Genomic DNA, 53,332 nt, shown 5'->3' with positions numbered 1-53,332 from the left:
GCCCTAACTGGAAACAGTGGGACTGAGGTCGCGACCCTGCGCGCGCGCCTCGACCGCATGACTCGCCTGGCCACGGCCCAGACGGCCCTGGCCGAAGCCGGTCTCGACCTCGACGCCTTCATGCAGGCCATCGTCGAGCACCTGGCCGAACTGACCGGCGCCAAGGGCGCGATCGTCGAGCTGGTCGACGGCGGCGACCTCGTTTACCGCGCCGCCACCGACAAAAGCCTGATCGGCATGCGCCTGAAGCAGGACGGCAGCTTCTCCGGCCTGTGCGTGGCCGCCGCCGAGGTGCTGATCTGCGCCGACGCCCTGACCGATGGTCGCGTCGACCGCGAGGCCTGCGTGCGGGTCGGCGTGGGCTCGATGGTCTGCGCTCCGCTGATGCACGCGGCCGAGGCCCTGGGCGTGCTGAAGGTGTTTTCCGAGCACAAGAGCGCTTTCGACGACGACGATATCGAGATCCTGCGCGTGCTGGCCTCGCTGCTGGGCGCGGCCATGTCGCGCCAGCTGGCCTTCGAGCAGAACCAGCGCCTGCTGGCCGAGAAGACGGCCCAGGAAGAGCTGTTCGAAACCGCCTTCCACCACGCCCCGATCGGCATGGCCCTGGTCGGGCTGGACGGCCGCTTCCTGAAGCTGAACGCCCACTATTGCGACATCATCGGCTACGACGTCGCCCGGGCCCTGGCGCTGGATTTCCAGGCCATCACCCATCCCGATGACCTGAACGCCGACCTGACCCTGCTGAACCAGCTGCTGGCCGACCAGATCCCCGGCTACCAGATGGAGAAGCGCTATATCCGCCAGGACGGGGCGATCATCCCCGTGCGGCTGTCGGTGTCGCTGGTGCGCGAGAACGACGGCGCGCCCAAGCACTTCATCGCCCAGATCCAGGACCTGACCGAGGCGCGGGCCATCGAGAACCGCTATCGGCTGATGGCCCAGAACGCGACCGACATCATCGTCACCAGCGACATGCAGGGCCTGGCGACCTTCGTCTCGCCGGCCTGCGAGGCGGTGACCGGCTACGCGCCCGAGGACATCGTCGGCCGCTCTTCCCTACAGATCACCCATCCCGACGACCAGGTGCTGGTCAGCAACGCCTTCGGCCGCCTGATCGCCGGCCAGCCGATCGACCGGGTGCGCTGGCGCGTGCTCCACAAGCTGACGGGCGAGTGGATCTGGCTGGAGAGCAACCCGGTCCTCATCCGCGATGACACCACGCGCCGGCCGACCGGCTATCTGGACGTGCTGCGCGACGTCACCGCCCAGAAGGCCCAGGAAGACGCCCTGGCCCAGGCGCGCCTGAACGCCGAGACGGCCATGCGCTCCAAGGCCGACTTCCTGGCCAACATGTCCCACGAGCTGCGCACGCCGCTCAACAGCATCATCGGCTTCACGCGCCTGCTGACCGAAAGCCGCGACCTGTCGGCCGAGGACCAGCGGCGGGTCGCGCTGGCGCACGGCGCCGGCCAGGCCCTGCATGCGGTGATCGACAACGTCCTGGACTTCTCCAAGCTGGAGGCCGCCGCCCTGGAGCTGCACAAGGCTCCGTTCGACCCGGCCGAGCTGCTGCGCCAGACCGTGGCCATGCTGGAGCCGCAGGCGGCCGCCAAGGACCTGCGCCTGAAGACCATGATCGACACCGACACGCCGGCCTGCGTGATCGGCGACGCCGGCCGCGTGCGCCAGGTGCTGCTGAACCTCTTGTCCAACGCCGTGAAGTTCACCTCCAGGGGCGGGGTCACCGCGACCCTCACCTGCCTGGGCGGGGACGCGGCCGCGCCGCGCCTGCGGGTCGAGATCGTCGACACCGGCTCGGGCATCGACACCGCCAAGCAGGACGGCGTCTTCAATCGTTTTGTCCAGGCCGGCTCGTCGGTCTCGGCCCACTACGGCGGCACCGGCCTGGGCCTGGCCATCTCGCGCCAGCTGGTCCAGCTGATGGGCGGCGAAATCGGCCTGCGTAGCGCGGCGGGCCAGGGCTCGACCTTCTGGTTCGAGCTGGCCCTGCCGGCCGGCGATGTCCAGACCGGGACCAAGACCGCCTCGGCCCCCGAACCGCTGCGCCTGCCCGGCCGCCGCATTCTGGTTGTCGACGATGTCGAGCTGAACCGCGAGTTGATGCTGGCCCTGCTCAGCAAGTATGGCTGCGAGGTCGGGTTGGCCGAGGACGGCGCCCAGGCCATCGAGGCCCTGCGCGCCCTGCCGTTCGAACTGGTATTGATGGACTGCCAGATGCCGGTCATGGATGGCTTCGCGGCCACCCAGGCGATCCGCGCATCTGGTGAAAGCTTCGCCGACATTCCGATCGTGGCCCTGACCGCCAGCGCCCAGCCCGAACACCTGGCCCGCTGCGAGGCGGCCGGCATGAACGATCACCTGACCAAGCCGCTGAACCTGGCCGCGCTGGAGCGGGTGCTGGATATGGTCTTCCGGGCGTCTAACCAGCCCGTCCAGGCAAAACCGGAAACCGACGCCGGCGAGGAAGCTCGCCGCTACCTCGTCGAGTCGATGGGCGCCTCGGCCGTGCGTTCGCTGCTGGCCATCCTGGTGGCCCAGCTGGAGAACCGCTTCGCCCAGCGCGACGCCCAGACCGTGCGCGAGGACGCCCACGCCCTGGCCGGCTCGTCGGGCATGATGGGGTTCCTGGACCTGTCCAAGACCTGCCGCGAGCTGGAAGCGCTGATCGAGGCCGGGGGCGACCACGCCGCCGCTCTGGATTTGACACTGGGCCTCGTCTCGCGAACGATCGGCGTCGCCCGACGTTGGGAAGCCGAGCTCGCCGTCGCCGACGCCGCGCCCCGGCGCCAGATGATGCACTAAGGGAGTTTCGCCGTGCCCGCGTCCGCCGCTGTCCTGGTGATCGATGACGACGCCGTGGTGCGCCAGTTCGTCGAGCTGGTCCTGGCCCAGGCCGGCTACAGCGTCTCGTCCGTGGCGACCGCCGAGCTGGGCATCAAGGCCCTGCAGACCGCCCGCTGGGATCTCGTTCTGCTCGACATCAACATGCCCGACATGACGGGGCTGGAGGTGCTGCGCCTGCTGCGCAAGTACCAGAAGGTCAAGGCGGCGGTGATGATGATGACCGCGCGCGGCGACGTGGCCACGGTGCGCGAGGCGATGAGCCAGGGCGCCGACGGCTACTTGGTCAAGCCGTTCGGCCCGCAGGACCTGCTCAAGCGGGTCGAGGCCATGCTGAACCCCGAGAAGTTCCGCAGCGCCTCCAAGGGCGACGACAGCCAGATCGTCCAGCTGGACTGACTACCAGCTGAGATACAGCGCCTCGGACACCTTTTCGATCGGCCCGTTCAGCACCTTGGCGACGGCGGAATTGCCGCTGACCAGCGACAGCCTGCGCTGATAGAGGCTCTCGGGCACGGCTGCGCGATAGACCGTCTCGCCCCGCTGGCCGTCGAACGACAGCGCCCACGTCACGCCGCGCCGGTTCAGGTCCTCCAGCGCCGCGAACAGAGCCGCCTCGTCGATGCCGCCGATATAGCGCTGGTGGTTCCCGGCATAGGGCGGGTCCAGATAGACGAAGTCGCCGGGGCGAGCCTGCGCCAAGGCCTCACGATAGTCGCGGACCAAGAAGTCCACGCCCTGGATCCGCGCCGACCAGGTCCGCACGGCCTTCTCGAAGCGCACCGGCAGCATGCCCTTGCGCGACAGGTGGAACGAGTTGTTGAACTCGCCGGCCTGGCTGAAGCGGACGATGCCGTTGACGCAGGTGCGCATCAGGAAGTTCAGGTCGGTCGGCCGCTGCTCGGCGTTGAACCGGGTCCGCACCGCGTAGAAGTAGCCGGGCAGGTCGTCCTGCAGCCGCCGCCACTGGTCGGCATAGTCGGTGATCAGCACCTGCGGCGCGTCGCGCACCATCGTCCAGAAGCCGATCAGCGGGGCGTAGAGATCGCTGGCCGCCGCGCCCTCGCGGGCCAGGTGGTAGAGCACCGCCCCGCCACCCACGAACGGCTCGAAATAGCGCTCATGCGCCGGGACCAGCCGGGCGATCTCGCCAGCCTGGCTGCGCTTGCTGCCGGTCCATTTCAGGATCGACGGAACAGCGGCCAGGCTCATGCGCGGTCCCGTGTGTGGGGCCGGTCGGCGATGTTCAAAGGTAAAGGGTGGTGGCGGAGAGGGTGGGATTCGAACCCACGGTGCCCTTCCAGGCACGCCGCATTTCGAGTGCGGTACATTCGACCACTCTGCCACCTCTCCAGGCCGCCGGTCCAGGAGGCTTTTGAGCCTCCCGAGGTCGAGGGCGCGATGTCTAACGGCGTCGCCGCCGGGACGCAACCCCCTCGATGAAGCTTTTTCGCGATCAGCCTTTTGGTCGCAGAATCATCTGGGTGCAGCGGAAAAGGGCGATGGTCTTGCCGGTGGTTTCGTTGGTCACCACGGCGTCCCAGACCTGGGTGTTGCGGCCGCCGTGCACCAGCTTGGCCTCGACCGCCACGCCGCCTTCGCGGGCGGTCCCTAAGAAGTTCGACTTCAGCTCGATGGTGGTGAAGCTGGTCCCGCCCTCGGGCAGGGAGACCACGCAGCCATAGCCGCAGGCCGAGTCGGCCAGGGCGATGACGCTGGCGGCGTGCAGGAAGCCGTTGGGGGCCATGTGCCGCGGGCCGACGTCGAAGCGGCCCTTCACCAGGCCGTGTGTGGCTTCCAGCCACTGCAGGCCCAGGAGGTCGGGCAGGGAGCCGGCCTGGCCGGCGGTCAGGGCTTCGCTGAAATCCTCGGCCACGCGTCATCTCCACTAAGTTCGCATGCGAAACTTATGCGGCGAGCGCGGCGGCGCCTAGTCCGTTTCTAAAGAAAACGAAATTTAGAGCTTGGTGATGTCGACGACGGGGAAGCGCGGGCCGCTTTCCGGCTCGGACGGCAGCTTGCCCGAGCGGATCGCCACGCGCAGGGCCGCGCTAGCCAGCACCGGGTCGGGCAGGAAGGCGTCGGCGGCGGTGCGCAGGGCGATGAAGTCCAGCCGGTCGATCGTCTCGTTCAGCTGGATGTTGGCGGTCTTTTCCTCTGCGATGGTCGACTCGCAGGTCTCGCCCGCGCAGACGCCCGGCAGCACGCGGGTCTGGGGCGGCAGCTTGAGGAACTTGCGGGCGTCGTCCCAGACCTTGCCGGGGTCGGCGCCGGGGATGTCGCAGCGGCCCGCGCCTTCGCCGGGGGCGAGCATCACGTCGCCGGTGAACAGCACGTCGCCCATGCGATAGGCGACGGCGCCGGGCAGGCGGCCGGTGAGCAAGATCGGGGTGAACTCGACGCCGCCCATCGGGAAGCTGTCGCCGTCCTGGGCCAGCTTGTCGAAGTCCCAGCCTTCGACGTCGACCATGGGTTCGTTGAACTTGGGGGCCAGGCGCTTGAGGCTCTCGACGACATTGGCGCCGATGCAGACCGAGGCGCCGGTCTCGTATTTCAGATGGCCGGCGGCCGAGACGTGATTGGCGTGCAGGCCGGTCTCGAGGATCCAGGTCGGACCCAGATCCTTGGCGCGGATGTCGGCGATGATGCCGTCCACGAAGCTGGTGTCGACGGCTTCCGTCGCCGGATCGAAATCCAGCACGGGGTCGACGATGGCGCAGAGGAAGGTGGCCGGATCGACGATCAGATAGGTCACCGTCCCGGTCGCGGGATGGCGGTATGCGGTGATTTCCGGCTGCATCAAAAAGCCTCGGACGCCCAAGGCCGGCAACATGGCCGCCAAGCTGTTAAACATCCGCGAACAGCGGCGTAGCTTTTGATGAATTTGCGCCCGATCAGCGGGTCCCGGCGGCCGAGCACGGATGGGCGCCTTCGCGCATGCCTTCGACCCAAAGGGGCTCGACATAGCGGCCGCCGTCGCGAAATCCGGGGGCGCAGCCGTCCGGAGCGTCGCCAGAACGGCCGGTGTTGCCCGTCATCACCGACAGGGCGACCGACTGCTGCGAACCGCCACGCGTGCGACCATAGCCCGGACCGTACCCATATCCGGTACCAAAGCCGCCGCCATAGTAGCCGCCGCCATAGCCACCGCCGCCATAGTACGGATCGGCATAGTAGCCGCCGCCGTGTTTGCCGAAGTCGGTCTTGGAGACGGCGATGCCGACCGTGGTGTTCTCGCCGACCGGGAACAGGCCCGAGGCGTAGACGCTGCGATAGCCGCCGGTGCCGACCGACACGCCGATCGAGCCGTGGACCTTGCGCTTGCCGTCCGCGTCGCGGTCATCCGAGAAGCCGGCGGGCAGGATGCCGCGGTGCTCGTCGTCCATCGGCGGCGAGTGGTAGATGAAGTTGTCGATCTGCTGCTGGGTGGTCAGCGGGGCCGGCGTGGCCGTCGCGACCGGAGCCGGCGGCGCCTGGGCGGCCAGGGCCTCGGCGCTGGGCTTGGCCTGGGCGGTGGCGATCACTTCGTCGTCCGGCGTGGCCGCGAAGGCGGTACCCGAGAGCGCGGCGCTAACGGCGATGATCGCGAGAAGGGGCCGCATGAGTACGCTCCACAGTGACAGGCTCGAAACCCTAGAGCGCCAAGCCAGCGCAATTAGGGCGCTTTTGTTGCCGCCTTGGCAAGCTTGGCCCGTCTTGAGGATATGGGCCGTGGTCAGAGGGTTTCCAAGTCGGCCTGCAGCGTCGCCATGTCGGCCGGCAGGGGGGTCTCGAACCGCAGGGTCTCGCCGGTCACCGGATGGACGAAGCCCAGCACCGCCGCATGCAGCGCCTGGCGCTTGAGGCCCGCCGCCGCGATCATCTCGCGCACGGCCTGGGCCGGCTGGCTGGCGCCGTAGACGGGGTCGGCCAGGCAGGGGCAGCCCTTGCTGGCCATGTGGACGCGGATCTGGTGGGTGCGGCCGGTCTCCAGGCGGCAGGCCACGCGCGCGGCCAGCGGCTTGTCCTGGGGTCCGAACACCGCCTCGACGCGGTAGTGGGTGATGGCGGTGCGGCCGCCCGAGCGCAGCACGGCCATCTTCTTGCGATCGCCCGGCGAGCGGCCGATCTGGGTCTCGATCGTGTCGTTGGCCGGGGAGGGCGCGCCGCGCGTCAGGGCGATGTACAGGCGGTCGATGTCGTGGGTCGAGAACAGCTTGGACAGGCCCTGGTGAGCCACGTCGCTCTTGGCCGCGACCATGACGCCCGAGGTGTCCTTGTCCAGGCGGTGGACGATGCCCGGCCGCGCCACCCCGCCCACGCCCGACAGGCTGTCGCCGCAGTGATGCAGCAGGGCGTTGACCAGGGTGCCGTCCGGGGTGCCGGGGCCGGGGTGGACGGCCATGCCGGCGGCCTTGTCGACCACGATCAGGTGCGCGTCCTCGTAGAGGATGGTCAGCGGCAGGGCCTGGGGCTCCGGATCGGCCGGGGCCGGCGGCGGGACGGAAAGCAGGTAGGTCCCGGCCTTGGCCTTGCGCGAGGCGTCGGTCACCGGCTGGCCGTCCAGGCTGAGGCGGCCCTCGCCGATCAGGGCCTGCAGGCGGGCGCGGGAGATGTCGGGAAACAGCGGGGCCAGAACCTTGTCCAGGCGCTGACCGGCCAGGGCGTCCGGCAGGTCGGCGATCAGGCTCAGTCCATCGCCTACGGGCGAGGCGCCATCGTCCAGGACCTCGTCATCCAGTGTGTCGTCCACGCCATCCACCGGGGGTTTCATCGCTCCGTCATACTCTCGTCGCGTCGTCGACATCGGCCATGCCTACGGCCGAGGTCGAGTTTTTGTACGCATTCTTGTTTTTGGGGGGATAGTCCATGCGCACGTTCCGTACCACCGCCCTGTTGACCGCCAGCCTTCTGGCCCTGGTCGCCGCCGCTCCGGCCTTCGCGGCTGACGAGACGCCGGCCGCCAACAACGAACAGACCACCAACCTCGGCGAACTGGTCATCACCGCCCAGAAGCACGCCCAGGACCCGGTCGAGGTGCCGATCGCGGTCACCGCCTATTCGGGCAAGTTCCTGGAGGCCATCGGCGTCAAGGCGTTCGACGAGCTGTCGGCCTTCACCCCCGGCTTCCTGGTCCAGAACCAGTCGAACAACAATTCCGGCTTCGTGATGCGCGGCATCACCTCGGATAGCGGCTCGGCCACCGACGAGACCCGCGTCTCGATCTTCCAGGACGGCGTGCCGATCTCGCGCTCGCGCGGTTCGTATGTCGAGCTGTTCGACATGGAGCGTGTCGAAATCGCCAAGGGTCCGCAATCGACCCTGTTCGGCCGCGGCGCCCTGATCGGCGCGGTGAACCTGGTGCAGAACAAGGCCAATCCGGCCAGCTTCGACTGGGCCGCCAAGGCCGAGGGCGGCACCGGCGGCTACGCGGTCGGCGAGGCCATGGTGAACTTCGCGTTCGGCAATGGCAGCGCCCTGCGCATCGCCGCCCGCACGCGCCAGAACGACGGCTACGTCAAGGACGCGGCCGGCGGCGACGCCTTCAACTCGACCGACACCCAGGCCGTGCGCCTGGCCTATCACCTGGAGCCGGGCCCGCTGAAGATCGACCTGATCGGCAACTATCAGGAAGACGACACCAGCGGCACCTCGTTCAAGAGCCACACCTTCAACCCGACCAACCCGGTGACGGGCGCGGTGCTGGGCAATACCGACGTCGGCTCGGCCGCGACCCTGTCGCCGGGCGCGGGCTTCGAAGGCGGTACGCCGCTGGGTCTGGACCGCAAGGTTTACGGCGTCACGGCCCTGGTCGACTGGCGTCTGAACGACAGCCTGACCCTGTCGTCGATCACCGCCTCGCGCGCCTTCCACTCGGTGGAAGTGTTCGATCCGGACGGCACGAGCCTGCCGATCCTGACCTTCGCCGAGGACGCCCAAGGTCGCCAGCAGAGCCAGGAACTGCGCCTGCGCTACGACAACGGCGGCCGCTTCTCGGGCTTCGTCGGCGCCAACTATTTCCACGAGACCGGCTCGTGGCGCATCCCCGGCCAGTTCGACGAGCGCCTCGTTCTCGCGCTGCTGGCCGGCAACACGCCGCTGGGCATCAGCCGTCCGAACCCGCAGCCGCTGGCCGTGCTGACCAACCCGGCTTACCTGGCCACCGTGCTGCAGCTGGGCTTTGGCATCCCGTCCAGCTTGGCGCCGGGCCTGGTCGCCAACCTGAAGCCGATCCACCGCGAGACCTTCGCCAACTCCAGCGAGAACACCGCCTACGACGTCTATGCCGACGGCACGTTCAAGCTGACCGACAAGTTCGAGATCACCGCCGGCCTGCGCTACACCAGCGAGGACCGTGAGGCGGCCTACCGCTCGAGCGTCGACAACGGCGGCTCGATCCTGGGCATCCTGATCAACGCCCCGACCCCGACCAACCTGTTCCTGGCCGCCCAGCCGAACGCCGTGAACAACGCCGCCACGCCGAAGGTCGGCCTGATCGCCCAGCCGACCGCCAACAACGGCGACACCTACGCTAAGAAGATCGACGACAGCGGCCTGACCTGGCGCCTGGTCGGTCGTTACGCGGCCTCGGAAGATCTCAGCTTCTACGCCTCGTACGCCCGCGGCCGCCGTCCGGACGTGATCTCGACCAGCGCCCCGGCGACGTCGATGGGCCCGGCCCGCTTCAACGTTGTCGACGCCGAGGAGGTCAACAGCTACGAGGCCGGCGCCAAGGGCAAGCTGCTGGACGGCCGCCTGTTCCTGTCGGGCTCGGTGTTTCGCTACGACTACGACAACTTCGCCACCAGCTTCCGCCAAGGCGCACAGGTCGTGACCCTGAATGCCGGCAAGGCCAAGGCCTATGGCTTCGAGGGCGAGGCCCGCGTCCAGGCCGGCGACTTCTGGACCCTGTTCGGCACCTACGCCTACAACCACGCCCGCCTGGAAAGCGGCCTGCGCGAGGGCAACCACTTCCGCCTGTCGCCCGACCAGACCTTCTCGGTCGGGGCCGCGTTCAGCCGCGAGGCCCTGGGCGGCAAGCTGACCTTCACCCCGACCTACACCTGGCGCTCGAAGATGTTCTTCGACGACGACAACGATCGCTCGGACCTGCAGTCGGCCGGCCTGTTCCCCGACACCAAGGTCGACGAGTTCCAGTCGGCCTACGGTCTGGCCAATGTCCGCATCGGCTTCGGCGCCGTGGACGACCGCTGGAAGATCGAAGCCTTCGTCGAGAACCTGGCCGACGAGCGCTACCTGAAGGACGCCGGCAACACCGGCGACAGCTTCGGCATCCCGACCTTCATCGCCGGCAAGCCGCGCTTCATGGGCGTGGGCGTCACGTTCCGCCGTTAAAAACATTACCGTTTCCCCGGCGAAAGCCGGGGCCCAGATTGAGGAGCGCTGAGTCTGACGCCATCAGCTCAGCGCTCTTCCAATCAGCCCAGACGCTTTGGGATCTGGGTCCCGGCTTTCGCCGGGAAGTCGGACTTTGGGGATGGTCCGCGAGCCATTCCCTTTCCATTGTCTCGTACGCTTACCGGAGGGCCGCCTCATGAAGATCGATCGTCGTAAGGTTCTGGGCCTGCTGGGCCTGTCGGGCGCCGCCGCTGGCGAGGCCGTCGCTCAGCCCATCAACTACTACAAGGGCGCGGTGGCCTTCGAGCACGGGGTGGCCAGCGGCGATCCCGGAACGACCTACGCGATCTTCTGGACCCGCGTGACGCCCAAGGACACGACCACCGGCGACATCGATGTCGACCTGGAAGTCGCCGCCGATCCCGACTTCAAGACCATGGTCACCAAGTCCAGCGGCCTGCGCGCCCGCGCCAGCCGCGACTGGACGGTCAAGCACGACCTGGACGGTCAGGGCCTGAAGCCGGCGACCGAGTACTACTACCGTTTCAAGGCCAACGGCGTCACCTCGCCGGTCGGCCGCACGCGCACGCTGCCGGCCGGCAAGACCCAGGACGTCGTCCTGGCCGTGACCTCGTGCAGCCTGCATCCGAACGGCTACTTCAACGCCTATGACGCCATCGCCAAGCTGGATCGCGTCGACGCGGTGCTGCACCTGGGCGACTACATCTACGAGTACGGCGGTGGTCCCAAGGACTACGGCATGAACTCGCCGGTGGCCAAGACGCGCATGCCGCAGCCGGCGCACGAGATCGTCAGCCTGGCCGACTACCGGGCCCGTCACGCCCAGTACAAGACCGATCCGGCGCTGCAGGCCGCTCACGCTCGCGCGCCGTGGATCGTGGTCTGGGACGACCACGAGACCGCCAATGACAGCTGGATCGGCGGGGCCGAGAACCACGATCCCAAGACCGAGGGCGACTGGGCCGCGCGCAAGGCCGCGGCGCTGAAGGCCTATTACGAATGGATGCCGATCCGCGACGCGCACGGCACGCTGCCCGAGGCCGCCTGGCGCGACTTCCAGTTCGGCGACGTGGCCAGCCTGCTGATGGTCGAGACCCGCCTGACGGGCCGCACCCAGGAGCTGGACTACGACGTCGACCTGCCGATGGTCGACGGCAAGCCGGACCTGGCCGCCTTCACCGCCAAATGGAAGAACCCCGCTCACCGGATGATGGGCGAGAAGCAGGAGCAGTGGCTGGCCGGCCAGGTCGGCGCCTCGACCAAGGCCGGGACGGCCTGGCAGGTGCTGGGCAACCAGGTGGTCATGGCCCGCGTCGCGCCGCCCAGCCTGTCCAAGACCATGGGCCAGGAAGCGTTCCAGGGCCTGCTGGCCAAGCTGCCCGACTACGCCAAGAAGCGCGTGGCCCTGTCGGACGCCATGTCGGCCTACGACATCCCCTCGAACCTGGACGCCTGGGACGGCTATCCGGCCGATCGCCAGCGCGTGTACGACATTCTCACGGCCGCCAAGGCCCGGCCGATCGTGCTGGCCGGCGACAGCCACATGTTCTGGGTCAACGAGCTGTGGAACGACGCCGGCGACAAGCGGGTGGCGGCCGAGTTCGGCGCGACGTCGGTGACCTCGCCCGGCTATGGCGACATCCTGCCCGGCGTGCCGCTGGGCGACGCCTTCGTCCAGCGCAACAAGGAAGTGAAGTACGCCCACCCCAGCGCCAAGGGCTACCTGCTGCTGACCCTGGAGCACGGCAAGGCGACCGGCGAGCTGATCGCGGTGTCGACGATCGTGGACACCAAGTACGAGACCAGCGTGCTGAAGCGGTTTGTCGTGACGCCGGCGAGCGGCGGCGGGGTCGAGGCGCTGAAGGAAGGCTAGCGCCGCTCCAGCGCCAGCTTCAGCCCGAACGCCACGAAGACGCTGCCGGTGATGCGGTCCAGCCACTGGACCACCACCGGCACGCGCAGCAACCCCGCAATCGGCACGGTTGCAGCGATCAGGGCGGCGAACCACAGCAGGCCCTCGACCACGTGGATGCTGGTCAGCAGCAGGCCGAACCGCGCCGGATCGACGCCGGCCGGCATGAACTGGGGCAGGAACGAGACGTAGAAGATCCCGACCTTGGGATTGAGCAGGTTGGTCAAGAGGCCCCGACGCATCGCCGCGATGGGCCCGGCGTCGACGGGCCTCATCTCGCCCGGCTCGAACTGGTCGCGGGGTTTGAGGACCATGCGGATCCCGGTCCAGGCCAGGTAGATCGCGCCGGCCCACTTCAGCACCGTGTAGGCCAGCTCCGACGCCGTCAGCAGCGCCCCGACCCCGAACGACGCCGCCGCGCCCCAGACCAGGCAGCCCAGGCCGATGCCGATCGCGGCCCCGACCGCGCGACGCGGACCCTCGGCGGCGGCGGTGCGGATGACCAGCGCCGTGTCCAGGCCCGGTGTCAGGGTCAGCAGGCCGGCGGCCAGGGTGAAGGCGATCAGGGCTTCGGATGAGGTCATCGACGGCTTCCGGTTTCTTCAACCAATCCATGGTCTGCTGGATGCATGACCGCAAGCCGCATCCCCGGCCTGGACGCCCTGCGAGGCCTCGCCGCCCTGCTGGTGCTGGCCTTTCACGCCCGGATGCTGTTCCCGGCGGGCGCCGTGCTGGGCCACGGCTATCTGGCGGTCGACCTGTTTTTCGTGATCAGCGGCTTCGTGCTGGCTCGCGCCTATGACGAAGACCTGGCGGCCGGCGAGGGGCGGGCGTTCATGGTCCGGCGGATCAAGCGGCTGTATCCCATGGCGCTGCTGGGCCTGCTGCTCGGCGCGGCGATCTGGCTGGGCCAGGGCAAGGAACCGGGCGTCGCGCTGTTGCTGATGGCCCTGGGCGCGGTCTTTGTCCCGTTCGCGGCCGGCCACGACGTCTTCCCGCTGAACGGCCCGCAATGGTCGTTGATGTGGGAGCTGCTGGCCAACCTGCTCTACGCCCTGATCGCGCCGTGGCTGACGACGCGGCGGCTGCTGGCCCTGGTCGTCCTGGGCGGACTGGCGCACGCGGCCCTGACCCTGGCCTATGGCACGGGCTCGCTGGGGCCCTATGGCTTCAACTGGTGGGCTGGTGCGCCGCGCGTGGTGTTTGGCTTCTTCGCCGGCGTGCTGCTGGCGCGGCTGGCGATGACGGGGCGGTTGAAGGTTCCGGCCCTGCCGATCGGCGCTCTATTGGCGGCGGTGGTGCTGGTCCTGGCGGCGCCGGTTCCGGAGGCCGCGCGCGGAGCGTTCGACCTGGTCGCCGCCCTGGCGCTGATGCCGTTGCTGGTCGGGTCGGCGGCGCGGGCCTCGGTGGCGGGGCGGCTGCGCTCGGTCCTGGATGGCCTGGCGGGGATGTCCTACGCGCTCTACGCCCTGCACATCCCGATCCTGACGGCGTTCGCGCCCGGAAACCTGAAGCTGCTGGCGATCCCGCTGGCCCTGGCGGCGGCGTGGGCCGCACACCGGTGGTTCGAGCCTTGGACGGCCGCGTTGCTGCGCCGGAAGCCCCACAAGACCCAGGATCAGGGCTTTTCGACCAGCGCCCCGTCTTCCAGCACGCGGTAGAAGCACGAGCGGAAGCCGACGTGGCAGGCGCCGCCGTCGCCGCGCGGGCGCACCTTCAGCAGCACCGCGTCCTGGTCGCAGTCCACCCGCAGCTCGACCACGTCCTGCAGCTGGCCGCTGGTCTCGCCCTTCTTCCAGAGCTCGTTGCGCGAGCGGCTGAAATAGTGGGCGATGCTGGTCTCGACCGTCAGCTTCAGGGCTTCGTCGTTCATCCAGGCCAGCATCAGGATCTCGCCGGTGTCGGCATGCTGAGCCACCGCCACGACCAGGCCGTCGGCGTTGAAGCGCGGGGCGAGGGCAGAGCCACGCTCCAGATCGTGCTTGGTGTGGGCTTGGGGGAACAGGTCGGTGCTCATGGCGCCACATATGGCGCAGGGTTCGAGCCTGCGCTAGTTTCCCGCCCGCTTTAGGGGAAGCGATGAGCCTGAAAGACCGCATCAAGGCCGGCGTGGCGGCGCTGGACGAGAGGGCAAGACCGTGGGCGCGCCAGTCGCGCTGGAACGGCTATGCCTACGAGTTCCTGCTGTTTGGGCTGAAGCAAGCCTGGGCCTGCCTGTTTGGCGGCCTGATGCTGGTCCTGCTAGTCGGCACGCATTTGCTGTGGCCGGCTGGCGCGCCGCTGGCGCGCTACGACTTCCTGGTGATCGCCGCCGTCGCCATCCAGGCCATGTTGCTGGCCCTGAAGCTGGAGCGCTGGGACGAGGCGCTGGTCATCTTCATGTTCCACGCCGTCGGCACGGTGATGGAACTGTTCAAGACCGCCCATGGCTCGTGGATCTATCCCGAGCCCAGCATCTTACGGATCGGCGGCGTGCCGCTGTTCACCGGCTTCATGTACGCCTGCGTCGGCAGCTATATCGCCCGCATCTGGCGGCTCTTCGACATCACCTTCGTGCGCTATCCGCCGTTCTGGACGACGCACATCCTGGCGGTGCTGATCTACGCCAACTTCTTCACCCACCACTACATGATGGACTTCCGGATCGGGCTGTTCGCCCTGTCGGCGATCCTGTTCGGCCGGACCTGGTTCGTGTTCACGCCCGACCAGACCGCGCGCCGCATGCCGATGCTGATGGGCGCGGTGCTGGTGTCGCTGTTCATCTGGTTCGCCGAGAACCTGGGCACCTTCGCCGGGGCCTGGATCTATCCCAGCCAGGCCAAGGGCTGGCACATGGTGCCGTTCGAGAAGATGGGCGCCTGGTATCTGCTGATGCTGATCAGCTTTGTCTTGGTGACGCTGGTGCACCGGCCGGTGGATGCCTGCGTCGCGCGGATCCGCGAAGGGATCCGCGCAGCCGCGTAGTTACTTCCGCACCAGGTCCATGAACCGCTGCTGCAGGACCTTGTCGGTCTTGAACACGCCGCGGAACTGGGTGGTGATCGTCGAGACGTCGTGGTGGTGGACGCCTCGGGTGCTCATGCATTGGTGCTCGGCGTCGATCAGCACGGCGACGCCGGCGGCCGAGAGGTGGTCCTCGATGGCGTCGGCGATCTGCATGGTCATGGTTTCTTGCGTCTGCAGACGCTTGGCGAAGATCTCGGTCAGGCGGGCCAGCTTGGACAGGCCGACGACCTTGCCGGTTGGCATGTAGGCGATCCAGGCCTTGCCCAGGAACGGCGCCATGTGGTGCTCGCAGTGGCTCTGCACGTCGATGCCGCGCAGCATGACCATGTCGTCATAGCCCTGCACGTCCTCGAAGGTGCGCGAAAGCTCCTTGGCCGGGTCGCCGTTGTAGCCGGCGAACCACTCGCCATAGGCGTCGACCACGCGCTGGGGCGTGTCGAGCAGGCCTTCGCGGTCAGGATTGTCGCCGGCCCAGGCCAGCAGGGTCCGGACGGCGGCCATGGCCTCGTCTCGGGTGGGGCGCTGGGCGGGTTCAAGATCAAGACCGGTCTCAGAGCCGATCAGGGTTCGCTCGCGGGTCAGTGCGTCCATGTTTTGAAGGGGTTCTTCCCGGGCTGAGTTGCGCCGAAGCGCCTGTCGCTCCGGAATTACGCGTGCCACCCGTCGCGCCTCCCACACCAAACAGACGTGGTGATCGGAGCGCGTCCTAGCTATATGGGGCCGGCCCCTTCGCGGGGCAACACCTCCGTTACGTTAGGTTCCCGCGACCCAATGACCCTGAAGATCCACGACACCATGGCGCGCGAGAAGCGCGACTTCGTTCCCGCCGATCCCCAGCGGGTGACGATGTATGTCTGCGGTCCGACGGTCTACAACTACGCCCACATCGGCAATTTCCGGCCCGTGGTGGCGTTCGACGTGCTGTTCCGGGTGCTGCGCCACCTCTATGGCGAGGACGCGGTGGTCTATGCCCGCAACGTCACGGACGTGGACGACAAGATCAACAAGAAGGCCACCGACGAGGGCGTCGAGATCAAGGTCATCACCGACCGCTATCTCGCCGCCTATCACGAGGACGCCGACGCTCTGGGCGCTTTGCGTCCCACGCTCGAGCCCAAGGCCACCGACCATATCGGCGCGATCGTCGAGATGATCGGCAAGCTCGTGGAGAACGGCAGCGCCTACGCCGCCGAGGGGCACGTGCTGTTCGACACCCAGAGCTTCGCCGACTACGGCCAGCTCTCCGGTCGGCCGCTGGATGAGATGATCGCCGGCGCCCGCGTCGAGGTCGCCCCCTACAAGCGCCACGCCGCCGACTTCGTGCTGTGGAAGCCGTCGAAGGAAAACGAGCCCGAGTGGGACAGCCCCTGGGGCGCGGGCCGTCCGGGCTGGCACATCGAGTGCTCGGCCATGATCGACAAGTCGCTGGGCAAGACCATCGACATCCATGCCGGCGGCATCGACCTGACCTTCCCGCACCACGAGAACGAAGTGGCCCAGAGCCGTTGCGCCCACGACCTGCCGGTGCTGGCCAACTACTGGATGCACAACGGCTTCCTGGATATGTCCGGGGAGAAGATGTCCAAGAGCCTGGGCAACGTGATCATCCCGCACGAGCTGCTCAAGACCACGCCGGGCGAGGTGATCCGCTGGGCGCTGCTGTCGGCCCACTACCGCCAGCCGCTGGACTGGACGCCCGAGCTGATCGAGCAGTCGCGCAAGTCGCTGGACCGCCTGTACGGCGCCCTGCGCCGCGCCAAAGACGTGCCGATGGACCAGGCCATGGAGGCTCCGGCCGACACGGTCGCGGCCCTGATGGACGATCTCAACACCCCGCTGGCCGCCTCGACCCTGTTCGAGGTGTCGAGCCTGATCGAGAAGGCCGTGACGGCTGGCGATACTGTCGCCATCGCCGCCAACAAGGCCCGCCTGATCGAGGCCGGCGCCCTGCTGGGCTTCCTGCAGGCCGACCCGGACAGCTGGTTCGAAGGCGACGCCTCCGACGAGCTGAAGGCCCAGGTCGAGGACCTGCTGGCCAAGCGTCTGGCTGCTCGCGCCGCCAAGGACTGGGCCGCCGCCGACGCCATCCGCGCCGAACTCGACGCCCTGGGCGTGGTGGTCATGGACGGCCCGTCGGGCGCAACGTGGCGCATGAAGGACTAAACGACGTGACGTTCGAAAAGCAGGTGGTCCTGGTCTCCGGCGCGGGCCGGGGACTGGGGGCCGCGATCGCCCGCGCCTTTGCCGGTCAAGGCGCGTCCGTGGTGATCAACTATCGCCGCAGCGAAGCCGCCGCCCTCGCGCTCGCCGAGGAGCTCGGGGATCGCGCCGTGGCGATCCAGGCCGACGTCAGCGACCGCGACGAGACCCGCCGCATGGTCAATGAGGCGGCCGAGCACTTCGGCGACCACGTGACCACGGTGGTCAACAACGCCTTGGGCGACTTCAGCTTCAATGGCGATGGCCGTCACACGCTGCAGACGATCCCGTGGGAGGATTTTCAGGGCCAGCTGGATGTCGCGCTGCGGGGCTCGCTGAACCTGATCCAGGCCACGGCGCCGGCCATGGAACTGGCGGGGTTCGGCCGGATCATCAATGTCGGCACCAACCTCTTCCAGAACCCGGTGGTCCCGTATCACGACTACACCGCCGCCAAGGCCGCGCTGCTGTCGCTGACCCGCACAGCGGCCGGCGACCTCGGCCCGTCGGGGATCACCGTCAACATGGTCTCGGGCGGTTTGCTGCGCACGACCGACGCCAGCGCCGCGACGCCGGAGGCGATCTTCGACCTGATCGCCCAGAGCACGCCGCTGCGCCAGGTCACGACCCCGGCGCAGTTCGCCGACGCGGTCCTGTTCTTCGCCTCGCCCTGGAGCCGCGCCGTGACCGGCCAGAATCTGGTGGTGGATGGTGGGTTGGTGCGCGACTAGAACTCGAACGCTCCGAACCCCCAAAATCCGATCATCCCCGCGAAAGCGGGGACCCAAGCTGAGTTAGCAGTTCAAGGTGTCGTAGAAGTCGGTCCAGGTGGGGTTCAACGCCTCGATCAGCTGAATCTTCCAGGCGCGGTTCCATTTCTTGATCTGACGTTCGCGGATAAGAGCGCCTTCGCGTGTTTCGATCATCTCGTACCAAACCAGCCGGTCGACTCCGTACTTGGAGGTGAAGCCTTTGCGCAGCTTCTCCTTGTGCTCCCAGATGCGGCGGGCAAGGTCGTCCGTATGGCCGCAATAGAGCGTGCCATAGGGCCTGCTCGCCAGAATGTAAGCTGCAAACATCTGGTCCATTTATGGAACATATAGCGAACATTAGTGGTGCGGAAGCGCCGCTTGGGTCCCCGCTTTCGCGGGGATGTGCGGATAAGGGAATGAGCGAAGTTGAGCGGTCGTGAGCGGTAGTGATAAAGCCCGCGCATGAAACGCGCCGTCGAGCACCGTATCGGGGTCCAGGCCCCCGCCGAGATCGTCTGGGACCTGGTGTCGGACTTCGAGACCTGGAAGGACTGGAACCCGCTCTACCGCAAGGCCGAGGGGCAGCTGAAGATCGGCACGGCCCTGACGCTGGAGCAGCACCTGCCCGGCGCGCCGGCCACGGTGATCACGCCGATCGTCCAGGACTGGGTGCCTTACGAACAGCTTCACTGGCGCTCGTCGCGCCTGGGCGGCTTCGTCACCGCGATCCGCTATCTCGAGATCGAGAGCATGGGGCCCAACAACTCGACCTTCTCGAACGGCGAGCTGTTCATGGGCATGCTGCTGCGGTTCGTCAGCCGCGACGAGCGCCGCAAACTGAAGGCCGCCTTCACCGAGATGGGCGAGGCGGTGCGTGATCGGGCCGAGGCCATCTGGTCGGAACGCCAGAAGTCCCCATCTTAGTCCAGCGATGATCGACGACCTCTACAGCGCCAAGATCCTGACGCTCGTGGCCAACATGCCGCGCGCCGGACGCTTGCCTGCGCCCGACGCCAGCAGCGAGAAGACCGCCAAGCTGTGCGGCAGCCGGATCGTCGTCGATGTGAAGGTCGAGGGCGGCAAGGTCGTCGACTACGCCCAGGAGGTTTCGGCCTGCGCCCTTGGCCAGGCGGCCGCCGCGATCCTGGGCGCCAACGTGGTCGGGGCGGAACTTTCCGACATCGAGTTGGCGCGGGACTCTCTGCGCGCTATGCTGAAGACGAACGGTTCGCCTCCCGCGGGCCGCTTTGCGGAGCTCGCCGTGCTGGAGCCGGTCAAGGACTATCCCGCCCGTCACGCCTCGACGCTTCTGGCGTTCGAGGCGACGGTGGAGGCTGTCCGTAAGGCCACAGGCGTCGGCGAAACGCGAACTAGCACCGCCGGCGCGGCTTGATCGCCCCTCCAAGGGGGTTAGTACTTTACTGGACTAACAGGCGTCGCGCGCAGGCATGACCTTCTACGAACGCACCGTCGATTTGGGCCTTCGGGCCTACAAGTTGACGCTCTCGCCCCTCATCGGGCGGCAGTGCCGCTTCGCGCCGAGCTGTTCGGAGTACGCGGCGGCCGCCCTCAAGGATCATGGCCCGCTCAAGGGTTCCTGGTTGGCGTTGCGACGGATTTGCCGCTGCAATCCGTTAGGTGGATCGGGTTACGACCCCCCGCCGCCGGCAAGCCAGCCACGCAAGTGGATATGTGAAGAATGATCGATCTGGTTTTCCCCGACGGTTCCGTCCGTCAGTATCCTGATGGCTCGACGGGGCGCGACGTCGCCGCGGCCATCTCCAAGTCGCTGGAAAAGAAGGCGCTGCTGATCAAGCTGGACGGCCAGGTGCTGGACCTGGACCGCGCCCTGACGCCCGATCTGCTGGCCGGCGAGCGCAAGTTCGAGATCCTGACGCGTGAGGCTCCGGAAGCCCTAGAGACCATCCGCCACGACACGGCCCACGTGCTGGCCGAGGCGGTGCAGGAGCTGTTCCCCGGCACCCAGGTCACGATCGGCCCGAACGTCGAGGACGGCTTCTATTACGACTTCGCCCGCGAGGAGCCCTTCAGCCTGGACGATCTGGAAACGATCGAAAAGCGCATGAAGGAGATCGTCGACCGCGACGAGAAGATCACGCGCGAGGTCTGGGACCGCGAAGAGGCCATCAAGCACTTCGACGGCATCGGTGAACAGTACAAGGCCCAGATCATCCGTGACCTGCCGGGCACGGACACGATCACGGTCTATCGCCAGGGCAATTGGAAGGACCTGTGCCGGGGGCCCCACCTGCCGTCGACCAAGCATGTCGGCAAGGCCTTCAAGCTGACGAAGCTGGCCGGCGCCTACTGGCGCGGCGACCAGAACAACGCCCAGCTGCAGCGCATCTACGGCACGAGCTGGGCCTCGGACGCCGACCTGGAAGCGCACCTGAAGCGCATCGAGGAAGCCGAGCGTCGCGATCACCGCAAGCTGGGCAAGACGATGGACCTCTTCCACATCCAGGAAGAGGGCAAGGGCATGGTGTTCTGGCACGCCAAGGGCTGGGCCCTGTACCGCGTGCTCGAGGACTATATGCGCCGCCGCCTGGACGCGGCCGGCTACAAGGAAGTGAAGACGCCGCAGATCCTCGACAAGAGCCTGTGGGAGAAGTCGGGCCACGCCGAGAAGTTCGGCCACGCCATGTTCATGTGCGAGAGCGCCGAGGGCGAGATCCTGGCGGTCAAGCCGATGAACTGCCCCGGCCACATCCAGATCTTCAATGTCGGCCAGAAGAGCTATCGCGAGCTGCCGCTGCGCATGGCCGAGTTCGGCGCCTGCCACCGTTACGAGCCCTCGGGCGCCATGCACGGCATCATGCGGGTGCGCGCGTTCACGCAGGATGACGCCCACATCTTCTGCCGCGAAGAGCAGGTCACGGAGGAAAGCGCCCGGTTCATCGAACTGTTGCGGAGCGTCTATAGCGATCTGGGCATGACGCTGGCCGACACCAAGTTCTCCACGCGTCCGGACTTGCGCGCCGGCACGGATGAGGTCTGGGATAAAGCAGAATCGGCTCTCTCCGCCGCTGCCGAGGCAGCCGGCGAGACCTTGGTGCTGCAGGAAGGTGAAGGCGCCTTCTACGGCCCGAAGCTAGAGTTCTCGCTGAAAGACGCCATTGGTCGAGTTTGGCAGTGCGGCACGCTGCAACTTGATTTCGTTTTGCCGGAACGATTGGACGCCGAGTACGTTTCGGAGGATGGTTCGAAGAAGCGTCCGGTGATGCTTCACCGGGCGATCTTGGGGTCCTTCGAGCGTTTCATCGGCATCCTGTTGGAAAACTACGCGGGCGCGCTGCCGGTCTGGCTGGCGCCCACGCAGGTGGTCGTGGCCACGATCACGTCCGACGCCGACCCGTACGCCCTGGAGGTCGTCGAGAAGTTGACGAAGATGGGGATGCGCGCGGAAGTGGATCTGCGTAATGAGAAGATCAACTACAAGATTCGCGAGCACAGCCTCGCAAAGGTGCCTGTGATCGCGGTGGTCGGACGTAAGGAAGCGGAAACGGGGCAATTGGCCCTGCGTCGTTTCGGCGGCGAGGGCCAAAGCGTGCTCTCGCTGGAAGAGGCGCTGCGCGTTCTGAAGAACGACGCCACGCCGCCGGACGTCAAACGCGCTCTGGGTGTTGTGCCGGAACTCGCTTCGGAGGCCGCGACCGCCTGATGAACAGCATCCTCCCGTCCGCCTCGACCCTCGCCGTGGGCGCACGTCCGGCTCGTCCGAACGTGTCCGTGGTCATGGTCGTCTATCGGACGGGAGAGGCGCTGGCCGAGAGCATCAAGCATGTGCTGGCCGAGCCGCTGGTCGATGAGTTCGTCATCGTCGACAACGGCTCCGACGGCCGCGACGAGGACATGCTGCGCTCGCTGGCCCTGACCGAGCCGCGCGTCGTGCTCAAGCAGGGCCACGGCAATATCGGCTTCGCGCGCGGCGCCAATCTGGGAGCCTCGACGGCGGGCGGCGAGTACATCGTCTTCCTCAATCCCGACGCCAATCTGCAGACCAACTGCGTGGCCTCGCTGGTTACGGCCTTCAAGGGCCAGCCGACCCCGACCATCGTCGGCGCGCGGGTCATGAACATCGACGGCACCGAGCAGCGCGGCGGTCGTCGCGGCGACGTCACGCCGATGAGCACGGTGCTCAGCTTCGGCCAGTTCACCCGCCGCCATCCCAACCTGGCCAGCTTCGAGATCCATCGCGAGAACGAGCCGCTGCCGGGCAAGCCCGTGCCGATGCCGACCATCTCCGGCGCCTGCTTCGCCATGCGCCGCCGCGACTTCGAGGCCCTCAGCGGCTTCGACGAGGGTTATTTCCTGCACGTCGAGGACATCGACCTGTGCTGGCGCGCCCGCCGCGCCGGCGGCCAGGTGCTGTTCCAGCCCAAGGCCGAGGTCGTCCACCTGGGCCACACCAGCCAGGAACACCCGCTGAAGGTCGAGTTCCACAAGGGCGTGGGCCTGACCCGCTACTTCATCAAGCGCGCAGACAGCCTGCAGCTGTTCGCCGCCGCTGTTCTGCTCGCGCCGGCCATCATGCTGATGAGCGTTTCGCGTCCGCTGCTGTGGAAGCTGACCGGACGGCCGATCTAGCTTGACCGGCCCGGAGCCGCGCCTAGGCTCCCCGTCATGAAACGCTCGATCCTCGCCCTGGCGGCGCTCGCCCTGACGATCCCGCTCCTTGCCCAGGCGGCCGACTGGCCGACCAAGGAAGGCGACTTCAGCGTCCACGACTTCACCTTCAAGTCGGGTGAGAAGCTGGCCGAGGTCCGGCTGCACTACACCACCCTGGGCACGCCGCATCGCGACGCCAAGGGCCAGATCGACAATGCGGTGATGGTGCTGCACGGCACCGGCGGCTCGGGGAAGAATTTCCTGACGTCGGTCTTCGCCGACGAACTGTATGGCCCTGGCCAGCCGCTGGACATCACCAAGACCTTCGTGATCCTGCCCGACAACATCGGCCACGGCGCCTCGTCCAAGCCCAGCGACGGCCTGCGCATGGCCTTCCCGCATTACGACTACGACGACATGGTCGCCTTGCAGCACAAGCTGCTGGTTGATGGCCTGGGCGTGAGCAAGCTGCAGCTGATCCTGGGCACGTCGATGGGCTGCATGCACGCCTTCGTCTGGGGCGAGACCTATCCGGGCTTTGCCGAGCGCCTGGCGCCGTTCGCCTGCAACACCGTCGCCCTGGCTGGCCGCAACCGCATGTGGCGCAAGATGGCGATCGACGCGATCAAGGCCGACCCGGCTTGGATGGGTGGTGACTACACCACCCAGCCGATGGCGGGGATCCGCGCCGCCGCCGACCTTCAGATCATCGCCGGCGCCAATCCGATGGCGCTGCAGGACCAGTTCCCGACCCGCGAGGCGACCGAGAAGGCGCTGGACCAGGCCTACGCGCGCATGACCGCCAACTACGAGGCCAATAACGCCCTCTACTGGCTGGACGCCTCGCGCAACTACGACCCCTCGCCGAACCTGGAGAAGATCACCGTGCCGGTGCTGTGGGTGAACTCGGCCGACGACTTCATCAACCCGCCCGAGCTGGGCCTGGCCGAGCAGATGGTCAAGCGCATGCCCAAGGCGCGCTTCGTGCTGATCCCGGCCTCGACCCAGACGCGCGGCCACGGCACCCACACCTCGGCGAAGTTCTGGAAGGCGGACCTGGCCAAGCTGCTGGCCCAGTAGGGCAGGCTACATCGGTCCGATCGACTCGAACCGCTCGCCGTTCGGACCGACGATCGAGGTCGGGGCCTTCAGGCTCTTGGCCGGCAGCATCGCCTTGTAGCGTTCGTAGACCGCTACGCCCTTGCCGGCCTTGGCGGTCAGGCACAGGTCGTATTCGCCTTCGCGGCCCCAGGGCTGGCGCTGCGAGCTGGCGATGTCGCGGTCGGACTTCACGGCCGCAGCCACCTTCTCCGACAGCTCGCGATCGATGCCCGCGCCGTAGCTGGCGAACTTGATAGTGACGTCGCAGCGCCCGGCGGGAGTCTCCGCCATCGGCGCGGTCGCGCAGGCGGTCACGGCCAGGGGCAGCAGCAGGACAGGCAGGCGGCTCATGCGGGGAAACCTCCGGCGCGGGCCAGGGACGAGGCGGGGGCCTTGCCCAGCTTGGCGCTGACATCGCGGCCGATCTCGATCAGGGCCGCCAGATCGTAACCCGTCTCGAAGCCGGCCCGTTCCAGCATGTAGACCAGATCCTCGGTGCCGATATTGCCGGTGGCGTTCGGCGCGAACGGGCAGCCGCCCAGGCCGCCGACCGAGGCGTCCAGCACGTCGACGCCCGCTACGACGCTGGCATAGGCGTTGGCCAGGCCCGTGTTGCGGGTGTCATGGAAGTGCATGCGCAGGCGGGCGTCCGGCGCGGCGGCTCGGACGGCCTCGATGCGTTTGGTCACGACCCACGGATCGGCGACGCCGATGGTGTCGGCGATGGCGATCTCCGGGATGCCCAGGCTGGCGGCCTCACGGGCGATAGCCACGACCTGGTCTTCGCTGACCTCGCCGTCGAACGGGCAGCCGAAGGCCACCGAGATGGTGGCGGTGATCGGCGGGCCGCCGTCCACGGCCTGGCGTTCGGCGATGGCGGCCAGGGTGTCGATCTGCTGGCGCACCGTGGCGCCCTGGTTGGCGACGCCGAAACCGTCCGAGGCGCAGACCACGACATTGGCCTCGTCGCAACCGGTCGACACGCAACGCTCCCAGCCGCGCATGTTCAAGACGAGGCCGATGCGGGAGTGGACGCGGTCGGAGGGCAAGGCGTCCATGATCTCCTCTGCCCCGGCCATCTGCGGCACGCGGTTGGGGTTCACGAACGAGACGACCTCGGTGCGCTTGGCGCCGGCGGCTTCCAGCTTGCGGATCAGGTCCAGCTTGTCGGCGACCGACAGGATGGTTTTTTCGTTCTGCAGGCCGTCGCGCGGGCCGACCTCGACGATCTGGATGAAGCGGCTCATCGGGCGGGCTCCTCTTCTTCGATCTGAGGCTCGCCGCGATAGATCGTCAGCTTCTCGTCGTCGCCGTCGGAATAGTTCAGGCCCTGGATCACGGCCACTGGACGCGGCGTCAGGCCCAGGGCGGTCAGGGCGTCGCGGAAGGGCTTTTCCTCGCGGCCCTCGACCACGGCCGGGCGGCCTTCCGAGATCGCGTCGGCCGCGCCTTCGCCGGTGGTCAGCTCGGTGGCGGTGCCCAGCTGGAAGATCAGGCTGGGCTCGGAATAGCCGGTCAGGGCCACGGGGCCGGCGGCGCCGGAGCGCGGCGACAGGCGGGCCGTGTCCAGGGCGTCGGCGATGTCCTTGGACAGGAACAAAGGCTCCAGGCGCGGGATCAGGCCGGCGGTCAGGGCGATGTGGGCGCCGACGCCCAGCACCCCGGCCGTGACCAGGGCCCGCACCGAGTGATGGCGCAGCAGCAGGACGGCTCCGGCGATCCCGGCGGCCAGGGCCAGGCCGGCGGCCAGGACGGTCCAGACGAGGTCGTTCTTCGCGCCGAACTTCACCTGGCCATAGATCGCGACGGCGGCCAGCAGGGCGGCCATCAGCACCGACAGGCCAGCGCCGATCCAGCGCGGTCCCTTGGCCAGCGGTTCACGCACGGCCGCCGCCATCAGCATGGCCAGGGCGCCATAGGCCGGCAGCTCGTAGTGCACCAGCTTGGTGGGCAGGATCTCGAACATCAGCCAGGTCGGGACCAGCCAGCACAGGGCGAACCGCACGCCGGGGTCCTTGCGCCGGGTCCAGCCCAGGACCAGACCCGCCGGCAGCAGCAGGGTGGCCGGGAACGCCAGCAGCGGGGCCAGCAAGGTGTGATAGCCGAACGGCCCGGCGTGACCCTCCTGGCCGCCGGCCAGCTTGGGCGCCAGGTCTCCGCCCACGGCCGCGCCCCAGAAGGCGCCGTCGGTGGCGACGGTGATCATCATCGCCCAGGGCAGGCAGATGGCGCAGAACAGGATCAGGCCCCAGGTCCAGCCCAGGTCCTTCATCCACGCCGCCTTGCGGTCCCAGATCGCCAGGGCGGCCAGGGCGAAGAAGGCGACCAGCAGGCCGACGGGACCCTTGATCAGGGCGGCGACCGATAGGCCCAGCCAGAAGGCCAGCTTGGTCCATTTATTGACGGTCTCGCCCTTCAGGTGGGCGGCGTAGATGCGGGCGAGGGCCGCCATGGCCAGGGTGGTGCCGCCGCACAGGGCCGCGTCGGTCTTGGCGATGAAGGCCTCGGTCGACAGCAGGAAGGTCGCGCCCAGGATCGAGCCGGCCAGCAGGCCGGTGCGCGGATCCAGCAGCGCCGCCGCGCCCCAGGCGCAGGCCGCCGCCGCCAGCATCGCGCCCAGCAGAGACGGGATGCGATAGGCCCAGATCCGGCGGTCCTCGGCGTCGGAGAACGCCTTGACGCTCATGGCCTGCAGCCAGTGGATGCCGACCGGCTTCTTGAAGCGCGGCTGGTCCTGGAACTTGATGACCACGTAGTCGCCGGTCTCCAGCATCTGCGATGTGGCCTGGGCGAAGCGGGACTCGTCGCGGTCCAGCGGCGGCATGGCGAACAGGCCGGGCAGGCCGGCGATCAAGGCGACGAGCGCGGCGAACAGAGGGCCGCGCCACCCGCGGCTCCAATCATCGAGGCGAGATTCAAGCGTCATGCGGCCACGTTTAGCACGATCCTTTCGTGTGGGAATTTTTCGGCTATTAGAAGCCGATGAACGCCACCCCCGACTTTTCCGTCGTCGTCCCCGTCTTTGACGAGGGCGAGGCCGCCCCGAAGCTGGCGCGCGAGATCGCGACCGCCTTCAACGGCGACAATTACGAGATGATCTTCGTCGACGACGCCAGCCGCGACGACACCAAGGCCCGCCTGATCGCCCTGAAGGCCGAGATCCCGCAGCTCCGCGTGCTTGGCCACCGCAAGAACTCGGGCCAGAGCCGCGCCGTGCGCACCGGCATCCTGGCCGCGCGCGGGCCGATCATCGTCACCCTGGACGGCGACGGCCAGAACGACCCGGCCGACGCCCCGCGCCTGGCCAAGACCCTGCAGGCCGGCCCCGCCGTGCTGGCCTTGGTCGGCGGCGAGCGGGTCAAGCGCCAGGATAGCAGCGCCAAGCGCTTCGCCTCCAAGTTCGGCAACGGGGTGCGCAAGCGTCTCTTGAAGGACACCGCCAACGACACCGGCTGCGGGCTCAAGGCCTTCCGCCGCGAGGCGTTCCTGCGCCTGCCGTACTTCGATCACATCCACCGCTACATCCCGGCGCTGATGCTGCGCGAGGGCTACGAGGTGGCGTTCGAGCCGGTGAACCACCGTCACCGCGAGAGCGGGGTGTCGAAATATACGAACTTCGGCCGCCTGAAGGCCTCGGTGTCGGACCTGCTGGGCGTGATGTGGCTGCAATCGCGGTCGCGCAATCCCCAAGGCGTGGACGAAGCGTAACGCCTGACGGGCGAGACACCTTCACCGCAACGAAAATTCCCGCTAGGCCTTAACCATGGCATGAGACTGAATGCTCGCGCCAAAGGGGGAAGCTCGATGTTCGCAGCCATACCGCTGCTGGCGCTGCCGGTCATCATCTACAATCTGGTCGCGCTGACCCTGGCCGGAGGCTTCAAGGCCGCCGACGCCGGCGTGCGCATGAGCGACAAGCTGTTCACGATCCACATGACCTCGCGGGCCGAGTGGGGCGTCAGCCTGGGCGACCTGCTGCTGGCCGCCTCGCTGGTGGTGCTGTTCGTCGAGCTGCTGAAGTCCACGACCAGCCGCCGGATCGCCATCATCAACCACTCGCTGTCGATGGTGCTGTTCATCCTGTGCCTGGTCGAGTTCCTGCTGTTCCCGGCCTTCGCGACCTCGACCTTCTTCCTGATCACCCTGATGGTGCTGCTGGACGTGCTGGCGGGCTTCATCGTGACGATCGTGGCGGCGCGTCGCGACGTGGACTTCGGCGACCACTAGGCCAGCTTCAGCCCCATCGCCGACAGCGACCGTTCCAGCGGCGCGCCCAGGATGTTGGGCGAGCCGATGTCGCCGTGCCACCAAGTGGCGTAGCCCAACGACTTCAGCAGCTTCAGCGCCGACTTGCTGCGCTCGTCGGGCTGGCACTCCATGTAGATCAGCGGGCGGTGGGCCTTGATGGTCTTCGCCGCGCCGCGCAGCACGTCGATCTCCATGCCCTCGACATCGATCTTGATCAGGTGGCAGGCGGAGAGATTCAGGCTGTCGATGGTGATCATCGCCACCTCCTCGCCGTCCTCGTCGTCGCGATAGACGAGGCTCTCGGCGCGGCCGCGGTCGGGCGCCAGGGTCATCATCCCGAAATTGCCGGGCTCTTCGTAGTGGATGCCGGGCAGGCGCATGGCGCCCTTCTTGGCCCCGACCAGGGTCATGTAGGTATGGACATTGGCCCAGCTGTTCAGGGCCACGCTGGCGACCATGGCCTGGAACATGATCCGCTGCGGCTCGAAGGCGTAGACCCGGCCGGTCGGCCCCACGAAGTTGCAGAAGGCCAGGGTGTGGGTGCCCATGTTGGCGCCGACGTCCAGCACCGTCTGGCCCGGTTGGATCAACTGACCCAGGAGGTCCAGCTCGTCGCCCGACCAGACGCCGGTCTCCTGGATGCCGCTGAAGATGTAGAGGTCGTTGCGATTGAGCAGCATCGGCCCGTAGCGCGAGGGTATGACCTCGTTGAACTCGGCGCGCGGCGGCGGCGCGGTCGGCTCGGGTGGCGCATCGGGCAGGGTCGCCAGGGCCAGGTCGTCCGGGCTCAGAATCCTCGCGTCCGGGCAAGCCGTGCGGGCTTGCCACAGGCTGACGCCGGCGGTCATCGGGCTCTTGCGCCACGACCAGGGCAGGGCGGCCATGCGGATGGTGTCGAGGAAGGCGCTGGCCGCCGGACCCGCGCGCAGGCCGATCAGGTCCTGGCCGACCTGGTTCCATAGCAGGCCGTCGCGGAGGGCCAGCGACACGCCCTGGTCCGCCTCGGGCAGCAGGGCGGCGGGATCGGCCGAGAACAACGTCCGAGGATGGGCCAGGATAAGGTCGCCGCCGATCGCCGCGCCCGCCGCCGCGAAGGTCCGCAGGCGGACGACGCCGAAACGATCGGCCAGGCTGTCGGCCGGGTCGGTGACCAGGGTCTCGGTCGAGACGCGCACACGATCGGCGCGCGCGTCGACCCAGTCTGTGATGGCGCGCGTGACGTCGGCGGAGGCGTTGCACAGGTGCAGGTGGACGTTCCAGTCCGGGGCGACGCCCGCCAGCGATCGCGCCAGCCGCACCGCCGCCACCGCCTCGCGATCGCCCAGGGCGACGCTGACCACGGTCCGAGCGGCCTTGGTCACGACGATGTCGAACGCCTCGGGCGTGGAGAATCGCGCGTCCGGCCGCTGCTGAGGCCACTCGACCGGCTGGCCCAGGCGCTCGAGCGCGGCCGCCAGGCACAACGCGGCGACGCCGTCTGATTCTGCCTCCAGGGCCAGGGCGCAGCGGGCGGCGTCGGCGCAGCCCGCGAAATCGCCGCGCTCCAGCCGGATCACCGCCAGCGCCAGCCACGACGGGCCGTGGGCGTAACGCTCCAGTCCGCTCTGGAACAGGCCTTCGGCCACGGCCAGGTCCTGGCTGTATTTCAGCAGCATGACGCCGCAGTTGTAGTGGTGCTCGGCGACCTCGGGCTGCTGGTCGCGGGCCTGCTTGAAGGCGTCGAAGGCCGCGGTCAGGTCGCCTGAGCCCGCGGCGGCCAGGCCGGCCATCGACAGGGTCACGCCCTGGTCGCCCTCGATCCCGAACACGCGCCGAGCGGCCGCGGCCGTCTCGCTCATGCGCTGGAAGCGCTGGAAGTAGAAATCCCGCGCGGCCTGCATCAGCAGCTGGAAGCGCATCGGGTCCAGCATGGCCTCGATGCGCACGGGCGCCAGCAGCATCCAGTCCGGCCGCGACCTCAGATAAGCGATGTCGGCGCCGATGCGCTCAGAATCGATCATGGGTTGATCTTAGAAAAGATCAGGCGTCCGGGAAGCCGCCTGTCTGCCTCAAGGCTTCGCCCAGAGCCATGGCGGCGGTGGTCGCCAGATTCATCGAGCGGGTTTCGGGCCGGATCGGGATGACGATGCGGCCCTGGACGGCGGCGTGGACCTCTTCCGGGGCGCCCTTGCTCTCGTTGCCGAACAGCAGGGTGTCTCCGGGTTCGAACGAAAATCGGTGGAAAGGCGTCGCGCCGCGAGTCGTGAAAAGCAGCAGGCGGCCCTGCGCCCGTTCCGGGGCGGCGAGGAAAGCTTCCCAGCTGTCATGGCGCTGAAGGTGCGCCAAAGGCCCGTAATCCAGGGCCGCGCGCTTCAAACTCTTGTCGTCCAAGGGAAAACTGCAGGGCTCGATGACGTCCAGACCGACGTCGAAACACGCGGAGAGCCGGATGGCCGCCCCGACGTTTTGGGGAATGCCTGGTTGAAAAAGTGCGATACGCATAATAAGCGAACCAACCACAAGGGCAGCAGGGGCTTTGCCGGGAATCGAAAGGGCTTGCGGACTTCGTCCGCGCGTCCGATACGACGATCCGACCGCTGCCTTGTGGCGGAGATCCGCATGCGGGTCGAGCAAGATATGGCGTCGAAAGGCGCTTCTCCAAGCCGGTCGCTTCCGCGACCTGCGGAATTAAGGGGTGACTAGGTGGCCGACACCGCCGTGGGCGCAACGACCGAGCCGGAACACGGGAGCGATCCCTCCCGGCGCGACTTTATTCACATCGCCGCGCTCGCGGCCGCCGCTGGCGGCGCCGCGACCCTGGTGTGGCCGTTCATCGACCAGATGAACCCGTCCGCCGACACGCGGGCCCTGGCCTCGACCGAGTTCGACCTGACCAAGGTCGCCGAGGGCCAGCAGGTCACGATCAAGTGGCGCGGCAAGCCGCTCTTCGTGCGTAACCGCACCAAGGCGGAAATCGCCAAGGCCGTGGCCGACGACGGCGCGTCGATGAAGGATCCGGCGACGGACGCCTCGCGCGTGAAGCCGGGCAAGTCCAACTGGCTGATCGTTGGCGGCAACTGCACCCACCTGGGCTGCGTGCCGACCTTCGGCGGTGGCGAGTATGGCGGCTGGTTCTGCCCGTGCCACGGCTCGGTCTATGACACCTCGGGTCGTATCCGTAAGGGCCCCGCGCCCCTGAACCTGGTGGTTCCGGAATACGCCTTCCTCACCGACACCAAGGTCAAGATCGGCTAAGCGAGATGAGCGGACATTCGACCTATCAACCGAAGACCGGTATCGAGCGCTGGCTCGACGCCCGTCTGCCGATCGTGCGTCTGGGCTACGACTCGTTCGTCGACTACCCCACCCCGCGCAACCTGAACTACTGGTGGACCTTCGGCGGCATCCTGTCGCTGTGCCTGGCCTCCCAGCTGATCACCGGCATCATCCTGGTGATGCACTACAATCCGAGCGCTCAGGGCGCCTTTGCTTCCGTCGAGCACATCATGCGCGACGTGAACTACGGCTGGCTGATCCGCTACATGCACGCCAACGGCGCGTCGATGTTCTTCATCGCCGTCTACATCCACATGCTGCGCGGCCTGTACTACGGCTCCTACAAGGCGCCGCGTGAAGTGCTGTGGCTGCTGGGCTGCGTGATCTATCTGCTGATGATGGCCACCGCCTTCATGGGCTACGTCCTGCCCTGGGGCCAGATGTCGTTCCACGGCGCCGTCGTGATCACCAACCTGTTCGGCGCCCTGCCGCTGGTCGGCGAGAGCATCACCACCTGGCTGTGGGGCGGCTTCGCGGTCGACAACCCGACCCTGAACCGCTTCTTCTCGCTGCACTACCTGCTGCCCTTCATGATCGCGGGCGTCGTGATCCTGCACATCTGGGCGCTGCACGTGGTTGGCCAGAACAACCCGACCGGCGTGGACCCCAAGTCGAAGGCCGACACCGTTCCCTTCACGCCGTACGCGACGGTGAAGGACGGCTTCGCGATGAGCGTCTTCCTGATCCTCTTCGCCTTCTTCGTCTTCTACATGCCGAACGCCCTTGGCCACGCCGACAACTATGTCGAGGCCAACCCGCTGGTGACGCCGTCGCACATCGTTCCGGAATGGTACTTCCTGCCGTTCTACGCGATCCTGCGCGCCGTGCCGGACAAGCTGATGGGCGTGCTGGCCATGTTCGGCGCCATCGCCTGCCTGTTCGCCCTGCCGTGGCTGGACACCTCGAAGGTGCGCTCGATGCGCTACCGCCCGACCGCGAAGATCTACTTCGTGTTCTTCCTGGTGGCCTGCATCATCCTGGGCTTCTGCGGCGCCAAGCTGCCGGACGATCCGGTGATCCCGCACCTGACCACGTTCCAGCTGGGCGGTTCGGACCTGAACAGCTTCGTGTGGCTCAGCCGCGTGGCCTCGCTCTACTACTTCGCTTTCTTCCTGGTCGTTCTCCCGGTCCTGGGTCTGGTCGAAAAGACCCTGCCCGTGCCGGACTCGATCGCTTCGCCGGCCCTCTCGGCCGACGCTCACAAGGGTTGATCCCGATGCTCCGCAAACTCTCGGTTATCGCGGCGGCGGCGGGTCTCCTGGTCGTCGGCCTCGCCGGTCCGGCCCTCGCCAACGGCGGGGCCCTGCCGGCCAAGGAAGTGCACTGGTCGTTCGAAGGCCCCTTCGGCAAGTTCGACCAGGGCCAGCTGCAGCGTGGCTTCAAGGTCTATCGCGAAGTCTGCTCGGCCTGCCACTCGCTGAAGCTGGTGTCGTTCCGCAACCTCGGTGACAAGGGCGGCCCGTTCTACAGCGAGAAGTATCCGAACTCGAACGACAACCCGTGGGTCAAGGCGATCGCCAAGGACTACGAGGTCGCCGACATCGATTCGGAAACCGGTGACGCCATCAAGCGTCCGGCCACCAGCGCCGACCACTTCCCGTCGCCCTTCGCCAACGAAGCCGCGGCCCGCGCCTCGAACGGCGGCGCCCTGCCGCCGGACATGTCGCTGCTGGCCAAGGCCCGCGAAGAAGGTCCGGACCACATCTATTCGGTCGTGACCAGCTACGTCGATCCGCCGAAGGGCCTGACGGTCCCGACCGGCGGTCACTACAACCCGTACTTCCCGGGCGACCTCAGCTCGGCCTGGCACGGCGACCACAAGCACGTCCCGCCGGGCGGCTTCATCGCCATGGCCCCGCCGCTCAAGGCTGGCCTGGTGACGTTCGACGACGGCACCAAGTCGACCCTGGACCAGCAAGCCAAGGACGTCTCGGCGTTCCTGATGTGGGCCGCCGAGCCCAAGCTGGAAGAGCGCAAGCAGACCGGCTTCGCCGTTCTGATCTACCTCGTCCTGCTCTCGGGCCTGCTGTATGCGAGCTACAAGACGGTCTGGAAGAACGAGTCGCACTGACCTGTTCTCCGGCTCTGAGATACGGAAAGGCCCGGTGGAAACACCGGGCCTTTTTCTTTGATCCCAACCGGTGTCATCCCGGCCGGAGCGCGCAAGCGCGGAGAGCCGGGACCCAGGGGCAACCGCTTTGCGCCGGCCCCTGGGTCCCGGATCGGCCCTGCGGGCCGTCCGGGATGACACGGAGGCTTAAGTTCTAGACAGGCAACCGCCAGCAGATCAGCGGTCCGTCCTCGTCGTCCACCCGCTCGCCCACCACCTGGAAGCCATTGCGTGCCAGCACCGCCTGCGAGGCCAGGTTGTCGACCGAGGTCTCGGCGGTGAGGGCATGGACGCGCTCGTCCGCCCGGGCCCAGGTGGCCAGGTCGGCCACCGCGCGGGTGGCCACGCCCTGGCCCCAGCGGGTGGGCGCGACGCCGTAGCCGATGCGCAAGGACCGGTCGGCCGCGTCCAGCGGCCGGGTGGGCGAGAGCAGGCCGACGATCTCGCCGTCCTCGACGATCATCCAGGCAGCCGGGCTGAACACCAGGCGGATGCCGTCGGCCAGCTGCGCCAGCATGGCCAGCACTTCCGGCGGGGCCAGCGGGCTGTCGCACAGGCGATAGGGCGCGGGCGCTTCGCCGCGCAGCAGGGCGGCGAAGTCTTCGGTCTTGGCTTCGATGAGCATCAGGGCGCGACCGACAAGGTGCGGGCGTCGGCGGCCAGGCGCAGCCGGTGGCGGCCCCACAGGCCCGTGCCTAAGGTCCCGGCCACGCCCTCGGGCAGGTCGTCGGCCAGGCTGGCGGGCACGTTCTCGGCCAGCACCCCGCCGATCGACAGGGCGCGCAGGCGGGCCGGGGCCTTGTGGCGGGCGGTCATGTCCAGCTTGCCCGTCGCGGCCGCCCCGCGCGTCGACAGCCGCGCCATGGCCCTGGAGGCGGTATCGATCGCGAAGGCTCCCTGCAGGGCCATAGGGCCGTCGCTGACGCTGGCGACGATGGTCGGCAGGCCCTCGACCACTTCGACCGGCAGGACGACCTGGCGGCGCGCCCGCCAGGGCTTGTCGATGCGCACCCGACAGTCGGCGAAGTCGATCTCGACGCTGTGGCCGGCCAGGACGTCCATGCCGATCACGCCGGCGATCGGGGTGATGAAGCCCGCGCCGCGCGCGTCCAGGTCGGCGACCTTGATCGGCACGGCCGGCGTCTTCAAGCCCGCGACCTCGACCGACAGCGGCAGTTCAGGCTCGGTGATCCCGGCCATCTGGGCCTTGGTCTCGTGCAGCAGGGTGCGCGGGGCCGACAGGTCGATGACGTAGTCGCCGGCCATGTCGCCGATCACCGCCGGGGCGATCACAGCCCCGTTCTCGAACCAGCACGCCGTCTCGCCGGCGCGCACCGTACTGGCGACGAGCATGAGCGACAGGGCCAGGACGGGAACGCGGCAACGCATGCGGCGCAGCCTAGCCTAGCCGTGACGGTTGCGCGACGATCTCGACAGCTTCACCGAACGGCGTTCATCATGGCGTCGGGCAGGGGAGCGTGAACATGTCGGAAGAGCACGATCCGGAGCGCGAGTCGGGCCGGCGGCTGGACGCCTTCGTCGACGCGGCCTTCGCCTTCGCCGTCACCCTGTTGATCATCGCCAGCGCCGAGCCGGCGGCCAATATCGCCGCCCTGTGGCAGGCCCTGGGCCGCATCCCCGCCTCGCTGGGGGCCTTCGCTCTGATCGCCATGTTCTGGCTGGCCTATCGCGAGTACGGGCGCCTCGTCCCACGTCGCGACACCCTGTCGACCCTGAACGCCCTGGCCATCGTGTTCACGGTGCTGGTCTATGTCTTCCCGCTGCGGATGCTGGTCGAGTCCGGCTTCGTCTGGGCCTCGCGCGGCCTGCTGTCGGGCGAGAAGATCATCCGCACCCTGTCGGACCTGCGCGATCTCTTCCGCATCTACGGCGCGGGTTTCGCGATCCTGGCCGGACTGTTCACGGTCCTGTACTGGCGGGCCATGCGTCATCCCCAGCGCCTGGGCGTGGACCCTGCGAACCTGACCCAGATCCGCTTCAGCTTTGAGATCTGGGCCCTGGCGGCGGCCACGGGTCTGATCTCGGCGGCCCTCACCTTCGGTCCGATGGCCAGGGCGCCGTGGCTGCCGGGCTTCGCCTACTGGCTGATCCCGCTGGTCATCGGCCTGCGCGCGCCGATGGGACGCCTGCTGCGGCGCGGACGTCCCGTCTAAGGGCCCGCGTCAGCCCGCCTGCTTGCGATCGCGCAGCTTGCACGGCGCGCCGGCCTGGGCTGCCTCGGCGCAGGTCATGGAGCTCAGCGACGCGGCCGAGCCGGGCGCGGGGTTGTCGACGACATAGCCCTTGCCGTTCTTGCAGCTCAGCTCGTAGCGGGTGATCGGCGGCGTCCCGCCCGAGCCCAGATAGGCGCCGTCGGCGACCTCGCAGTCGGGCGCGATCTTGGCGGCGATCGGAGCCAGGCCCATGGCCGGCTGGAAGTTGCCGCGCATCAGGCAATACAGCCCGCGCGGCCAGGCCTTGCCGGCGGCTTCGGCCGAGTCCTGCACGGCCAGGCAGTCCAGAGGCTGGACGTCCTCGGCGGACTTGCGATTGATGATCCAGCCCATGGCGTCGCGGCACACCAACTCGTAGCTGGGGACCTTGGACGGCTTGTCCGACAGCTCGGCGGCGTCGACCACATCGCACGGGATCTTCAGCTGGGTCGCCAGCTCCCGAGCCATCTTGACCTGCATCGGATTGCCCGACTCGCGCGGCTTGATGCGCGGGCCCGACTTCTGGGTCCGCAGGAAGTCGATGTTCTTCATGTCCTGTCGCGGCGGCGGGGGCGGCGGCATGTAACCGCCGAACTGCGCCATGGCGGGCGCGACCCCGATCGCCAGAACCGCGACGACGCTCAGAACAATCCCAGACAAAATCCGACGCATGAGTCTGCTCCCCCTCGATGCCTAAGGTTGAGAAGATTGATCCGCTATCGGCGCCTGGTCAACTGATGCGCGGCGTCAGGCTTCGGCCTTGCTGCCGCTTGAGCGCTGGAACAGCTGCAAAGTGCGCAGCAGCGACAGGCGGGCGCTGTCGGGATGATGGCCGTTGGGCGCGACGAAGGCGTGGCCGGCCTCGTACAGATGGATCGGCAGCTCCGGATGCGTCTCGCGGATCGCCTCGACATCGGCCAGCGGGATCATGCTGTCGGTCTTGCCAAAGTGCAGGATGGTCGGGACCCTGGGCGTCTCGTCCCGATAGGCGACGATATCGCCGCCGTAGAAGGCCGAGACCGCGCTGAGCCCCTCGCAGCGGCAGGCCGCCAGCCAGGCCGTGGTGCCGCCATAGCAGAAGCCCATCGCGAACACCGGCCCCTCCAGGGCGTCGATGCAGGCCTGGACGCGGGGCAGGGTCGAGACGCCCCAGCCCGTCGCCTTGCCCATGGCCATGCGCGCATCCAGGATCGCCGGCGTGGTGTCCTCGAGCGGGAAGTCGGCGTCGGCCGCGTCCATCAGGCTGGGGACGATGACCTCATAGCCCTGCTCGGCCAGGCTGTCGGCCAGCGCGCGCAGGTGCGGGGTGACGCCCCAGATGGCGTGCAGCATGACGATGCCGCCGCGTCGGGCTTCCCGGGGCGGGGCGTGGTAGGCGGCGAATGGCGCGCCGGTCTCGCGGCACGCCAGGGCAATGCGTTCACCCATGGCCGCCGGCCCCCTCTTTCGACGCAGAGTGCTCGGCGAAGAACTCGACCGTGCGCTGGCGGGCCAGCTCGGCGTCGGCGAGATCGCTGTCGGGCCGGCCGTCATTGTTGAAGCCGTGGCCGCTGTTCTCGTAGACGTGGATCGGAACCTCGGGATGCGCGGCCCAGACGGCGGCCTTGACGTCCTCGGCGGGGATATGGCCGTCCTTGCGGCCCAGGTGCACGACCACGGGCGTGTTCAAGGGAAGCGCGGCATTGGCGGCGATCATGCTGCCGTAATAGGCCGAACCCGCCGCCAGGCCCTTCAGCCGGGCGGCCGACAGCCACACCAGCGAGCCGCCCAGGCAATAGCCGACCGCGAACACCGGACCACGCGAGGCCAGCTCATCGATGCAGGCCTGGATGTCCGACAGCATGGCGTCGATCCCGACCTTCTGCACGTAGCTGACGCCGGTCTGGAAGCCTTGCGGATCGTGCTCGGCCACGAAGCCGGGCTCGGCGCGGTCGAAGATCGACGGGGCCAGCACCTCGAAGCCCCGGGCGGCCCAACGCGCCACGTCGGCCTGGACGTACTGGTCGAGGCCGAAGATCTCCTGGATCACGACCACCCCGCCCTTTCGCGCGCCTTCCGGCTGGGCGTGCAGGGCGGTGAAGGCAAAGCCGTCGACGGCGGCGGTCAGGGTGATGGTCTCGGCCATGGCGGCGACTCCCTCGGAAACTGGCGGCATCCAAGGGGCGCATGGCCGCTCGGGTCAAGTCGCCCGATACGATACGCGCGTGAAGAGGTGCGACGCCCGCCGGTGGATGGCCACCATCAACTGGCGTTCGGAGAGGTCCAGGCGCTCGATCGGGATGTCGACCTTGCGACTGCCCTTGAGGGTGGACGCGACCTGCTCCAGGGCGGATGGCCGCTCCAGCTTCAGGCGCAGGCGACGGGGGTCATCCTCGCCGCCGCCTTCGATATCGGCGGTGACGATCTCGCTCCAGGCCAGGAAGAACAGAGTATCCTTCTTCTTCTCGCGCCAGCTCAGGCCGTCGGCGGCGATGATCAGGCGCGGGGTGGTGTCGAAGAAGACTGGGAGAGACAGCAAGGAAACGATCGCCGCCGAGACGAGGCCGATCCTCCAGCTCGTGGGATCGCCGAAGGCGCCGAAACCAACCATCACCAGAACGAAGATGGCGAGCCAGCTCGCTTCCTTCAGCCGCGAGGGCCGAACAACGACCGGCGCGTCGGCGCTCACGGGTTGATCCTCACGCTGGCGCCATCGCGGACCAGGCGCCAGATCTCCTCGATCTCGGGATCGGTAACGGCGATGCAGCCGTCGGTCCAGTCCTGGCCCTTGAACGCGGCGGCCAGATGGCCTCGGCCGTTGGGCAGACCGTGGATCATGATGTCGCCGCCGGGGTCCAGGCCTCGGGCGCGGGCGGCCTGGATCTGAGCTGGCGTTGGATAGCCGATCCGCAAGGACCGGTGATAGGCGCTGCCGGGATTGCGGCCGGTGATGCGGTAGTCGCCCTCGGGCGTGCGACGGTCGCCGGAGCGGGTCTTGGGCGCCAGGCCGCCGCGTCCCAGCGAGATCTTGTAGATCCGCACCGCGCGCTCGCCGGCGTACAGCGTCATGCGGTGGGCGGCCTTCTCGACCACGATGCGGTCGACGCTGGCGTCCGGGCCAGCAGGCCTAGCGGCCTGCGGCGAACCGCAGGCCGTCAGCAGCAGCGCCCCGATCAGGCCGAGGCGCCGCATGGTCTTAAACGTTGAAGCGGAAGTGCATCACGTCGCCGTCCTTGACGACGTATTCCTTGCCTTCGGCGCGCATCTTGCCGGCTTCCTTGGCCGGGCCTTCGCCGCCCAGCTTGACGAAGTCGTCGAAGGCGATGGTTTCGGCGCGGATGTAGCCCTTCTCGAAGTCGGTGTGGATGACGCCGGCCGCCTGCGGGCCGGTGTCGCCGACGTGGATGGTCCAGGCGCGGGCTTCCTTGGGGCCGACCGTGAAGTAGGTCTGCAGGTTCAGCAGCGTGTAGGCTTCACGGATCAGGCGGTTCAGGCCCGGCTCTTCCAGGCCCAGGGTCTCGAGGAACTCGGCGCGTTCCTCGGCGTCCAGCAGGGCGATCTCGCTCTCGATCTGGGCCGAGATGACGACGCTCTTGGCGTTGTCCTTGGCGGCGCGTTCGGCGACCAGGTCGCTGTACTTGTTGCCCTTGTCGGCGCTGCCTTCGTCGACGTTGCAGACGTACAGGGCCGGCAGCGAGGTCAGCAGCTGCAGCATGTGCCACGCCTTCTCGTCGTCGGCGTCGATCTTGGCGGCGCGGGCCGGGCGGCCCTCGCGCAGCAGAGCCAGGGCGATATTGGCCAGGCGCAGGGTGTTGGCGCTTTCCTTGTCGGCGCCGACCTTGGCGCGCTTCTCAAGGGCGGGAACGCGCTTTTCCAGGCTTTCCAGGTCGGCCAGCATCAGCTCCATCTCGATGATCTCGAGATCGCTGATCGGGTCGATGCGGCCTTCGACGTGGACGATGTCGCCGTCCTCGAAGCAGCGGGCCACGAAGGCCACGGCGTCGCAGTCGCGGATATTGGCCAGGAACTGGTTGCCCAGGCCTTCGCCCTTCGACGCGCCACGCACCAGGCCGGCGATGTCGACGAAGGTGATCCGGGCCGGGATGATTTCCTTGGAGCCGGCGATCTTGGCCAGGGCGTCCAGGCGCGGCTCGGGCACGGCGACTTCGCCGGTGTTGGGCTCGATCGTGCAGAACGGATAGTTCGCGGCCTGGGCCGACGCCGTCTGGGTCAGGGCGTTGAACAGGGTGGACTTGCCGACGTTGGGCAGGCCGACGATGGCGACTTTAAGGGCCATGGAACTCTCGTGAATTTCGTTGGCGCGCGCTTAGCACGGATGGCCGTGAAAGGCGAACGCGCCGGTCCCGAGAGCTTGGCCGGAAAATCAGCCCAGACGGGCGACGCGCGCGACCGTCTCGCCATGGAAAGCGCAGCTGAGCTTGGCGTCGATGCAGTCTTTCATCGCCACGAACGCCTTGTCAGCCCCGCCGCGAGCCGGGAGGGTGATGGTCGCCTCGACCATGCCCTGGGCGTCGCGCGGGGCGATGTTCAACTGGGCCTTCATGGCCTGGGTCGCCGGAACGGCCTGGGCCACGACCTTGTCGGCCGGGCCCTTCATGACGATGCGGGCCGGGGTGCGGGTCTCGGTCGCCGTGCAGGCGCTCCCCAGGAGACCGACGGCGGCGATAACGGCCAGCGCGCGAAAGCGGATCATGGCGTTCCCTCCCCAATATCGTTGGCTGAACAGTGTTACCGCTATCGCGATCTGTAAAGCGCTTTCTCAACCCTGGGTGATCGCGGCGGTTGGGGACTTGCAAGAACTGCAACCAGACCTGATATCAATGCGCGAAAGGAGCCTCCCCATGAGCGTTCGTCCCGTCCTGAAGATCGTGAAAGGCCAGCCCGCCTCGGATGGCGACGGCGTGCGGCTGACCCGCATGCTGGGCACCGCCGAGGCCCAGATGTTCGACCCGTTCCTGATGCTGGACTGTTTCGACAACGACCAGGCGTCCGACTACATGGGCGGCTTCCCCGACCACCCGCATCGCGGCTTCGAGACCGTGACCTACATGCTGGAAGGCCGGATGCGTCACAAGGACAACACCGGCCGCGAGGGCGTGATCGGGCCGGGCGGGATCCAGTGGATGCGGGCCGGCAAGGGCATCGTCCACTCCGAGATGCCCGAGCAGGCCGAGGGCCGCATGCGCGGCTTCCAGCTGTGGGTGAACCTGCCGGCCAAGCTGAAGATGAGCGAGCCGGGCTATTCTGAATTCGAGAGCGACGCGATTCCGGTCGAGGCGCGCGACGGCGGCGTCACCGTGAAGGTGATCTCGGGCGTGACCGATGGCGGCACGACGGGTCCGATCGGCGGCGGCGCGGTGGACGCCCTCTATTTCGACGTCGTGCTGCCGGCCGGGACCGTGTTCGAGGAGCCGGTCGGCGACGACCGCAGCGCCATGCTGGCCGTCTATGAAGGTCAGGTCCGCGTCGCCCACGACACGGTCGACGCCTTGTCGGGCGTGTTCCTGGGCACGGGTGACACCGTCCGCGTCGAGGCCGTCACCGACGCGCGCGTGCTGCTGCTGGCCGGCCGCCCGATCCAGGAGCCGGTCTTCTGGCACGGCCCGTTCGTCATGAACTCCCGCGAGGAGATCGTTCAGGCGTTCGAGGACTTCCAGCGCGGACGGTTCTAGGTTCTAGCGAATGTCGACCGCGCTCTCGAAATAGGCCGTGGCGCTGCCTTCGGCATGGGCGACGATCGAGATGTCGAAGCCCTTGCCGTCGTCCAGCGCCAGGTGCACGCGGCCCTGCCGGAAAGCTTCGCGCATGGCCTCTGGCGCGCCGGTCAGGCCGCCCTTGGCCGAACGCAAGCCTCGGTTGTCCATATAGTGCAGCGAGAAGGTCACGGGATGGACCTGACGCGCGATCGTCAGTTCGCCTGCGCCGGTGTGCGGCGGCTTGGGTTGTCTTGCCATACGCATACAACGCGCGAAGCGCGCTGCCGGGTGCAGCGAAAGCTGTGGAGAAAGGCGCGGCCCGGCGTTCGTCGGGGGGGCGTGTTGCCGGGCCGCTGGCGTCCGCGGCCACGATGGGCTGTCCGGACGCTAGGATAAATCGTCAGGGCGTGGTCGGTTCCACGCGCCCGCGCGCTTCAGGCGTCGCCGCGCTGACGGGGCGACGCCGAACCGCCCACGCGTCCGGCGCGGGTGGCCAGGTCGCGGTTCTGCGAGAAGCTGCGCTTTTCGGCGGGCACCGAGGCGCCGCCCTTGGCGGCGATCTCGCGCCGCTTCTCGGGCGACATGGCGGCGAAGCCACGCTTGGACTTGGACGGGGTGTCGGTTTGCAAAGCCATGGCGGCCTCCCTGTTGCTTCCGCAAAGACAAGGCCCGGAATCGCCTAAACGTTCCAAAGGCTTAGCCTTAAGTTTAGCGGACGCCGCAGGCGCGAAGCATGGCCGTGGAGGCGGCGACGGCCTCTTCGGCGGGCAGGCCGCGCGTGTCGCGGGCCCGAGCCAGGGCCGCCTTGCACGCAGGTTCATCGGCCTTGGTGAGCGGCGAGGCGGCGGTAGCAGGCTGGTGCGCCGAGGCCTCGGCGGGCGCGGGATGGACACCCACAAAGACCAGGATGGCGATCGCGCCGAACAGCAGCAGGGCGGCCAGGGCCACGGCCATGACCCCGCGGCCGTCGTCTTGAGCGATGACAATCCGCTGGGTCAGGGTCATGGCGACGTCCCGCGTTCTTGGGTGAGGCCAAGTGTTAACGCGCGACGGGGCGAGATGTTCTAGGCGCCCTCGATCAGGCCCCCTCAATCAGGCCCAGGCGCAGCAGGCTCTCGGCGGCGGCGACGATGGACTCCTCGGCCGAGCGGGGCGACCAGCCCAGCAGGCGGCTGGCCTTTTCGCTGGTGGCGTTCATGGTCACGCCCAGGAACGGGACCAGCGCTTTCAGCGCCGGATTGCCCGCGGCCGCGCCGATGCGCACGACGGTGTTGGGGATCTCCTTGGTCGGGACCTTGGCCGCCGCCGACCCCAGCCGTCGCCGCAGGATCGTCGCCACGTCGCGCATCCACAGGCTCTCGCCGGCTATGGCCAGGAAGCGCTGACCGTTGGCGGCCGGATCGGTCATGGCGCGCAGGTGCAGGTCGGCGACGTCGCGCACATCGACAAAGCCGGAATTGACCTTCGGGCAGCCGGGGATGCCCTCCAGCATCTGCTTGATCAGCCGGATGGAGTGCGAATAGTCGGCCCCCAGCGCCGGGCCCATCACGGCGGTCGGGTTGACGGCCGCCAGCTCCAATCCGCGCCCTTCGGCGGCGATGAAGTTCCAGGCCGCGCGTTCGGACAGGGTCTTGGACTTCTGGTACGGCGCGACCTGGTCGTTCAGCTGCGTCCAGTCGGTCTCGTCGAACGGCCGCTTCATCGGCTTGTGGCCCATGCCGACCGCGCCAAAGGCCGAGGTCAGCACCACTCGCTTGACGCCCGCGTCCCGCGCCGCGCGCAGGACCCGGAAATTACCCTCGACCGCGGGGATGATCCACTCTTCCTCGGTGGCATAGTCGCCGGACGGGGTGGGCGAGGCGCCGTGCATCACATAGGCGCAGCCCTCGGCGGCCTGAGCCCAGCCGGCGTCGTCGCTCAGGTCGGCCGTGACGAAACTCAGCCGATCGCCGGGCTCGGCCCCGCCGACCTTCAGATAGGCGCGAACCTCGGCCTCGCGGCCGGGCGTCCGCAGCGTGGTCCGCACCCGATAGCCCTGCGCCAGCAGCGCCAGGATGCAGTGCTGGGCGATGAAGCCCGTGCCGCCCGTCACCAGAACCAGATCGTCTCGCATGGATGTCTCCTGATCGATGGCGGGACCCTATCGAGCCGGTGCCGGACGTAGAATGCTTGTTGGTTCGTGATACTTGCGCAAAAGTCCGGGAATGGTCGTCGATCCCTTCTCCGAGATCCTGAGCCTGACCCAGGCCCAGGCCGTCCATGCCGGCGGGTTCGAGGCCGGCGGGCCGTGGGCGATCCGGTTCCGCTCGCGCCATCGGATCAAGATGTCGGCCGTGCTGCATGGCGGGTGCTGGTTCTGGTTCGAGGACGAGCCGCAGACCAAGGTACGGCTGGAGGCCGGCGACATCGGCCTGCTCACCGCCCAGCGCGACTACGTCATGGCCAGCGACCCGGACGTCGAGCCGGTCGAGGCGACCAGCCTGTTCTCACCCGTGGGCCTGGCCTCGGCGGTGCTGGGGGATGGCGCGGACTTCGGCTTCATCGGCGGGCACATCCTGCTCAACCCGCTCAACGGCGGACTGTTGGCGGATGTTTTGCCGCCCTGGCTGCACATCGCGGGGAGCTCGCCGCAAGCCGCCGCCTTCGGCTGGCTGCTGGGCCGGCTGGTCGAGGAGGCGCGAGGCGATCTGCCAGGCGCCCAGCTGGCCTCGTCGCATCTGGCCCAGCTGCTGTTCACCGAGATCCTGCGCTCGCACCTGGGCGCGGGCGGTTCGCTGCCCGCCGGCTGGCTGCGGGCCCTGGCGGATGCCCGCACCGCGCCGGCCCTGCGGCTGATGCATGGCGATCCTGGCCGGGACTGGCGCCTGGACCAGCTGGCCCGGGCCTGCGCCATGTCGCGGACTTCGTTTGCCGAGCACTTCAAGACGGTCTCGGGCAAGGCGCCCCTGACTTACCTGACCGAGTGGCGGATGCGCCTGGCCGAGCGGACCCTGCGCGAGGAGGCGACCGCCGTGGCCCGGATCGGCCTGGCCCTGGGCTATGCCTCGGAGAGCGCCTTCAGCAACGCCTTCAAACGGGTGACCGGCAGCTCGCCACGCGCCTATCGGAGCGCGGCGAGGGCGGTCGCGTCAGGGTGAGACCACGAAGGCCGTCACGCGTTCGGCGAAGTCCCGCGGCTTTTCCAGATACATGAAGTGCCCGGTCGCCGGGACGGTCTCCAACTTGGCGCCGGGAACGGCGGCGGCGACCGCGCGGGCCTGGTCGAAGACGTCGCCGATATCGACCTCGCCGACCAGCACCAGGGTGGGGACGTGGATCTGGGCCAGGCGGTCCTTGGCGTTGGGGCCGGCGCGTTCGACCTTGCCGCTGGGGTTGGCCAGGTTCTGGGGATTGGCCTTGAGCAGGGCCAAGACGTGGGCGCGTTCGGCGTCGGCGGTGGGCGAGAGGATGTAGGGGTCCTTCACCGCGCCCTCGAGGTTGCCGGTCTTGATCTGCACCGCCAGCTTCAGGCCGCGGGCGATGAAGCCGGCCGAGGGCCTGAAGCCGCTGATCCACGGGCCGGCCAAAACGAGGCCATCGACAGCGTCCGGATGGGCCAGGGCGAAGTCCACGGCGATGCCGCCGCCGGCCGAGGAGCCGACCAGGGTCGCGTGGGTGACGCCGGCCGCCTTCATCACCGCCGAGAGGTCGTCGACCGAGGCGAAGGGCGTGGTCGCCGCCGGCGTCTGGCCGTAGCCGCGCCGGTCGTAGCGCACGACCTTGAAGCGCTGGCACAGCAGCGGCCAGGCGTCGTCATAGGCGGCCGAGTGCAGGATGCCGTCGTGCAGCAGCACGATGGCCTTGTCGCCGGATCCGCAGGTCTCATAGGCGACCTTGCCGCCTTCGGCCTCGGCGAAGGTCTGGGCGTTCGTAAGGCTTGCCCAGAACAACAGGCAGCCGGCCGCGATCGCCCGAGCGGGCGTTGAAAGTCTCATGGCGTGTCTCCGGGAAAAGGGCGCCGTCAGCCGGCGCGTTTGACGGTCTCGGTTTCGACGTCGGGCGGCTGCTCGGGCTGGTATTCCAGGATGTCGCCCGGCTGGCAGTCCAGGAAGTCGCAGATCGCTTCCAGGGTCTCGAACTTGACGCCCTTCACCTTGCCGGACTTGAGCAGGGAGAGGTTGGCGTCGGTGATCCCGATCGCGCGGGCCAGCACGTTGGAGCGCACCTTGCGCTTGGCCAGCATGACGTCGAGGCGCAGGACGATCGGCATCAGACGAAGGCCTCCCGGTCCTGCTCGATCTCGCGGCCCACCTGCATGACCTGACCGATCACGAAGACCAGCAGGCCCAGGATGAAGGCCTGCAGGCTGGCCATGTGCGCCCAGTTCCTGTCGATCTCGTAGCCGGTGGCCGAGAGCACTAGGTGGCACAGGAACGGCGACACGGCGTAGGCGCACAGCCAGGCCCCGACCCGTCCGAAGCGGCGGGCGGCCTCGCCTGAGAACACCTCGCCTCGGGCGTAGCCGGTGAACAGGGCGCGCAGGCTCCAGAACATCATCAGGATCGGTGTGGCGCGCGCTATGCCGACGCCGACATAGACCAGGCGATGGACCAGGGGCAGGGAGCCGAACGCCACAGAGTTGGGCGGACCTTCGCCGATGTAGCAGTTGTCCGGCCCGATCCGGACCAGCTCGCCCTTGTAGAACAGCATGGTCGCGATGGCCGTCACGAGGATCGCCGCCGCCAGGGCGAACAGGCCGGTGAACAGCCAGACCGCCGCGCGGCTGCCCAGGCGCACGCGGCGCTGGGCCGGGCTCTCCTCGGGCGCGGCCGGGGCGCGGTACAGCGGCTTCAGATGCAGAACCGTGGCCATGGCGTCCTCCATGACGTCACAGTCGATTCCAAAAAAGTTTCTGTCAATCGATATTGAGTGAGCGTCAGCCCATTGGCTTGTCGAGCGACTTGGGCGGCTGGCTGAACCAGCGCGGGCCGTCCGGCGTCAGGTGGATGCAGTCCTCCAGCCGCACGCCGAACTCGCCGGGGATGTAGAGGCCGGGCTCGTCCGAGAAGCACATGCCGGGGGCCAGCTTGGTGGTCTCGGACATCACGAAGTTCACCGGCTCATGGCCGTCCATGCCGATGCCGTGGCCGGTGCGGTGCGACAGGCCCGGCAGCTTGTAGCGCGGACCCCAGCCCAGGCTGTCGTAATAGGCGCGGACGGCGCGATCGACCGATCCGGCCTCGACGCCGATCTTGGCGGCTTCGAACGCCACCTGCTGGCCCTTGGCCACGTCGTTCCAGACCTTGCGCTGGCGGGCGGTGGGCTCGCCGAACACGAAGGTGCGCGAGATGTCCGACTCGTAGCCGCCGACATTGCAGCCGCAGTCCATCAAGACGACCTGGCCCTCTGACAGCACCTGCGGCTGGCGCGAGCCGTGCGGGTAGGCCGACGCCTCGCCGATCAGGATCAGGTTGAAGCTGACCCGCGCGCCCTGGCCCGTGGTGTAGGCGGCCATCAGGGCGGCGATGTCCTTGGGGCCCATGCCGGCGCGGACATTGGCGTGGGTGTGCTTGAGGGCCGCGACGGTGATGTCGGCGGCGACCTGCATCAGGGCGATCTCGGCCGGCGACTTGATCATCCGGCAGCCGCGGAACACCGCCGCGCCCGAGACGATCTCCACCGACGGCAGCGCCGCCTTAAGGCCGTCGACGATGAACACGCGCGTCGTCTCCTCGACGCCGATCTTGCCCGAAGCCAGCTTGCGGTCGGCCAGCAGGCCGGCGGCGATGGCGTAGGGGTTCTCGTCCTCTTCCCAGGGGCGGATCTCGGCCGGCACGCCCAGGCTCTGGCGGATCGAGGGTTCTTCGAATTTCGGCATCACCATGCCGACCTGGCCCTCGCGCGGGATGATCGCCAGGCAGGGGCGCTCGCTGCGGCTCCACTGGACGCCGGTGAAGTAGTCCAGCGACGAGCCGGCCTCGGTGACGATCGCCGACAGGCCCAGCTGGACCATCAGCGCCTGGGCGCGGGCCAGGCGCGAGGCGCGCTCGGCCGAGCCGATCAGGGCGATGCCGTCGGTCAGTTTCTTGTCCTGGGCCCAGGCCGGAGCAGCGGCGAGGGCGCCGACGCCCGCGAGAACGCCACGTCGCGAGAGGTCTTGAAAAGCCGTCATGTCATCCTCGGGAAGCTCGACAGTCTTTTCGGCCCGCGCGCCCTGATCTGGCAAGCGCCTCCGATGCAGGCTTGCCAACAATTCTACATTTAGCTAAATGACTAATTATGAGTCAGGTCTTCAAAGCCCTTTCCGATCCCACTCGCCGGCGCGTGCTGCAGCTGCTGCAGCGCGGACCATTGAGCGCCGGAGAGCTGTGCGACCACTTCGCGTTCTCCAAGCCGACCATGTCGGCCCACTTTGCGGTGCTGAAGGAGGCCGACCTGGTCCATGCCGAGAAGTCGGGCAAGTCCGTCCTCTACCATCTGAAGCTCTCGGTGCTGGAAGAGGCGCTGCTGGGCTTCGTCAACTCCTTCGGCGGTCCGTTGGAAGCGCCGGAGCCCCAAGAGCCGGAGATCGTGCGATGAACAAGGAACTGGTCGGCAGCTTCGCCTGGGGCGGCGGCATTGTCGCCCTGGCGCTGGCCGCCACCCTGGCGCGCAAGCTGGGCTATGTGGATCAAGAGACCGTCATGCGGATGGTCATTGGCGCCAACGGCCTGATGATCGCCTGGTACGGCAATCGCATGCCCAAGACCTTCGTGCCGGAAGCCTGGGCCAGGCAAGCCCGGCGGATCGCGGGCTGGTCGCTGGTGCTGAGTGGGCTGGTCTATGCCGGCCTGTGGGCGTTCGCGCCGATGCAGACCGCGGTCGTCGGCGGTAGCGGCGCGATCATCGTCGGGATCGCCGTGACGCTGGGGTACTGCCTGGCGCTGCGCGACAAGGCGAAAGTCGCCTAGCCCATCGACTTATCCCACCGCTTGGGCCGCCAGGTCGCGCCAGCCCTTGGCTTCCTTGCGGAAGTGGCTGTGGGTCTTGGACAGGCGCTTGTCGATCTCGGCCAGCTTGGCGCGGGCCTCGTCCTTGCGGCCCATGCGGGCCAGGAAGACGGTGTAGCGGGCGATGCCCTCGAAGCCCGGATAGTGGTCGGCGGCCCAGCTCAGCGCCGTCTCGGCCTGCTCCTCGCGGCCCAGGGCGTGGTAGACGCGGCCCAGGGCCAGCATGGTGTGGGGCGTGCGGCCGGCATTGGGCTGCTCGCCCAGCTTTTCCAGCAGCGGCAGGGCCTCGGCCGGGCGGTTCAGCTCGATCAGGGCGTTGGCGCGGCCCAGCAACAGCTGGGCGTCGTCGGCGTACATGCCCGTCAGGCTGTCGGCATAGAGGCGTTCGGCCTCGGCGTGCTTGCCAAGCTCGGTGGCGGCCACGGCCATGCGGACGCGGTTGGCGACGGTGGGGGCGTCATCGACGGCCTGGGCGGCTTCGCGATACTCGCGCTGCGGATCCAAGGCCTTGCGAGCGGCGGCGCCGACATTGCGCGCGGTCTTTCCGCCCCAGAACTGCGGCCCCAGCACGGCGACCAGATAGACGACCCCGCCCACGGGCTGGAACGCCAGGATGATCCACAGCCAATACATCTGCTGGCCCGTGCGCACGGCGTGAACGCACAGCGCGATCGAGAACAGCATCGACAGGCCCAGCAGGGGCAGCGGGAGCGAGAACATGCTTGGCTGTTTCTCTCGACCTGGGCCGGTCGTCAATCGTCCCCGAAGCCTGCCTGAGCAGGCTTCGTGTCTTTTTGTCTTGAGCGCGTCTGGCGGCGAAACCGTATACACTTTCGCCTGACGCGCTCTAGGCGGGAGGCTTCCTGGGATCCGCCTTCGGGGCGGGCGCCAGGCGCATCACCTCGGCCTGGTAACGCTCGTCGTCGCCCACGGCGGCGAAGGGCAGGGCGTCGGCCAGGGCGTCCAGCATCGGGTCCAACCACTGGTGCTCGACCTTGTGGAAGTCGCCCAGCACGTAGTGCATGACCGCGTCCTTGTGGCCCGGATGGCCCACGCCGATACGGCCCCGGCGGAAGGCGTCGCCGACCTGGCTGGTCACCGAGCGGATGCCGTTATTCCCCGCAGCCCCGCCGCCGGCCTTCATGCGGAAACGGCCCGGGGCCATGTCGATCTCGTCGTGGAAGACGATGACGTCCGACGGCGCCAGCTTGAAGAACTTCATGGCCTCGCCCACGGCGCGGCCGCTCTCGTTGTAATAGGTCTTGGGCTTGAGCAGCAGCAGCTTGACCGGGCCGTCGGGCGTGGAGACCTGCCCCTCGCAGGCCAGGCCCTGGAAGCGTGCGCGCCACGGGGCCGTGCCCCACTTCCGCGCCAGCGCGTCGACGGCCATGAAGCCGACGTTGTGGCGGTTCTTCTCGTACTTGGGCTCGGGATTGCCCAGGCCGGCGAGGATCAGCATCGCTTCGTACTCAGCAGCTCAAACGAAAACGGGCGGACCCGAAGGCCCGCCCGCTCTTTAGATCGGTTCGGTTCCCCGACCGAGAGGCGATTAGCCTTCGGTGGTGGTGTCGCCGGCGTCCGACTGGGCGGCCGACGAGGCCTTCAGGGTCGCGATCACGAAGTCGCGGTCCACGGCCGGCTTCACGCCTTCCGGCAGCTTCACTTCCGAGATGCGGATGGTGTCGCCGATGTCGTGCGAGGCCAGGTCGATGACCAGCTCTTCCGGGATCTTGTCGGCCGGGCAGGCCAGTTCGACAGTGTGACGGATCACTTCCAGCGAGCCGCCCTTCTTCATGCCGACCGAGATGTCGTGGTTCTTGAAGTGGACCGGCACTTCGATCTTGATCAGCTGGTGCTCGCTGACGCGGAACAGGTCGAAGTGGATCGGCTCGTCGGTGACCGGGTGGAACTGGACGCTCTTGGCGATGACGGCTTGCTTCTCGTCGCCGTGTTGCAGGGTCACCAGGTGGCCCAGCAGCTTGCCGGTGTACAGCGACTTGCGGAATTCGTTGACCTTCACGGCGATGTTCACCGGCGCCTTGCCGCCGCCGTACAGGGTGCCCGGGACCTTGCCTTCGCGGCGCACGGCGCGCGCGTTGCCGGTGCCGGCGCCTTCACGGACTTCAACGTTCAGAATGATCTCGACCATGGTCATGTCTTTCTAGAGAGCCGAACGCTCTCTGCTGCGACCCAGCGCCTATGGCTGTATTGCCACGCTCGCCAGCGTCTTTTTAGGGTCGCGCTACATACACAAAAGGGCCGGGCGACGCAACGCCCGGCCCTTTCGCTAGATTTTGAGGGCTGAAATCAGCCCTTCTTCTTGGCCGCCGTCTTGGCCTTGCGCGAGTTGGAACCGGCGCCCTTCACGGCGATCGACTCCTTGACCGGCAGGGCGCGCGGCGGCTCGGGCGGCAGGCTGGCGCCGGCGCCCTTGACCACGCAGGCGCCCGTATCGATCAGGATGTGCTGACCCAGGCAGAAGATGTCCTCGTAGTGCGGCTTGGACACGGCCAGGCACTGGTAGAGGTTCAGCTTGGCCATGTTCAGGCAGTTGGCCGTGGCCCAGTCGGTGCTGAGCGCGTCGATGTTCGGCAGGTTGTTGTCGCCGGCCGCGCCCAGGGCCGCCAGGGCCGCCACGGCCAGGCCGCGGATGACGATCGGCTGGTAGGGGGCGGGAGCCGCGCGCGGGGTCAGGCCCAGCGGCTGGCCGCCGGTCGAGGCCTGCTGCAGCACGGCCACGTCGGCGCTCTCGGCCAGGGCCGGGGTGGCCGACAGCGTCTTGGCCGAGGCCAGGCGACCGTCGCGATCGACGACCGAGGCCTTGGACCACGAGGCCTTCTGCACGTCATAGGCCGACTGCTTCACGGCCTTGCCGGCCATGTAGACCTTCAGGCCGTCGCCGCCGATCTGGTCGATGATCAGGCCCGCGGCGCTGTCGGCGCCCTTGAACACGGCCGCGTAGGACGGGTTGGAGATGATGTTGGCGATCATCTCCTGGCGCTGGGTCGGATTGGCCGCCACTTCGCGCACCGAGGCGACGAAGGTCGGGTCCTGCAGGGCCAGGACGGCGGCATAGGCCACCGCGCCGTTCAGGAACGACTTGCTTTCATAGGCGGCGCCGACCTTCAGCGAGGCCTGGATCTGGTCGCCGTTCTGGAAGCTGGACGACACCTGGCCGGCCCGCGCCATGTAGCCGCGGAAGGCGCTGGCGCGCTCGACCAGGCTGGACGACAGGGTGATCGGCGGCGGCGGCGGCGGCGCCTGGACGACCGGCGGCGGGGCGGGGGGCGGCGGCGAGCTACAGGCGGCCACCAGGGCGGCCAGCGCCACCACGGTCGTCGTCAGGACGACGCGCGTACGCGAAATGGAACGCATTCTCGAAACTTCCCCATCAAGTCTTGGCGGCCGGCAGGTCCCCGAGGCGGCGCATAGCAGCCCGGGCCGGCGAGATTGTGACTGTCGCCCCGTTAACCAGACTTTTACAAGCGTGACCGTGCGAGAGGCGAGTAGGTCGCGAAAATACCTGTCATCCCGGGCGAAGACCCGGGACCGCGGCAGGCGCAGACATTTCCGGCGGTCCCGGCTCGGCGCGCTGCGCGCTTGGCCGGGATGACAGTTTTAACGGCTAGTCGAACAGCTTCGACACCGACTCTTCGTTGGCGATCCGGCGGATGGCTTCACCGATCAGCGGGGCGCACGAGACGTAGCGGATCTTGGGGCAGGCCTTGGCGGGGTCCGAGGCTTCGATCGAGTCGGTGACCACCAGCTCGGTCAGCACCGAGTTGGCGACGCGGTCCACCGCCGCGCCCGACAGCACGCCGTGGGTGATGTAGGCGCTGACCGACTTGGCGCCGTGGCTCATCAGAGCCTGGGCGGCGTTGCACAGGGTGCCGGCCGAGTCGGCGATGTCGTCGAACAGGATGCAGCGGCGATCCTTGACGTCGCCGATGATGTTCATGACTTCCGATTGGCCCGGACCCGAGCGGCGCTTGTCGACGATGGCCAGGTCGGCGTCTTCCAGGCGCTTGGCCAGGGCGCGGGCGCGCACCACGCCGCCGACGTCCGGCGACACGACCATCAGGTCCTCACCCATCGGATAGTTGCGGCGGATGTCCTCGGCCATCAGGCGCGAGGGCAGCAGGTTGTCGGTCGGGATGTCGAAGAAGCCTTGGATCTGGCCGGCGTGCAGATCCATGGTCAGGACGCGGTCGGCGCCCGAGCGGGTGATCAGATTGGCGACCAGCTTGGCCGAGATCGGCGTGCGGCCGCCGGTCTTACGGTCCTGGCGGGCATAGCCGAAGTAGGGGAGCACGGCGGTGATCCGCTTGCCCGACGCGCGCTTCAGGGCGTCGATGCAGATCAGCAGCTCCATCAGGTTGTCGTTGGCCGGATAGCTGGTCGACTGGATGACGAAGACGTCCTCGCCCCGCACGTTCTCGTCGATGGTGACGAACACCTCGAGGTCGGCGAACCGGCGCACCTGGGCGCGGGTCAGCGGCATGTCGAGATATTCCGCGATCGCCTGGGACAGCGGGCGGTTGGAGTTGCCGGACAGCAGCTTCATGGGGATATCTCGGGGGTGGGGGGCGGCCGATGCGGGGCCTTCTAGCAGTGATCGCCCCGGGCACAAGTGTTAACGGCCAGACTTTTTCGCTTCCGTACGCGGAGCATCGGCCGCGTGGCTTCGGCGCCTCATGATTCCCTAGGCTTCCAGGCTGATCGCCGACAGCAGGCGGCCGTAGTCGCCCTCGTTGTTCAGGAAGGCGCGGCGGTTGGAGAAGAACCACTCTTCCTCCGCCCGCGTGTCGCGGCCGACCCATTCGCGGCGCTCGACGCCGGCGGTCTTCAGGCGGTCCAGCACGAACGACGGCAGGTCGAAGAAGCGCTTGTCCTCGGTCGCGCCCGGCTTGAAGAACCGGCCCGAGCCGGGGCAGTCGGCCTCGAAGCGGTGCAGGAAGT

Annotated in this window: 61 protein-coding genes, 1 tRNA gene and 1 pseudogene (1 of these 63 running past the window's edge); 25 read left to right on the top strand and 38 right to left on the bottom strand. The window is 68.0% G+C overall.

Translation table 11 applies throughout. The annotated features are described in order from the left end of the window. Positions 1–57 precede the first annotated feature (57 nt). Together AC07NF_RS22205 and AC07NF_RS22200 are read left to right on the top strand one after the other, a co-directional pair. Complete coding sequence (locus AC07NF_RS22205) at positions 58–2,826, top strand: PAS domain S-box protein (protein ID WP_494627168.1); 2,769 nt, start codon at positions 58–60, stop codon at positions 2,824–2,826. Between the two features lie 12 nt (positions 2,827–2,838). Beyond that, positions 2,839–3,264, top strand: a complete 426-nt coding sequence (locus AC07NF_RS22200; protein WP_494627170.1) for a response regulator transcription factor — start codon at positions 2,839–2,841, stop codon at positions 3,262–3,264. Here AC07NF_RS22200 and AC07NF_RS22195 read toward each other — a convergent pair whose 3' ends face one another. The 6 genes from AC07NF_RS22195 to AC07NF_RS22170 form a co-directional block, all read right to left on the bottom strand. Next, a complete protein-coding gene (locus AC07NF_RS22195; protein WP_494627172.1) occupies positions 3,265–4,077 on the bottom strand; it encodes a DNA adenine methylase in 813 nt (270 codons plus the stop codon). A 51-nt stretch (positions 4,078–4,128) separates the two neighbouring features. Further along, a tRNA-Ser gene (locus AC07NF_RS22190) sits at positions 4,129–4,218 on the bottom strand. A 103-nt stretch (positions 4,219–4,321) separates the two neighbouring features. Continuing rightward, positions 4,322–4,741 carry a PaaI family thioesterase gene (locus AC07NF_RS22185; RefSeq protein ID WP_454718030.1) on the bottom strand — a complete coding sequence of 140 codons (420 nt, stop codon included), beginning with the start codon at positions 4,739–4,741 and terminating at the stop codon, positions 4,322–4,324. 81 nt (positions 4,742–4,822) lie between these two features. Then, positions 4,823–5,668: an MBL fold metallo-hydrolase gene (locus AC07NF_RS22180; protein WP_494627583.1), complete on the bottom strand. Its 846-nt coding sequence runs from the start codon at positions 5,666–5,668 to the stop codon at positions 4,823–4,825. 91 nt (positions 5,669–5,759) lie between these two features. Then, entirely contained in the window at positions 5,760–6,467 is a 708-nt protein-coding gene (locus AC07NF_RS22175; protein ID WP_494627174.1) for a hypothetical protein, read from the bottom strand. Positions 6,468–6,580: 113 nt separating this feature from the next. Continuing rightward, positions 6,581–7,606, bottom strand: coding sequence for an RluA family pseudouridine synthase (locus AC07NF_RS22170; protein ID WP_494627585.1), 1,026 nt, complete (start codon positions 7,604–7,606; stop codon positions 6,581–6,583). Between the two features lie 107 nt (positions 7,607–7,713). Here AC07NF_RS22170 and AC07NF_RS22165 point away from each other — a divergent pair, with 107 nt between their 5' ends. Together AC07NF_RS22165 and AC07NF_RS22160 are read left to right on the top strand one after the other, a co-directional pair. Next, entirely contained in the window at positions 7,714–10,200 is a 2,487-nt protein-coding gene (locus tag AC07NF_RS22165; protein WP_494627176.1) for a TonB-dependent receptor, read from the top strand. Between the two features lie 199 nt (positions 10,201–10,399). Next, entirely contained in the window at positions 10,400–12,097 is a 1,698-nt protein-coding gene (locus tag AC07NF_RS22160) for an alkaline phosphatase D family protein (RefSeq protein WP_494627178.1), read from the top strand. Here AC07NF_RS22160 and AC07NF_RS22155 read toward each other — a convergent pair. After that, a complete protein-coding gene (locus tag AC07NF_RS22155) occupies positions 12,094–12,720 on the bottom strand; it encodes a LysE family translocator (RefSeq protein WP_494627180.1) in 627 nt (208 codons plus the stop codon). The genes AC07NF_RS22160 and AC07NF_RS22155 overlap by 4 nt on opposite strands. Positions 12,721–12,765: 45 nt before the next feature. On the opposite strand from AC07NF_RS22155, the gene AC07NF_RS22150 reads away from it, so the two are divergent. Beyond that, complete coding sequence (locus AC07NF_RS22150; RefSeq protein ID WP_494627182.1) at positions 12,766–13,797, top strand: acyltransferase family protein; 1,032 nt, start codon at positions 12,766–12,768, stop codon at positions 13,795–13,797. Here the strand turns inward: AC07NF_RS22150 and hisI are convergent. Beyond that, a complete protein-coding gene (gene hisI / locus AC07NF_RS22145) occupies positions 13,755–14,153 on the bottom strand; it encodes a phosphoribosyl-AMP cyclohydrolase (RefSeq protein WP_494627184.1) in 399 nt (132 codons plus the stop codon). The genes AC07NF_RS22150 and hisI overlap by 43 nt on opposite strands. A gap of 62 nt (positions 14,154–14,215) precedes the next feature. Here hisI and AC07NF_RS22140 point away from each other — a divergent pair, with 62 nt between their 5' ends. After that, complete coding sequence (locus AC07NF_RS22140; protein ID WP_494627186.1) at positions 14,216–15,100, top strand: DUF817 domain-containing protein; 885 nt, start codon at positions 14,216–14,218, stop codon at positions 15,098–15,100. Here AC07NF_RS22140 and folE read toward each other — a convergent pair whose 3' ends face one another. Continuing rightward, positions 15,101–15,733 carry a GTP cyclohydrolase I FolE gene (gene folE / locus AC07NF_RS22135; protein ID WP_454718022.1) on the bottom strand — a complete coding sequence of 211 codons (633 nt, stop codon included), beginning with the start codon at positions 15,731–15,733 and terminating at the stop codon, positions 15,101–15,103. Between the two features lie 180 nt (positions 15,734–15,913). Here folE and cysS point away from each other — a divergent pair, with 180 nt between their 5' ends. Both cysS and AC07NF_RS22125 read left to right on the top strand, forming a co-directional pair. Next, positions 15,914–17,305, top strand: a complete 1,392-nt coding sequence (gene cysS, locus AC07NF_RS22130) for a cysteine--tRNA ligase (RefSeq protein ID WP_494627188.1) — start codon at positions 15,914–15,916, stop codon at positions 17,303–17,305. A 5-nt stretch (positions 17,306–17,310) separates the two neighbouring features. Beyond that, complete coding sequence (locus AC07NF_RS22125) at positions 17,311–18,072, top strand: 3-oxoacyl-ACP reductase (RefSeq protein ID WP_492815529.1); 762 nt, start codon at positions 17,311–17,313, stop codon at positions 18,070–18,072. A 63-nt stretch (positions 18,073–18,135) separates the two neighbouring features. Here AC07NF_RS22125 and AC07NF_RS22120 read toward each other — a convergent pair whose 3' ends face one another. Further along, positions 18,136–18,429, bottom strand: a complete 294-nt coding sequence (locus AC07NF_RS22120) for a GIY-YIG nuclease family protein (RefSeq protein WP_494627190.1) — start codon at positions 18,427–18,429, stop codon at positions 18,136–18,138. A gap of 126 nt (positions 18,430–18,555) precedes the next feature. On the opposite strand from AC07NF_RS22120, the gene AC07NF_RS22115 reads away from it, so the two are divergent. Genes AC07NF_RS22115 through AC07NF_RS22090 form a run of 6 tightly spaced genes read left to right on the top strand, consistent with a single transcriptional unit; the run spans position 18,556 to position 23,802 of the window. Further along, on the top strand, positions 18,556–19,017 hold the full coding sequence (locus AC07NF_RS22115) for an SRPBCC family protein (protein WP_494627192.1): 462 nt from the start codon (positions 18,556–18,558) through the stop codon (positions 19,015–19,017). Between the two features lie 7 nt (positions 19,018–19,024). After that, a complete protein-coding gene (locus tag AC07NF_RS22110; protein ID WP_494627194.1) occupies positions 19,025–19,486 on the top strand; it encodes an iron-sulfur cluster assembly scaffold protein in 462 nt (153 codons plus the stop codon). Positions 19,487–19,541: 55 nt separating this feature from the next. After that, positions 19,542–19,796: a membrane protein insertion efficiency factor YidD gene (gene yidD / locus AC07NF_RS22105; RefSeq protein ID WP_291872102.1), complete on the top strand. Its 255-nt coding sequence runs from the start codon at positions 19,542–19,544 to the stop codon at positions 19,794–19,796. After that, entirely contained in the window at positions 19,793–21,775 is a 1,983-nt protein-coding gene (thrS, locus tag AC07NF_RS22100; RefSeq protein ID WP_494627195.1) for a threonine--tRNA ligase, read from the top strand. The genes yidD and thrS overlap by 4 nt, the downstream gene beginning before the upstream one ends. Next, positions 21,775–22,701, top strand: coding sequence for a glycosyltransferase family 2 protein (locus AC07NF_RS22095; RefSeq protein WP_492815524.1), 927 nt, complete (start codon positions 21,775–21,777; stop codon positions 22,699–22,701). The genes thrS and AC07NF_RS22095 overlap by 1 nt, the downstream gene beginning before the upstream one ends. A 36-nt stretch (positions 22,702–22,737) precedes the next feature. After that, positions 22,738–23,802: an alpha/beta fold hydrolase gene (locus AC07NF_RS22090; protein WP_494627197.1), complete on the top strand. Its 1,065-nt coding sequence runs from the start codon at positions 22,738–22,740 to the stop codon at positions 23,800–23,802. 6 nt (positions 23,803–23,808) lie between these two features. Here the strand turns inward: AC07NF_RS22090 and AC07NF_RS22085 are convergent, their stop codons facing one another. From AC07NF_RS22085 to AC07NF_RS22075, 3 genes are read right to left on the bottom strand one after another with little or no spacing between them, the layout of a single operon-like run. After that, positions 23,809–24,174: a hypothetical protein gene (locus AC07NF_RS22085; RefSeq protein ID WP_492815522.1), complete on the bottom strand. Its 366-nt coding sequence runs from the start codon at positions 24,172–24,174 to the stop codon at positions 23,809–23,811. Then, complete coding sequence (locus AC07NF_RS22080) at positions 24,171–25,070, bottom strand: hydroxymethylglutaryl-CoA lyase (RefSeq protein ID WP_494627200.1); 900 nt, start codon at positions 25,068–25,070, stop codon at positions 24,171–24,173. Before AC07NF_RS22080 ends, AC07NF_RS22085 begins: the two co-directional genes overlap by 4 nt. Then, entirely contained in the window at positions 25,067–26,749 is a 1,683-nt protein-coding gene (locus AC07NF_RS22075; RefSeq protein ID WP_494627202.1) for an ArnT family glycosyltransferase, read from the bottom strand. Before AC07NF_RS22075 ends, AC07NF_RS22080 begins: the two co-directional genes overlap by 4 nt. A 56-nt stretch (positions 26,750–26,805) precedes the next feature. Here AC07NF_RS22075 and AC07NF_RS22070 point away from each other — a divergent pair, with 56 nt between their 5' ends. After that, complete coding sequence (locus AC07NF_RS22070; RefSeq protein ID WP_494627204.1) at positions 26,806–27,531, top strand: glycosyltransferase family 2 protein; 726 nt, start codon at positions 26,806–26,808, stop codon at positions 27,529–27,531. 96 nt (positions 27,532–27,627) lie between these two features. Further along, positions 27,628–28,050 carry a hypothetical protein gene (locus AC07NF_RS22065; RefSeq protein WP_492815518.1) on the top strand — a complete coding sequence of 141 codons (423 nt, stop codon included), beginning with the start codon at positions 27,628–27,630 and terminating at the stop codon, positions 28,048–28,050. Here AC07NF_RS22065 and AC07NF_RS22060 read toward each other — a convergent pair. Then, a complete protein-coding gene (locus AC07NF_RS22060; RefSeq protein ID WP_494627206.1) occupies positions 28,047–30,071 on the bottom strand; it encodes an FkbM family methyltransferase in 2,025 nt (674 codons plus the stop codon). The genes AC07NF_RS22065 and AC07NF_RS22060 overlap by 4 nt on opposite strands. 19 nt (positions 30,072–30,090) lie before the next feature. Continuing rightward, complete coding sequence (locus AC07NF_RS22055; RefSeq protein ID WP_492815516.1) at positions 30,091–30,552, bottom strand: tRNA (cytidine(34)-2'-O)-methyltransferase; 462 nt, start codon at positions 30,550–30,552, stop codon at positions 30,091–30,093. A 201-nt stretch (positions 30,553–30,753) separates the two neighbouring features. Between AC07NF_RS22055 and petA the strand changes: the two genes are divergently transcribed. The 4 genes and pseudogenes from petA to AC07NF_RS22035 form a co-directional block, all read left to right on the top strand. Then, the gene (gene petA, locus AC07NF_RS22050; protein WP_492815515.1) at positions 30,754–31,305 is read left to right on the top strand and encodes a ubiquinol-cytochrome c reductase iron-sulfur subunit; all 552 of its coding nucleotides are present in this window, start codon (positions 30,754–30,756) and stop codon (positions 31,303–31,305) included. 5 nt (positions 31,306–31,310) lie between these two features. Then, positions 31,311–32,597: a cytochrome b gene (locus tag AC07NF_RS22045; protein WP_492815514.1), complete on the top strand. Its 1,287-nt coding sequence runs from the start codon at positions 31,311–31,313 to the stop codon at positions 32,595–32,597. Positions 32,598–32,602: 5 nt separating this feature from the next. Next, entirely contained in the window at positions 32,603–33,457 is an 855-nt protein-coding gene (locus tag AC07NF_RS22040; RefSeq protein ID WP_492815513.1) for a cytochrome c1, read from the top strand. Positions 33,458–33,525: 68 nt separating this feature from the next. Next, positions 33,526–33,647, top strand: a pseudogene (locus tag AC07NF_RS22035) (hypothetical protein); the annotation flags it as partial. A 3-nt stretch (positions 33,648–33,650) separates the two neighbouring features. Here AC07NF_RS22035 and AC07NF_RS22030 read toward each other — a convergent pair. Beyond that, the gene (locus AC07NF_RS22030) at positions 33,651–34,121 is read right to left on the bottom strand and encodes a GNAT family N-acetyltransferase (protein ID WP_494627210.1); all 471 of its coding nucleotides are present in this window, start codon (positions 34,119–34,121) and stop codon (positions 33,651–33,653) included. Beyond that, on the bottom strand, positions 34,121–34,885 hold the full coding sequence (locus AC07NF_RS22025) for a hypothetical protein (protein WP_494627212.1): 765 nt from the start codon (positions 34,883–34,885) through the stop codon (positions 34,121–34,123). Before AC07NF_RS22025 ends, AC07NF_RS22030 begins: the two co-directional genes overlap by 1 nt. A 95-nt stretch (positions 34,886–34,980) precedes the next feature. On the opposite strand from AC07NF_RS22025, the gene AC07NF_RS22020 reads away from it, so the two are divergent. Continuing rightward, entirely contained in the window at positions 34,981–35,670 is a 690-nt protein-coding gene (locus AC07NF_RS22020; protein WP_492815510.1) for a TMEM175 family protein, read from the top strand. 9 nt (positions 35,671–35,679) lie between these two features. Here the strand turns inward: AC07NF_RS22020 and AC07NF_RS22015 are convergent, their stop codons facing one another. The 7 genes from AC07NF_RS22015 to AC07NF_RS21985 all read right to left on the bottom strand — a co-directional run bounded on the left by AC07NF_RS22015 (position 35,680) and on the right by AC07NF_RS21985 (position 40,402). After that, on the bottom strand, positions 35,680–36,381 hold the full coding sequence (locus tag AC07NF_RS22015; RefSeq protein ID WP_494627215.1) for a hypothetical protein: 702 nt from the start codon (positions 36,379–36,381) through the stop codon (positions 35,680–35,682). 75 nt (positions 36,382–36,456) lie between these two features. Then, positions 36,457–37,137 (bottom strand): dienelactone hydrolase family protein, encoded by a 681-nt coding sequence (locus tag AC07NF_RS22010; RefSeq protein ID WP_494627217.1) that lies wholly within the window; start codon positions 37,135–37,137, stop codon positions 36,457–36,459. Next, positions 37,130–37,834, bottom strand: coding sequence for a dienelactone hydrolase family protein (locus tag AC07NF_RS22005; protein ID WP_494627219.1), 705 nt, complete (start codon positions 37,832–37,834; stop codon positions 37,130–37,132). The genes AC07NF_RS22010 and AC07NF_RS22005 overlap by 8 nt, the downstream gene beginning before the upstream one ends. A gap of 54 nt (positions 37,835–37,888) precedes the next feature. Beyond that, positions 37,889–38,377 (bottom strand): hypothetical protein, encoded by a 489-nt coding sequence (locus tag AC07NF_RS22000; protein WP_494627221.1) that lies wholly within the window; start codon positions 38,375–38,377, stop codon positions 37,889–37,891. Continuing rightward, positions 38,374–38,880: a L,D-transpeptidase family protein gene (locus tag AC07NF_RS21995; protein ID WP_494627223.1), complete on the bottom strand. Its 507-nt coding sequence runs from the start codon at positions 38,878–38,880 to the stop codon at positions 38,374–38,376. Before AC07NF_RS21995 ends, AC07NF_RS22000 begins: the two co-directional genes overlap by 4 nt. Positions 38,881–38,884: 4 nt before the next feature. Continuing rightward, the gene (gene ychF, locus AC07NF_RS21990; RefSeq protein WP_494627225.1) at positions 38,885–39,985 is read right to left on the bottom strand and encodes a redox-regulated ATPase YchF; all 1,101 of its coding nucleotides are present in this window, start codon (positions 39,983–39,985) and stop codon (positions 38,885–38,887) included. Between the two features lie 87 nt (positions 39,986–40,072). Further along, entirely contained in the window at positions 40,073–40,402 is a 330-nt protein-coding gene (locus AC07NF_RS21985; RefSeq protein WP_494627227.1) for a hypothetical protein, read from the bottom strand. A gap of 148 nt (positions 40,403–40,550) precedes the next feature. On the opposite strand from AC07NF_RS21985, the gene AC07NF_RS21980 reads away from it, so the two are divergent. Next, positions 40,551–41,381 carry a pirin family protein gene (locus tag AC07NF_RS21980; RefSeq protein WP_492815502.1) on the top strand — a complete coding sequence of 277 codons (831 nt, stop codon included), beginning with the start codon at positions 40,551–40,553 and terminating at the stop codon, positions 41,379–41,381. 3 nt (positions 41,382–41,384) lie between these two features. Here AC07NF_RS21980 and AC07NF_RS21975 read toward each other — a convergent pair whose 3' ends face one another. The 4 genes from AC07NF_RS21975 to AC07NF_RS21960 all read right to left on the bottom strand — a co-directional run bounded on the left by AC07NF_RS21975 (position 41,385) and on the right by AC07NF_RS21960 (position 43,518). Continuing rightward, the gene (locus tag AC07NF_RS21975) at positions 41,385–41,669 is read right to left on the bottom strand and encodes a hypothetical protein (protein ID WP_492815501.1); all 285 of its coding nucleotides are present in this window, start codon (positions 41,667–41,669) and stop codon (positions 41,385–41,387) included. Between the two features lie 170 nt (positions 41,670–41,839). Further along, positions 41,840–42,040, bottom strand: a complete 201-nt coding sequence (locus AC07NF_RS21970) for a con-10 family general stress protein (RefSeq protein ID WP_454717995.1) — start codon at positions 42,038–42,040, stop codon at positions 41,840–41,842. A gap of 73 nt (positions 42,041–42,113) precedes the next feature. Next, complete coding sequence (locus tag AC07NF_RS21965) at positions 42,114–42,410, bottom strand: hypothetical protein (RefSeq protein WP_494627230.1); 297 nt, start codon at positions 42,408–42,410, stop codon at positions 42,114–42,116. Positions 42,411–42,483: 73 nt separating this feature from the next. After that, on the bottom strand, positions 42,484–43,518 hold the full coding sequence (locus AC07NF_RS21960) for an SDR family oxidoreductase (protein WP_494627234.1): 1,035 nt from the start codon (positions 43,516–43,518) through the stop codon (positions 42,484–42,486). A gap of 91 nt (positions 43,519–43,609) precedes the next feature. Between AC07NF_RS21960 and AC07NF_RS21955 the strand changes: the two genes are divergently transcribed. Further along, entirely contained in the window at positions 43,610–44,542 is a 933-nt protein-coding gene (locus tag AC07NF_RS21955; protein WP_494627236.1) for an AraC family transcriptional regulator, read from the top strand. Here the strand turns inward: AC07NF_RS21955 and AC07NF_RS21950 are convergent. The 4 genes from AC07NF_RS21950 to AC07NF_RS21935 form a co-directional block, all read right to left on the bottom strand. Then, a complete protein-coding gene (locus AC07NF_RS21950; RefSeq protein ID WP_494627238.1) occupies positions 44,534–45,379 on the bottom strand; it encodes an alpha/beta fold hydrolase in 846 nt (281 codons plus the stop codon). The genes AC07NF_RS21955 and AC07NF_RS21950 overlap by 9 nt on opposite strands. A 26-nt stretch (positions 45,380–45,405) precedes the next feature. Continuing rightward, a complete protein-coding gene (locus tag AC07NF_RS21945) occupies positions 45,406–45,654 on the bottom strand; it encodes a helix-turn-helix domain-containing protein (protein ID WP_494627240.1) in 249 nt (82 codons plus the stop codon). After that, positions 45,654–46,256 (bottom strand): DUF2975 domain-containing protein, encoded by a 603-nt coding sequence (locus tag AC07NF_RS21940; protein WP_494627242.1) that lies wholly within the window; start codon positions 46,254–46,256, stop codon positions 45,654–45,656. Before AC07NF_RS21940 ends, AC07NF_RS21945 begins: the two co-directional genes overlap by 1 nt. Before the next feature lie 64 nt (positions 46,257–46,320). Further along, positions 46,321–47,556 carry a M24 family metallopeptidase gene (locus AC07NF_RS21935; protein WP_494627244.1) on the bottom strand — a complete coding sequence of 412 codons (1,236 nt, stop codon included), beginning with the start codon at positions 47,554–47,556 and terminating at the stop codon, positions 46,321–46,323. 107 nt (positions 47,557–47,663) lie between these two features. On the opposite strand from AC07NF_RS21935, the gene AC07NF_RS21930 reads away from it, so the two are divergent. Continuing rightward, the gene (locus tag AC07NF_RS21930) at positions 47,664–47,963 is read left to right on the top strand and encodes an autorepressor SdpR family transcription factor (RefSeq protein WP_494627246.1); all 300 of its coding nucleotides are present in this window, start codon (positions 47,664–47,666) and stop codon (positions 47,961–47,963) included. After that, positions 47,960–48,334 (top strand): ammonium transporter, encoded by a 375-nt coding sequence (locus AC07NF_RS21925; protein ID WP_492815492.1) that lies wholly within the window; start codon positions 47,960–47,962, stop codon positions 48,332–48,334. The genes AC07NF_RS21930 and AC07NF_RS21925 overlap by 4 nt, the downstream gene beginning before the upstream one ends. 9 nt (positions 48,335–48,343) lie before the next feature. On the opposite strand, the gene AC07NF_RS21920 is transcribed toward AC07NF_RS21925, so the two are convergent. The 6 genes from AC07NF_RS21920 to pgeF all read right to left on the bottom strand — a co-directional run. Next, positions 48,344–49,093: a tetratricopeptide repeat protein gene (locus AC07NF_RS21920; protein ID WP_494627251.1), complete on the bottom strand. Its 750-nt coding sequence runs from the start codon at positions 49,091–49,093 to the stop codon at positions 48,344–48,346. 127 nt (positions 49,094–49,220) lie between these two features. Next, the gene (pth, locus tag AC07NF_RS21915; protein WP_494627253.1) at positions 49,221–49,832 is read right to left on the bottom strand and encodes an aminoacyl-tRNA hydrolase; all 612 of its coding nucleotides are present in this window, start codon (positions 49,830–49,832) and stop codon (positions 49,221–49,223) included. Positions 49,833–49,922: 90 nt separating this feature from the next. Beyond that, positions 49,923–50,522: a 50S ribosomal protein L25/general stress protein Ctc gene (locus AC07NF_RS21910; RefSeq protein WP_492815489.1), complete on the bottom strand. Its 600-nt coding sequence runs from the start codon at positions 50,520–50,522 to the stop codon at positions 49,923–49,925. A gap of 158 nt (positions 50,523–50,680) precedes the next feature. After that, positions 50,681–51,748: a hypothetical protein gene (locus tag AC07NF_RS21905; RefSeq protein ID WP_494627255.1), complete on the bottom strand. Its 1,068-nt coding sequence runs from the start codon at positions 51,746–51,748 to the stop codon at positions 50,681–50,683. A gap of 250 nt (positions 51,749–51,998) precedes the next feature. Continuing rightward, a complete protein-coding gene (locus AC07NF_RS21900) occupies positions 51,999–52,937 on the bottom strand; it encodes a ribose-phosphate pyrophosphokinase (protein ID WP_454717983.1) in 939 nt (312 codons plus the stop codon). A 138-nt stretch (positions 52,938–53,075) separates the two neighbouring features. After that, positions 53,076–53,332: the 3' portion of a peptidoglycan editing factor PgeF gene (gene pgeF, locus AC07NF_RS21895; protein WP_494627257.1), read on the bottom strand. Its footprint extends 535 nt past the window's final position; the window shows 257 of its 792 coding nt (coding positions 536–792); its start codon lies off the right edge, out of view; its stop codon occupies positions 53,076–53,078.

Source organism: Caulobacter sp. GW821-FHT10A06, from assembly GCF_059415805.1.
This window is presented reverse-complemented; position numbering and strand designations above follow the sequence as displayed.

What these genes read in the sequence shown, in the direction of transcription:
- AC07NF_RS22115 (WP_494627192.1), top strand. Translation starts at nt 18,556, where the DNA reads ATGAAACGCGCCGTCGAGCACCGTATCGGGGTCCAGGCCCCCGCCGAG.
- AC07NF_RS22195 (WP_494627172.1), bottom strand. Translation starts at nt 4,077, where the DNA reads ATGAGCCTGGCCGCTGTTCCGTCGATCCTGAAATGGACCGGCAGCAAG.
- AC07NF_RS21960 (WP_494627234.1), bottom strand. Translation starts at nt 43,518, where the DNA reads ATGCGAGACGATCTGGTTCTGGTGACGGGCGGCACGGGCTTCATCGCC.
- AC07NF_RS21995 (WP_494627223.1), bottom strand. Translation starts at nt 38,880, where the DNA reads ATGCGGCGCCTCGGCCTGATCGGGGCGCTGCTGCTGACGGCCTGCGGT.
- yidD (WP_291872102.1), top strand. Translation starts at nt 19,542, where the DNA reads ATGACCTTCTACGAACGCACCGTCGATTTGGGCCTTCGGGCCTACAAG.
- AC07NF_RS22095 (WP_492815524.1), top strand. Translation starts at nt 21,775, where the DNA reads ATGAACAGCATCCTCCCGTCCGCCTCGACCCTCGCCGTGGGCGCACGT.
- ychF (WP_494627225.1), bottom strand. Translation starts at nt 39,985, where the DNA reads ATGGCCCTTAAAGTCGCCATCGTCGGCCTGCCCAACGTCGGCAAGTCC.
- AC07NF_RS21940 (WP_494627242.1), bottom strand. Translation starts at nt 46,256, where the DNA reads ATGGCCACGGTTCTGCATCTGAAGCCGCTGTACCGCGCCCCGGCCGCG.
- AC07NF_RS22015 (WP_494627215.1), bottom strand. Translation starts at nt 36,381, where the DNA reads ATGCGTCGGATTTTGTCTGGGATTGTTCTGAGCGTCGTCGCGGTTCTG.
- AC07NF_RS21970 (WP_454717995.1), bottom strand. Translation starts at nt 42,040, where the DNA reads ATGGCTTTGCAAACCGACACCCCGTCCAAGTCCAAGCGTGGCTTCGCC.
- AC07NF_RS22025 (WP_494627212.1), bottom strand. Translation starts at nt 34,885, where the DNA reads ATGCGTTGCCGCGTTCCCGTCCTGGCCCTGTCGCTCATGCTCGTCGCC.
- AC07NF_RS22010 (WP_494627217.1), bottom strand. Translation starts at nt 37,137, where the DNA reads ATGGGTGAACGCATTGCCCTGGCGTGCCGCGAGACCGGCGCGCCATTC.
- AC07NF_RS22040 (WP_492815513.1), top strand. Translation starts at nt 32,603, where the DNA reads ATGCTCCGCAAACTCTCGGTTATCGCGGCGGCGGCGGGTCTCCTGGTC.
- AC07NF_RS22165 (WP_494627176.1), top strand. Translation starts at nt 7,714, where the DNA reads ATGCGCACGTTCCGTACCACCGCCCTGTTGACCGCCAGCCTTCTGGCC.
- AC07NF_RS22045 (WP_492815514.1), top strand. Translation starts at nt 31,311, where the DNA reads ATGAGCGGACATTCGACCTATCAACCGAAGACCGGTATCGAGCGCTGG.
- AC07NF_RS22005 (WP_494627219.1), bottom strand. Translation starts at nt 37,834, where the DNA reads ATGGCCGAGACCATCACCCTGACCGCCGCCGTCGACGGCTTTGCCTTC.
- AC07NF_RS22110 (WP_494627194.1), top strand. Translation starts at nt 19,025, where the DNA reads ATGATCGACGACCTCTACAGCGCCAAGATCCTGACGCTCGTGGCCAAC.
- AC07NF_RS22120 (WP_494627190.1), bottom strand. Translation starts at nt 18,429, where the DNA reads ATGGACCAGATGTTTGCAGCTTACATTCTGGCGAGCAGGCCCTATGGC.
- AC07NF_RS22160 (WP_494627178.1), top strand. Translation starts at nt 10,400, where the DNA reads ATGAAGATCGATCGTCGTAAGGTTCTGGGCCTGCTGGGCCTGTCGGGC.
- AC07NF_RS21930 (WP_494627246.1), top strand. Translation starts at nt 47,664, where the DNA reads ATGAGTCAGGTCTTCAAAGCCCTTTCCGATCCCACTCGCCGGCGCGTG.
- AC07NF_RS22085 (WP_492815522.1), bottom strand. Translation starts at nt 24,174, where the DNA reads ATGAGCCGCCTGCCTGTCCTGCTGCTGCCCCTGGCCGTGACCGCCTGC.
- AC07NF_RS21925 (WP_492815492.1), top strand. Translation starts at nt 47,960, where the DNA reads ATGAACAAGGAACTGGTCGGCAGCTTCGCCTGGGGCGGCGGCATTGTC.
- pth (WP_494627253.1), bottom strand. Translation starts at nt 49,832, where the DNA reads ATGCTGATCCTCGCCGGCCTGGGCAATCCCGAGCCCAAGTACGAGAAG.
- AC07NF_RS22065 (WP_492815518.1), top strand. Translation starts at nt 27,628, where the DNA reads ATGTTCGCAGCCATACCGCTGCTGGCGCTGCCGGTCATCATCTACAAT.
- AC07NF_RS22090 (WP_494627197.1), top strand. Translation starts at nt 22,738, where the DNA reads ATGAAACGCTCGATCCTCGCCCTGGCGGCGCTCGCCCTGACGATCCCG.
- AC07NF_RS21950 (WP_494627238.1), bottom strand. Translation starts at nt 45,379, where the DNA reads ATGAGACTTTCAACGCCCGCTCGGGCGATCGCGGCCGGCTGCCTGTTG.
- AC07NF_RS21920 (WP_494627251.1), bottom strand. Translation starts at nt 49,093, where the DNA reads ATGTTCTCGCTCCCGCTGCCCCTGCTGGGCCTGTCGATGCTGTTCTCG.
- AC07NF_RS21955 (WP_494627236.1), top strand. Translation starts at nt 43,610, where the DNA reads ATGGTCGTCGATCCCTTCTCCGAGATCCTGAGCCTGACCCAGGCCCAG.
- AC07NF_RS21975 (WP_492815501.1), bottom strand. Translation starts at nt 41,669, where the DNA reads ATGCGTATGGCAAGACAACCCAAGCCGCCGCACACCGGCGCAGGCGAA.
- AC07NF_RS22155 (WP_494627180.1), bottom strand. Translation starts at nt 12,720, where the DNA reads ATGACCTCATCCGAAGCCCTGATCGCCTTCACCCTGGCCGCCGGCCTG.
- AC07NF_RS21910 (WP_492815489.1), bottom strand. Translation starts at nt 50,522, where the DNA reads ATGGTCGAGATCATTCTGAACGTTGAAGTCCGTGAAGGCGCCGGCACC.
- hisI (WP_494627184.1), bottom strand. Translation starts at nt 14,153, where the DNA reads ATGAGCACCGACCTGTTCCCCCAAGCCCACACCAAGCACGATCTGGAG.
- AC07NF_RS22140 (WP_494627186.1), top strand. Translation starts at nt 14,216, where the DNA reads ATGAGCCTGAAAGACCGCATCAAGGCCGGCGTGGCGGCGCTGGACGAG.
- AC07NF_RS21945 (WP_494627240.1), bottom strand. Translation starts at nt 45,654, where the DNA reads ATGCCGATCGTCCTGCGCCTCGACGTCATGCTGGCCAAGCGCAAGGTG.
- folE (WP_454718022.1), bottom strand. Translation starts at nt 15,733, where the DNA reads ATGGACGCACTGACCCGCGAGCGAACCCTGATCGGCTCTGAGACCGGT.
- AC07NF_RS21985 (WP_494627227.1), bottom strand. Translation starts at nt 40,402, where the DNA reads ATGATCCGCTTTCGCGCGCTGGCCGTTATCGCCGCCGTCGGTCTCCTG.
- AC07NF_RS22030 (WP_494627210.1), bottom strand. Translation starts at nt 34,121, where the DNA reads ATGCTCATCGAAGCCAAGACCGAAGACTTCGCCGCCCTGCTGCGCGGC.
- AC07NF_RS22205 (WP_494627168.1), top strand. Translation starts at nt 58, where the DNA reads ATGACTCGCCTGGCCACGGCCCAGACGGCCCTGGCCGAAGCCGGTCTC.
- AC07NF_RS22150 (WP_494627182.1), top strand. Translation starts at nt 12,766, where the DNA reads ATGACCGCAAGCCGCATCCCCGGCCTGGACGCCCTGCGAGGCCTCGCC.
- AC07NF_RS21905 (WP_494627255.1), bottom strand. Translation starts at nt 51,748, where the DNA reads ATGCGTTCCATTTCGCGTACGCGCGTCGTCCTGACGACGACCGTGGTG.
- AC07NF_RS21965 (WP_494627230.1), bottom strand. Translation starts at nt 42,410, where the DNA reads ATGACCCTGACCCAGCGGATTGTCATCGCTCAAGACGACGGCCGCGGG.
- AC07NF_RS21900 (WP_454717983.1), bottom strand. Translation starts at nt 52,937, where the DNA reads ATGAAGCTGCTGTCCGGCAACTCCAACCGCCCGCTGTCCCAGGCGATC.
- AC07NF_RS22055 (WP_492815516.1), bottom strand. Translation starts at nt 30,552, where the DNA reads ATGCGTATCGCACTTTTTCAACCAGGCATTCCCCAAAACGTCGGGGCG.
- AC07NF_RS22070 (WP_494627204.1), top strand. Translation starts at nt 26,806, where the DNA reads ATGAACGCCACCCCCGACTTTTCCGTCGTCGTCCCCGTCTTTGACGAG.
- AC07NF_RS22060 (WP_494627206.1), bottom strand. Translation starts at nt 30,071, where the DNA reads ATGATCGATTCTGAGCGCATCGGCGCCGACATCGCTTATCTGAGGTCG.
- cysS (WP_494627188.1), top strand. Translation starts at nt 15,914, where the DNA reads ATGACCCTGAAGATCCACGACACCATGGCGCGCGAGAAGCGCGACTTC.
- AC07NF_RS22080 (WP_494627200.1), bottom strand. Translation starts at nt 25,070, where the DNA reads ATGAGCCGCTTCATCCAGATCGTCGAGGTCGGCCCGCGCGACGGCCTG.
- AC07NF_RS21935 (WP_494627244.1), bottom strand. Translation starts at nt 47,556, where the DNA reads ATGACGGCTTTTCAAGACCTCTCGCGACGTGGCGTTCTCGCGGGCGTC.
- AC07NF_RS22020 (WP_492815510.1), top strand. Translation starts at nt 34,981, where the DNA reads ATGTCGGAAGAGCACGATCCGGAGCGCGAGTCGGGCCGGCGGCTGGAC.
- AC07NF_RS22075 (WP_494627202.1), bottom strand. Translation starts at nt 26,749, where the DNA reads ATGACGCTTGAATCTCGCCTCGATGATTGGAGCCGCGGGTGGCGCGGC.
- AC07NF_RS21980 (WP_492815502.1), top strand. Translation starts at nt 40,551, where the DNA reads ATGAGCGTTCGTCCCGTCCTGAAGATCGTGAAAGGCCAGCCCGCCTCG.
- thrS (WP_494627195.1), top strand. Translation starts at nt 19,793, where the DNA reads ATGATCGATCTGGTTTTCCCCGACGGTTCCGTCCGTCAGTATCCTGAT.
- AC07NF_RS22175 (WP_494627174.1), bottom strand. Translation starts at nt 6,467, where the DNA reads ATGCGGCCCCTTCTCGCGATCATCGCCGTTAGCGCCGCGCTCTCGGGT.